We start from the raw sequence: 57,671 nt of genomic DNA on the forward strand, positions 1-57,671 counted from the left end.
ATGGGCCGCATTGAGGGGCAGGCCCGCGGCATCTCCAAGATGATCGATGACGAGAAGTACTGCATCGACATCCTCACCCAGATCAGCGCGCTCACGAGCGCGCTGGAGGTGGTGGCGCTCGGCTTGCTGGATGATCACCTCAATCACTGCGTGCTCGACGCCGCGCGGCTGGGTGAGGGGGATGCGGCGGCCAAGATCAAGGAAGCAAGCGACGCGATTCGCCGCTTGGTTCGCTCCTGACGATTCTCCGGTCAGGGCCGGGACTCCTATACCCGTAGGGGGTATACTGGGTGGGTAATGAGAGAACGCCACCCACACGTCGAGCTCGTCAGCTCGATCGCTGAAGGAGTCCCCATGCCCCGCCTTTCCCGCCTCACGCCCCAGACCGCCACGGGCGCCTCACGCGAACTGCTTGGCGAGTTGGTGGGGCGTCATGGGCAAGTGGGAGACATGGTCTCCACCATGGCGCACTCGCCGGCCGTCTTGGGCGGCTACCTGCAACTCAGCCGCGCCCTGCGCCGCGCCAAACTGGACCGCAAGGCCAGCGAGCTCATCTCCATTGCCATCCAGGCCCAGCAGGGCTGCGGCCTGTGCCTGCAATCCCACATCGGCGCCGCCAGATCTCTTGGCGTGACCGAGGAGGAGATCGAGTTCGCGAAGGAGGGGCTGTCCTCGGATTATGCCCTGGCCGCGCTCATTGCGCTTGGCCTGCAGATCTATCGCGAGCCCACCTCCATCACGGACGATCAGGTGCAGGAGCTGCGCGCCTACGGCTTCAGCGACCGCGAGATTGCCGATGTGGTGGGTGTGGTCACGCTGAACATCCTGACCGGCTCCTTCAACCTTTTGGCCGGGCTCACGCCGGGGGCTGCGGCCTGATTCGAGCGGCTATCGTCACGGGAACAAGGAGAATGCCGGTTCCGCCAGAGTCATTCTGGCGGAACCGGCATTGTTTTGTGGTGGGGGTCCCTAGTCGTCAGTGGTCCTTGCGACCAGGCTCTGTCGCCGTGCCACCGCCACCGCATCCGAGGGGATCACCAAGGTGGGGCGGGTGGCATGGTGCAGCACGCTCGCGGAGGTGCTTCCCAGCAGCGTGGCCTTGATCCCGCGCAGGCCCCGGGAGCCAAGGATGATCAGGTCCACCTCCAATTCCTCTGCGGTGTTCACGATGGCCTCCGACGCCGTGGACATAGTGGAGGAGATGAGCGGTTCCGCGAGCAGCCCCAGATCGTTGGCTAGCCGCGCGCCGTCGGCCGCAATCTTTTCCGAGGCGTCCAGCGCCGCCGCGTCCAATTCCTGCAGTCTTTCCAGCGCAGGGTGGCCGGAGAGGTGGGCGGCGAATCCCTCCATGTGCTGGCGCGCATAGAGCAGGACGGCGCTGGCTCCGGGGAACAGCTGCGCGACGGTGCGCAGGGCGCTTTGGGCGTTGATGGAGCCGTCGTAGGCGATGAGCAGCTTGGGGGTAGGCCTGTTCGTGGGGGTTGGCGTTTCGGTGGGGGTGGGCATGGCGGTGTCCTTTCGAGGGGTGAGCAGTGCCTGAGTAGTGGGGCGTGGGGATTACGGGGCGGGGACCGACTCGTCCATGGCCGTCACCACGGCGCGCGGCTTCCTCATGGTGGCGCCGGTGATGATGGCTCCGAGCAGCGCAAGGATCGCGGCGCCAATGAAGGCCGCCGAGTATCCCTGGGTGAGTTCCACCTTGGATGCCTCGGTGCCGGCGATGCCGTAAACCAGGGCGGTGAGCACGGCCAGGCCCAGCGCCGATCCGATCTGGTAGCTGGTGCTGACCAGGCCGGAGGCCACGCCCGTCTCCGCCGGAGGTGCCGCGTTGATGGCGGTTCCGAGCGAGGGCACGAAGGCCAGGGACATGCCCAGCGCTGCGAGCAGTGACGCAGGCAGCACGTCCACCACGTAATTACCGTCGGGGCGAACAAACGCGAGCCAGGCCAGGCCGCCGGCCAGTAGCACCAGGCCGCTGACGATCAAGGACTTGGCCCCAAAGCGTTCCTGCAGGCGCGGCGCCAGGGCAATCATGACCAGGACCACCAGGCCGGTCATGGGCAACAGCGCGGCGCCGGCGGCGAAGGCGCTGGCGCCCAGCACCTGCTGCAGGTACAGATTCAGGAAGAACCACATGGAGACCCAGGCCGCGCCCAACATCAGCTGGGCGCCATTGGCCGCGCCAAGCAGGGGAGCGCGGAGCAGGCTCAGGCGCAGCAGCGGGGTGCGGCTGCGGGCCTGGATGAGGAAGAAGATGCCCAGGAGAACCACGCCGACGGCGAGCACACCGAGGGTGGACCAGGTCAGCCAGCCCACCTCGGGGGCGTTCACCACGGCGTAGACCACCGCGGCCAGTCCAGCCGTGACCGTGAGCGCTCCGCCGATGTCGATGGAGCCGGAGGCCCTCCGCTCGGTGCGGGGGAGTGCGGTCGCCGTGAAGGCCAGGACAAAGAGTGCGATTGGGATGGTGACGTAGAAGACCCACGGCCAGCTGGCGTATTCGGTGAGGACTCCACCAAGGAAGACACCGGCGGTGCCGCCGATCGGTGCGGCCGCGCCGTACACGGCAAAGGCCTTGGGCAGGTCTGCGGTGCCGCCAAAGAGCATCATCAACAGGGTGAGTGCTGCGGGGGCAATGAGTGCGGAGCCGGCTCCTTGAACCGCGCGTCCCGCGATCTCCAGGCCGACGCTGTTGGCCGCCCCGGCCATGAGGGAGCCTGCGATCAGGATGATCCAGCCCAGCGCAAAGATCTTGCGCGCTCCGAAGGCGTCGGAGAGTCTCCCGCCCAGCAGCAGCAGGCCGCCAAAGGCGACCACGTACGCGTTAAACACCCAGGAGAGGGACTCCGGCGTGAAGCCGAGGTCTCGCTGAATGTCCGGGAGGGCCACTCCAATGATTGAGGTGTCCATGATGACCACAAACTGCGCGGTGGCGATGAGCACCAGGCCAAGCCACCGCTTGGCCGCGGAGATGGGTGGGGGGTTAGACATGACTTCCTCCTATGAAACGGTGCCGGTATACCCGGTCGGGGTATAACCTATACCCATAGGGGGTACGGGTGCCACTGTCGACTGGATCACCTCCCAGAAGGTCACAAATGTTCATGCAGGGCGAGGGGCCATCACGTGGGTGCATCAGGGGCGCCGGGGGCAGTGGGCATAGTGGCACAGGGGAGATTCGCTGTCCCGGGACGTAGGCGCTGGAGGCGCACGATGCATACTCGCGGGTATGAGCGGATGCGAGATTGCAATGCACCCTCGGCTTCATCCCGCTTTGGCCCGGCGCTTCAGCCCTGTTCGCTTTGATCCACAGGGCACAGCGAGCTCCGCGCAAGTGGACGTTTGGCTCGACGCCGCGCGGAAGGCCCCGGCGGCGGGAAATTCCCAGCCTTGGATGATCATCATGGTCAACCTTGCCCATGTGTTGATTGAGGGCACCACGGACTGGGAATGCTCAGAGTTCTCACGCTACGACCTGGGCCAGGCGGTGGCGCACATGAGTATCCAGGGACTAGCCGTGGGCCTGGATGCTCACCAATTTCGTGCCTTTGGCAGGGAAGCGGTCGCCGCGGAGTTCGGGGTTCCCTCGGACTGGAAAGTGGCGTCCATGACGGCATTTGGTGTGGCTGCGCATGCAGCGGGAGGCGTTGCTGCCCCTGGAAATTCCCGCGAACGCGCCACTATTCGCGACATCACTTGGGCTCGAATCTGACGTTCCGCCCCAGCGAGCCGCAGGTCTTGAGTCGCCGCCCCGCTCAGCCGCCTTGGGCGGCGCGCCGCTCGATGTAGAGGCGCTCGTGCAGCGCCCGAGGCGTGGGGTCCGCCTCCGGCTCTTGCTCTGAGAGGTCGGAGGGGTCCTGCACCGAGAAGGTCAGGCCGGCATCTGTCAGGGGCTCGGTGAGCTCTTCCCATTCCTCGACGTCGTCAAAAACGATGTCCGCCACGACCGCCTCGGTCAGGTGTGTGCCGGGGATCAGTTCAAACTGACCCTCCGTGTCGTACTTGACGATGGGGGAGCCGCCCAGTTGATCGCGCCCATCTAGCCAGTAGCCGTAGGCCTCGCCGTTCTCTCCGACCGCCACCCAGCGTGCGCGGTCGGCGACTTCGCTGATCGCCGCGACGTTGGCCGTGATGTCTAGGTCCGCCAGGTCCTCGGCCGTCAGGTAAGAGGTGTCATAGGGCGAGGCGGTCTCGCCCGGGTGCAGTGCGCGCAGGCCAAAGCCCTCGAAGGGGTCCTCTTTCAGCACTCCAAACGTCGCCTCGGCAAGCAGGGCCAGGTCGGCCGGTAGATCGGTGGTCTTTACTACCTCGCGGCGAAAATCGTCAAGCTCGCTCACAGTGGTGCCCCTTTATCGGTTCGGATCGCGGTCAGCTGATGTGGTGCATGGGGCCGCCCAGGCCCCTCTTGTGCAGGCTCTCCGGGCCTGGTCACGCTCGGCCAGCAAAGAATCCATGAACGACGACGCGGCGGGCGCTTGGGCGCGTGCTCTTGCCGCGTCGGGGCTGCGGAATGGGGTGAGCTAAGAGGTCACCAACTGTGCAACCTCCTGGAAGGCCTCGATACGGCGCTGAACCCGTGCGGCCCGGACGGCGGGATCCTTCGCGAAAAGAGCTTGGGGTGACGGATGGAAGGTGTGGACAACGGTGAGATCGCGCCTCCGCGCCAGTCCGGGCCGAGCCTTTACCACGCGTCGCCACGCGTTCTGGGCGTCACTGCCCTGCAGCAGCACAACGCGGAGTCTGGGCGCCAGGTCAATCAGGTGCAGGACCGTGGGCACGCCAACATTCAGTTCAGCTACCTTCGGCTGGCGATTGATGTACCAGGGGTAGGCGTTCCAGGGAAGGAGTTCCCGCGGGGACAAGCCGACCTGTTCCATCAAATCTGCCTGGAGGGCGGCGGAGCCATCATCATTTTCGACGCAGATGAACCCGCTACCGACGCCGTCCTGCGTTCGGGGGCCGGGATCGCGCAGGATGCTGAGTACCGTCGCGTCCGTGCCACCGTGTAAGGGCGCCACGTAGGGGGCCCAGCCGCGGCCCTGCTCCCGAAGTTCGTCAACGTATCGATTGACGGGCGCAATGTGTGGTGCGTAGCGCTCGCTCCATTGTTGGGACTGGAACTTGGGGTCCGCCATTCTCCGGGTCATGAGGTGAGAGTAGCAATCACGGCCCAGCCGCGCCCCCGGCCGCGTCGGTGGCTTGCGTCTGGTTCGGCCGCCGGGGGAGCATGGCGGCATGACGAATCAGATTCCTGCACCTGTCCAGGCCTTTGCCGACGCCATCAACAACGCGGACACCGACGCCTTTGTGGCGCTCTTTACCAGTGACGGGATGGTGGACGATTGGGGCCGCCAGCTGCACGGTCACGACGGGGTGCGCAGCTGGGCGGGCTCGGATGCCATCGGCGCCGGAGCCAAGATGTCGATTCTCTCGGCAGAGACTGAGGATGCCACGACCCGGACGCGCTTCAGCTGGAGCAGCAGCGTCTTTAACGGGGAATCGGATGGCATCTTTGAGCTCGACGGCGACTCGATCGCCAGCTTCACCATTCCCCGCCACTAGTTCGTGCGGAACAGGGTGGAGGGGTCGGCCCTCCACCCCGCGGTGTGACCGTGCAACGGCGGCCCAAGTTGGCGGGAGTGCCCTCTTTTCATAAACCGAATGGACTATTACAGTGGTGCTCATGAACCAGCACCCTCCCGCCGGCCGCGATCTGACGATCGACTTTGCCCGCGTCGTCTGCGTCCTGCTCGTGGTTTTTGTCCACCTCGTCCTGGTCGGTGTGGGGCGCAACCCGGACGGGAGCCCGGCCTTTGCCGATCCCGTCAATGGCACCAAGTGGGTGGCCCCGGCCTCGTGGATCGCGGAGATCATGCCGCTGTTCTTCGTGGTGGGTGGATTTGCCGCCCGGGTGGGTTGGTCCTCCTCGCAACGGCGCGGGGAGAGTGAGGGCGCGTTTGTGCGCACCCGGTTGGCCCGCCTGGCCCGCCCCGCCTTTCCGCTGTATGCCTTCCTAACGATCGCCCTCATCACCGCGACGCTGCTTGGCGTGGATCCCGCGCTGCTCAATACCGTGGCCATCCCGGTGGGCTCGGTCCTGTGGTTCCTTGGTGCCTACATGCTGGTGCAGGCTCTGGCCCCGTGGATGATCCGCTGGCACGAACGCGCACCGTGGCTGGCCTTGGCCTGCCTGCTTGCCGCGGCGCTCTTGGTGGACACCCTCCGCTTGGTCGTGGGGATCTGGTGGCTTGGCCTGGATCGCATTGATCCCGCCGGCTACGGGCTGGGGGATGAGCTCTTTGGGCTGCCCAACGTGGCGTTCGTGTGGCTCTTTGCCCAGCAGATCGGGTTCTGCCTGCGGGACGGCTGGTTTTCTCGCCTGAATGCGTGGCGGCTGATCCTGGTGATCGTGGCCGGTTTTGGCGCAGTGGCCCTTCTGGTGTGGCTCGGCGACTACTCCCGCAGCATGCTGACCAATCAGTGGCCTCCCACCACGCCGCTCGCCGTCTTGGCCATCGTCCAAGCAGCAGCCTTCACCCTCTTTAACCCGGCTCTGGCCGCCATCATGCGCACCAAGCCCGCCCAGGCCCTCGTGTTCTGGGCCGGCTCGCGCCTCATGTCCATCTACCTGTGGCACGTCACGGCGATTGTGGCCATCACGGGGCTGTTGCTCATCCTGCCGTGGCCCATGCCTTACCCGGGCTCGGCCGCCTGGTGGTGGACCCGCCTGCCCATGATGGTGGCGGTCTTCGCCCTGGTCTGGCTTATCTCCTTGTGGACCGCCCGCTACGAGCGCCCGGTCCCAGAGGCTCCCGGGCGGTCGGTGCCGCCGCTGGCGACCGTCGTCGCCGTCGTCGCCTTTGTGGTTCCCTCCATCATCATCTCCGCCTACGGTCTTGACCTGCCGCTGGCGATCATCGCCGTGGCGGCCACCGGACTCTCGCTCCTGCTGATCCGCCCGGGGGCCTGGGTGGTGGCCCCGCCCCGTGCCGGTGAGCAGGTCAAGGCCAAGACTGAGGCGGACGCGGGCTGAGTCACAGCGGTTGGCGCCGGTGCGGGGGCACCGACTACGCTCAAGAATGCATCTCGTTCGGGGGGACGGCGTGACGTGTGCCTGTGCGCGGATCGGAGCCCCCGGCGTGAACGCTAAAATGAGGGTGGCCGGAAGAACACCGGCGATCCACGACGGGAGAGACCATGCCCCTGCAGTGCATGTATTGCGGCACAGAGTTGTCGGCAGAGTCGCGCTTCTGCGTTAAGTGTGGACAGCCCGTTGCCAACGCAACCGCGGCGCCGCAGGCCGTGACGGTGGCACGCACCCTCACCGAGCGTCCGGTGCCGGCCCAAGCCATGTCTGGCGCGCCCTTTGGTCCGCCTCCCGGCGCCCCCGCGGCGTCGCCCGTGGCGGAACCGAACGTCGTCGCCCAGGCAGCTGCGTCGGTTCCCTCCCCAGCTGGCCCCGTTGCCCAGCCAGCCCCAGCCATCCCTCCCCAGGAGCCCGCCGTGGTTTTTGATGCCCCCTCCTCCGCGTCCGCAGCCACGCCGGAGCGTCAAGCGCCGACTTACCGTGTCTTGTTGGAGTTCTCAGATGGCAGTCAGGTGATGCTGGACGACGACGCGGTGTTGGGTCGCAAGCCGGAGCAGGCCGCCGTGCAAGACGACCTCATCGCGGTTCCGTTGGTTGACCCGCTCAAGTCCGCTTCCCGCGTCCATCTGCGACTGTTCATGACGCCCCAAGGCGTCAACGTGGTTGATGCTGACTCCGGCAACGGAACACGCGTTGAGCATGAGGGCACCATGTATGAGTGCACTGCCGGGCAACCGTTCTGGATTGAACCCGGGGATCGGCTCTGGCTTGGCGAGGTACCGATCGCGGTCTCGCTGGGCTAAACCTGCCGCCGACCCGGCTTCATGACTGGGGTCGGGGCGCCACCGGCCGGGGGGCCGGGCTAACACCGACACCCGCTCTGCCTCTATTGTTCCAATGGATGGGCAGACAAGGGTTGCACTTGAAAGGGGGACCGCGTGCTCACACGACTTGACGCGAGCTGGGAGGATCCCATTCGCGTAGTAGCCGTGCCTGCCGCCGGTCTCTCCCAGGGGTTGCTGCTGGAGAACGGTGTCCTCACCGTCTCCTTGGAACCCGAGGACGCCATCGCGATCACCCTGGACGACGGCACGCATGCGGCCGCCACCGGCCGCCAGGTGCCCGTCACCTGGAGCTACGTCGTGGCGGTGACGATCCGCGGGGCCGTGGTTCCGGATGCTATCGCCGCCTTGCAGAGCGCCGCCCTGGACATGGGCGCGGACGCTGGCGCTGACCCCCGTCGCGGGGAGGCCGAGCCAGACGTGGACGACGGCGCAGAGGTCGCGGGCCGCGGTCGGCGCGGGCGTCGCCGCGCGGATGCCGAACCGGCCACCGAGGGCGCGGCAGCGCACCCCGTGTTTGTGGGCGGGCTTCGTCAGGACAACGTGGCCATCTCTCCCGAAACCGCTCACGCGGACCCGGACGTCACCATCACCGCTGCCACCTTGCGGCGGCGCCTGAGCCAGGACCTTCTTAATGCGCGCCCTGGGCCGACCCCTGAGGCGCGTCCCGAGCTGAGCCCTGAGCTGCGTCCCGCGCCGCGTCCGGCGGCTGCGGCCCAGGAAGCCGCGGTGCCTGAAACGGCCGCAGCCCCGGACGTGGCGGCGCCTGCGCCGGTACCGGTTGAGCAGAGCGTGCAGGACGAGGACGCAACGATCACGGCCACCGAATTGGCGCGCCTGCTGGCTGGGGCGGTTGCCTCACCGGAGCCGGAGCCGGAGCCGGAGCCGGAGCCGGAGCCGGAGCACGACCCGGATGCCACGGTGACCGCCACGGAGCTCGCCCGACTGTTGGCCAAGGCAGTGCCCACCGCCGCTCCCGTCAACCCACCCGCCGCGCCCACCAACCCACCCGCCGCGCACGCCAGCGCCGCCGCGCCCGTCCCCGAGACGTTGGTAGATATTCCGGAGGCAAGCACCCACCCGCGCTCCGGTTTCCCGGCCGTGCCCGGTTCGCGGACCGAACCCTCGGATCGTGATGTGGAGGTCATGGACTCCACGATCGTGGGCTTCATCGATCCCCACTCCCTGTCCTTGCCCACCCGGCGCGGGTCCAGGACGGTCAAACCGCCGGCAGCCAACGCGGTGCCAGCCGCGAATTACGTCCCGCCCACTGCCGCTCCCGGTCACGTCCCGAATCCCGGTCACGTCCCGAATCCCGTGCAGTCTGCGACCCCGGCCGCACAGGGAACCGCACCACACGGCGTCGGGCATCCGGTCAACTCCGCGCCTGCCGGTGCCCCCGCGTCTGCCCGCCCCGCTGCGCCCTCCGCCGGGGGCAGGCCGAGCGCCAGTATGCTCGCGGCGGCCGCAGCGCTGGCGGCGGAGCAGGTGCACGCCCCGGCCCGGCCGACGCCCCAGGTCCCCTTCGACGGGCCGTCCCTGCGCATCAGCGACTCGGCCGGCGCCCGCGAGGTCGGCATCGACGCGACCCTGGTCCTTGGCCGCAACCCCAGCGTGGCTCAGGTGCGCGAGCGGGACGCCCGAGCGGTGAGCGTGTTCCCGACCGGCGGCGGCGTCTCCCACACCCACGTCTCCGTGCGGGTGCAAGCCGGCACCATCTTGGTCCGTGACCTGTGGTCAACCAACGGCACCCGCGTGAAGGGTTTTGGCGTCCCGCCGTTCCGGCTTCGCGACGGAGAAGAGGTCCCGGTCTCGCCGGGCACGGTCGTTGAATTGGGCGACGGCGTGCGCCTGGAGATCGCCGCCGGGGGTGGGTTCCTTGGCGCGTAGGCTCCCCGGCACCCCGCCCGTCCTGCCCGGGTACACCCATGTGCGTGCGCTGGGGACGGGTGGCTTTGCCGATGTGTTCCTGTACGAGCAGGCGCTCCCGCGGCGCACCATCGCCGTCAAGGTCCTGCTCACGGACGCGATCCCCGGTGACCTGCGCACGGCGTTCCTCCAAGAGACCAACACGCTGGCCCACCTGGCCACGCACCCCCACGTCCTGACCATGTATGAGGCGGGCATCGCGGCGGACGGGCGCCCCTACCTGGTGACGGAGTTCTGCCCCACCGGCTATGGCGATCGCTTCCGCAACGAGCGCATCCCGGTGGATGAGGTGATCGCCACGGGGATCGGCATCGGTGCCGCGCTGGAGACCGCACACGCGGCCGGCGTGCTGCACCGCGACATCAAGCCGGCGAACATCCTGATGACCTCCTTTGGCCGCCCCGTCTTGGCTGACTTCGGCATCGCCGCCACCCTGAGCCGCATTCACCAAGAGGACCAGGATTCCGTGGGCCTCTCCGTCCCGTGGGCGGCGCCGGAGATGCTCGAGGGCTCCTCTCCCGGCAGCGTGGAGTCAGAGGTCTGGTCCTTTGGTGCCACCCTGTTTGCGCTGCTGGCTGGGCGCTCCCCGTTTGAAAAGCCGGGCGGGCCCAACGATCGACGCGCCCTGGCTCGGCGCATCATGGGCCACTCCGGTCCGGCCCCCTTGGACCGCCCTGACGCGCCCCGTGAACTGCTGCGCCTGATTTCCGACTGCCTGAACAAGAACCCGAAGAAGCGCCCGGCCAGCATCCTTGAGGTGCTCCAACGGCTCCAACTCGCGGAGTCGGAGATGGGGTTGCGCCCCAGCCGCCTGGAGTTGGCACCAAGCCTCCAGGCGCCGTTCGCGTCAGATGGCACCTCCGCCGCCTCGCAAGGCATCGCGGGCACCAGCAGCGGGCGCCTGGGCGGGTTGTCCTCCGCGCACGGCGTGGATGAGACCACCGGACGGCCGCGCCGGCGCCGCACCGCGGCGTCCACGTCGCAGTTCGACGACGCGACGCAGGTCCGCGCCGGCGGTTTCAGTCAGGCGCAACGCGCCCCCGGCTTGGGCAAGCGGTGGCAGTGGATCACCGCGGCGGGGGTCGCCGTCCTGGTGGCCGCGCTGGCGGTTGCGGCCTGGATCAATCCTTGGGGCGCCCCCGGCGCGCAGATCGCGGCGGTTGATGCCAGTTCTTCCGATGGGGCCGTGGTCTTTAATTGGGCTCCGCCGGAGGGCGGCGCGGACGCGTACGAGGTGCGTGTCGAGGGCCGGCCGGCGGTTCAACAGGAGGGCCTGAGCTACACGGTAGAGACCACCAAACCAGGCCAGCGGGTCTGCGTCACGGTGGCAGTGGTAAAAAGCGGCAAAACCGCAGAGGCCAGCGCGCCGAGGTGTGCACGGTCCAAGGAAGGTCAGTAGCGGTGTTTGGGCGCAAGGGGATTCGCAAGCGGACCGAGCGGAAGGCGCTTCTGGGCGCCGCCGCCGGGGCGGCGGTCATCGCTCTGGTGGCCGGCATCGCCGTGGTGGCGCACGGATACGAGCGCTCAGATCAGCAACTGAACGACGCCTCGGTGTGGGTCAGCAACGCGCGCGAGGGCAAGCTGGGGCACGCCAACACCGCCATCAGCGAGCTCAGTACCGCCGTGAAGATGGAAGGCGATGGCCAGACGCTGGCTCAGGACCCCAAGCATGTGGTGGTGCACTCCAGCGCAAAGAATGCCCTGGTGGTGCTTGACCCGGCCAGCGCGCAGGCCATCGGTTCAGCCGCGCTGCCCAATGGACAGCCCCAGGTCGTTGAGTCCGGATCCTGGGTTGGCGTGCTAGACCCAGCGGGCGGTGACCTCTGGGTGCGTCAGTTGGCGGATGTGGCCGGCTTCGATTCCTCGCTTGATCCCACCGCCTCGGTGGGGCTTGACGCAGTGATGGCGGTGGACCAGCAGGGGCGCTGGGCAGGATTTAGCCAGAAGGCCTCCAGGCTCACCACGCAGGATGCCGGCGCGCAGGACGTGACGTTCTCCACGCCCACCGCACGCGCGCAGGTGGCACTGGTGGGCGGCAAGGCGGCCGTCTACAACCCGGACTCCCGTGAACTCTTTTTCGACGGAAAGGTCCAGTCCCTCGCCTCTGGCATCACCAGCCCGGATTCAGTGCGGTTGATGCAGTCCACGCTGGATTCAAGCGACCTTGTTCTGGCCCAGGACGGCGGGCTGATCTCCGTCCCGCGGAGCAACGATTCCTTTGCCCTCCCGGTGGGAGAAGCGGACGGCAACGCCGCGGCGCCGGTGCGCTCCGGCCGCTGCGTCTATGGGGCATGGGCCGGAGGCCGGGGCGCGCAGCTCTGCGACGAGCGGGATCCCGAGGGCTTCTCGTTGCCAGAGGCAGAGGGTTCCACCGCCATGGTGTTGCGGGTCAATGCCGACACGGTAGTGGCCAATGACAGCCCAAGCGGCAAGAGCTGGGCCATGCAAAATGGCGGCGCGCTGATCAACAACTGGGCAGACTTCCGGGCCGAGCAGGACGTGGTGGAGAAGCAGCGCGAGGACCGCGATGTGGCCCCGCAACCAGAGAAGACACAGAAGCCGCCGGTGGCGGCCGCGGACACCTTTGGCGCCCGGCCGGGCCGGAGCAACATCCTCCCGGTCCTGCTCAACGATGCCGATCCCAATGGGGATCCGCTCATGATCTCTGCGATCACCAAGGGCATTCCCGCTGAGATGGGAAGCCTGGAGACGGTGAGCGATCGGCAGAAGCTGCAGCTCACGCTGCGCCCCGAGGCTCAGGGGACCCTGAGCTTTCGCTACAAGATTGACGACGGTCGCGGCGGCACCGCCGAGGCCCAGGTCACTGTGAACATCGTGGACCAGTCCACCAACTCAGCCCCCGTGCAGGCGCGGGGAACCAAGACCTCCGTTGCGCAGGAGGGCAAGGCCACGGTGCAGGCGCTGCAGGACTGGGTTGATCCGGAGTCTGATCCCATTTACCTGGTGAGCGCCCGCGCGGACGCGCCCAATACTGCGACCTCCACCGCACAGGGGGCGGTGGACTTTGCCTCCGGCGGGGGAGAGCCCGGCGTGGACCCAGTCCGGATCCGGGTCTCCGACGGGACCGCCGCGACGGATGGCATCGTCAGTGTGACGGTGGAGGCCAAGGGGCAAACGCCCATCATCGTGGAGAACTACACCGTGTCCGGGTACGTGGACAACGAGATCGTGACGCTGCCGCTTGGCGCGGCGCGTGGCGGCACGGGGGAATTGACCCTGAGCCGCGTTGACGACGGGAAGAAGGACCAGCTCGCGGTGTCCGCCAGCTATAACGACGGCCGCGTGCGGATCACGCCGTCCAAGGCGGGCACGTATGTCTTGGCTTACTCCGTCAAGGACGCCGCCGGCCAAAGCGCGGCCGGCACCATCCGCGTGGACGCGAAGCCGCTGGCGACCACGGCCTCGGCTCCGGTCGTGGCCCCCACCACCTCCTTCCTTCACCTGAAGAACACCGCGGACGTGGACGTGTTGGAGCAGGCGTATGACCCGGCGGGCGGCGTGCTCAGCATCGCGGAGGTGCCCAGCGTCCCGGCCGATTCCGGGGTGCTGGTGGAGGTCGTGGAGAACAAGCGCCTGCGCGTGACCCTGCAGCGGGACCTGCCCAAGCCCATTACCCTCAAGGTCAAGGTCTCCAACGGCACCACGACCTCCGAGGGAGACCTCACCTTGGTGCGCGTGCCGGAGCAGGCCAAGCAACAGCCCCCGGTGGCACGCGACGACGTGGCCCAGGCCCGCGTGGGTGAGGTGGTGGACATCCCGGTGCTGGCGAACGACACGCAACCGGATGACAAGCCGGTGACGCTGGAGCGGACCCTGGCCCAGGAGCCAAAGGCGGGCATGCTCGTGGCCTCCAACCAACGCCTGCGCTACCTCGCGCCGTCCACCCCCGGTGTGTACACCGCGCGCTACACGGTGGCCTCCACGGATGGCCAAACCGCCAGCGCCAAGCTGACCATCACCGTCAATGCCGTGGACGCGGCACTGAACCGAGCGCCGTCGGCCCCCACCGTGACCGCCCGCGCCTACGCGGGGCGCCCCATCACCATCCCCATTCCGCTCACCGGCGTGGACCCGGACGGAGACAGCGTGACGCTCTCCGCCAGCGTCAAGCAGCCGGACCGCGGCGCCGTGACGACCGTGGGTGCGGACTCCATCACCTATGTGCCCAACGCCCAGACGCAGGGCGTGGATAGATTCGAGTACAAGCTCACGGACTCGCTCGGCGCAGAGACCACGGGAACCGTGCGGGTGGGCATTTCCCCTGCAGAAATGGCCTCAGCGCCGCCGGTGGCCAAGGATGACCTGGTGACCACCCGGCCGGATACCGACCTGGTGGTTGACGTGCTGGGCAATGACATTGACACCTCGGAAAAGGGGCTCAAGGTCGTCTCCGTGGAGATGCAGCCCAAGGGGGTGGAGGCCACCGTGGTCGGTGGATCCATCAAGGTGCGCACGCCGGCCAAGGCGGGTTCCATCGCGGGCTTTTACAAGCTGACGGATGAGACGGGCGCCACCTCCTCCGCCTGGCTCTACATCGACGTGCGCAGGGACGCTCCGCTGGCCGCTCCGGTGACGGAGGACCGCGTACTGAGCCTCAGCGACGTCAAAAACAACCCATCCATGGCGGTGGAGGTGCTCAACAAGACCTCCTTCTCGGAGGGGAGCGTGTCCTCGCTCAACGTGGAGGTCCCCGAGGGGTATGGGGACGCCAAGGTGGATAGCCAGCGCCGCGTGGTGGTACCAGTGCGGGCGCAGCCAAGCGTCATCCCGTTCTACGTCTCGCGCCCGGACGCTCCTGAGGTGCGCGCCACGGGCTTCATCACCGTTCCAGGCACGGAAAAGACGCCGCCGCAGCTTCGTCAGGACGCGCCAAAGGTGGTGACCAAGTCCGGCGACGAGGTGAGCATTCCCTTGGAGGAACAGGTCATCGCCGCGCAGGGACGCGAGGTCAAGATCACCAACGCCGCACAGGTGAGGGCAACTCAGGCGGACGGCAGCGCGCTCGTGAAGGACGAGAAGACGCTCAAGTACCGCTCTGAGGCGGGCTTTGTTGGCTTTGCCTCCCTCACCGTGCAGGTGACGGATGGCAAAAACGAGGCGTCCGTGGTCATCCCCATCGAAGTGCAAGCCAAACAGGACCAGCAGCCCACCCTCCAGGCGGCCAACCTCTCCGTCACCGCAGGGGAAAGTAAGACCTTCAACCTGCGCGCCAACACCATGTATAACGGCACGGATGCGGACGCGTTGAAGTGGGGCATCAAGACCAGCAATGGGCAGACCGTCAGCGCCCGCATTTCCGGCGAGCGTGGCGACCAAGCCGTCTTCACGGCCGCCAAGGATGCTCGGGTGGGTAGCAGCACCACCTTCACCATGACGGTCAGCAACCGCGACGGTGCCACGGCCCAGGCGGAGGCAGTGGTCACCGTGGTGGCCTCCCAAGAGCCGCCGCCGGTGGCCGCGGACGACACCGTGGTGATCAAGCGAGGCGACACGCTGACCCATGACGTGCTCAACAACGACTACAGCCCCTTTGGCAAGGATTCGCTCAGCGTGGTGGAAAGCACCACCCGCACCAGCGTGGACGGCGTGGCCGTCAGCACCACGGACGGCGGCCGCACCATGACCATCAAGGCCGCCGACTCCGCTGACACCGGGACCCTCAGGGTTGACTACGTGATCCAGGACCAGAGCAACGACCCCAGCCGCCGCGCTGTGGGCGAGTTGCGCGTGGTGGTGCAGGACGTACCGGGCGCGCCAGGCCCCGGCGTCCAGATTGCGGACACGAACAAGAGCGCGGGCTCCGTGACGCTCAGCGCAGGCAGCGCCGAGCCCAACGGCTCGCCCATCACCGGCTATCAGGCCCGGGCCAACGTCTCCGGCGGCGAGGGAGCCGCGCAGGATTGCAAGTCGGCCCAGAACTGCACCGTGACGGGCCTGAAGAACGGCCAGAAGTACAGCTTCCAGATGCGGGCGGTCAACGCTGTGGGGGCCGGCGAATGGTCCAGCTCCAGCGCCACCGTCCTCTTTGATGACCGCCCGGAGAGGCCGGGCAACGTGCGCGGCAAGCCCTCCAAGGACGATCGCGATGGCCACTCCGTCATCATCGAGTGGAACGACGTCCCCCAGCCTGAGGGCGGGACGTCGCTGGACGGCTACGACGTGCAGCTCAAGGGTGAAGGGCTGGCCGGAGATGGGCTGGTCCGCCACGCCGGCGCCGACGCGACCTCCTACACCTTCACCGATGGCGGGGTGCGCCCGGGTAGCAACTACTCCATCTCCGTCCGCGCCCGCACCAAGACCCAGGTGTCAGAGCCCGGGCGCGGATCCGTGCGTGCCGTGGGCGCGCCGACCGTCAAGGACGCGGAGTCCGGGCTGAGTGGCGACGGCGACAAGGCGCAGGTGAGCTGGTCGGCCGATGGCCGCGGCGGGCCCGTGCGCGCCCGGGTCAGCGCCGCAGGCTCCGTCTCCGGAAAGAGTTGCTCCGCCGAGGGCTTCTCACCCAACGCCGACGCGAACAGCTTTGAGGAACGGCTCAAGGACGGCAATCTGCGCTACGTGGTGGACGTGAGCAATGGGCTCTTCTGCACTCGGGTCCAGACCCAGGTCGTGAACACGGAGGTGGGCACCCCGGGCGGTTCCGTCTCCACCTCCACCGAGGGCAAGGGCCCGGTCTTCACGGTCCAGCCGAAGTACACCGTGACCCCAGGGCGCCCGTCCGCCAAGCACTTCTTTGTCCTCATCAACGACGGGGCCAAGCCCAACGCTGACAGCAATGGCTGGAAGCGACTCGGCGAAAACCGCACCGGCGAGTTTGGGGAGAAGGACAAGGAGAAGACCGCGTGGGCCATGAACTGCCGCACGGAGAGCAAGCTCTTCTGCAGCCCAGTGGCCAAGCTGGGATCCGAGACCAAGTCCTCTAAGGACCTCGAGGTCACGCGGACCGGCCAGGATCAGTGCCTGGCGGACGGCGAGAAATGGATCACGCTCAAGGCGGAGTCCGGCGTGCGGATCGAATATCGTTGGCGCCAAAGCGGTGCCACCGAGGATGCCACGTCCTGGACCACGGCGCGTAGTGGGGAAACCATCAGGGTTCCAGAGGCTGACGAGGGGGAGAAGATGCAGCTCTTTGTGAGGTCCAGCTTCGAGGACCTGCGCTATTCCGGCGAGGAGAGCTTTGACAAGGGCCAGCCCATGGCCACCTGCGCCGCTCCTCAGCCGCCGGAACCGGAGCCGGCCCCGCCCGCTCCGGAGCCGCCCGCGCCACCACAGGCCTGGGCGCTGAGAAACCTCCTCTGAGCACCCCTCGTCCTGGTCCCCGCAGCGCCAGCGCTGCAACCGCCACTCAGCTCACCCGCTCCACGCCCTGCCAGGCAACAACGGAAGTGAAACCACCGCAATGACCAGCACACCTCAGCCCAGCGGCCCCGTCCTCACCCGGGAACAATCCGCCTGGTTCTCTCAGCAGTTCAACGCGCTGGTAGAGAACGTGGAGCAGGTGGTGCTGGGCAAGTCCCACGTGGTGCGCCTGGCCATCGCCACCCTCATCACCGGCGGGCACCTGCTCGTGGAGGACTACCCGGGCACCGGCAAGACCTCCATGGCACGCGCCATTGCTCAGTCGGTGGACGGAAAGCCCGGCCGCATCCAGTTCACACCGGATCTGCTGCCCGGAGATGTCACTGGCATGAGCGTGTATGACCAATCCAAGGGTGTCTTTGAGTTCCACGCCGGCCCGGTCTTTTCCACGATCCTGCTCGCGGATGAGATCAACCGTGCCTCGCCCAAGACGCAATCCGCTCTGCTCGAGGTCATGGAGGAGGGGCGCGTCACCGTGGATGGGGTGACCCACCGCGTGCCGGATCCGTTCATGGTGATCGCCACGCAGAACCCGGTGGAGCAGGCCGGCACCTATCGCCTCCCGGAGGCGCAGCTGGACCGCTTCCTGATGAAGACCACCCTTGGTTACCCTGACCCATCCTCCACCCGTCAGATTCTGCGCAACGCCCACATCCGCTCCCATCACGTGGAGCTTGACCCGGTGGTGGACACGCGCGGGCTGCAGGAGCTGGCCGCCGTGGCCAAGATGCCCTTCGTTGACGACGCGTTGCTTGACTACGCCACGCGCCTGATTGAGGCCACGCGGCAGGCACCGGAGGTCCGGCTGGGCGTCTCGGTTCGTGGCGCCTTGGCGCTGGTCCGCGCGGCCACCACGTGGGCGGCCGTGCAGGGCCGCAACTTCGTGATCCCGGATGACCTGAAGACCCTCGCGGACCCGGTCCTGGCACACCGCCTGGTCCTGGACGCGGAGGCGGAGTTTGACGGCGTGACGCCGGCCAGCGTCATCGGCCGCATCCTGCTGGACGTCCAACCGCCGGCCGAGCGCCAGCCGCGCTGATGAGCCCCAAGTCCACGACCGAGCACACCAGCCCCACCAGGGGGCACACACGCACGCGTGCGCGCCTGCGTGGCTCCGCCGCGTCGTCGGACACCAGCTACCGCACCGAATACACCACCTCCGTGCCCCTGGGCACCCGAACCCCTCGCTGGATCCGCCGCACGCAGCGCGCCATTCTCACCACGCGGCGCGCGCTGACCCGCTCCTGGCTGGCCGTGCTGCGGGCCACGAGCCCGGCCTGTTGGGGGCTCATCGCCGCGGCCGTGCTCGGAATCGTGCTCGGCGCCGCCTTCGGGTGGGTGGAATTCATGTCCTTGGGCGTGGTTGCCGCCCTGACGGTGGCGCTCGCGGCCCTGTTCTTGATTGGCCGCCCACGCTACGACGTGGTGCTTAAAGTCCATACCAACCGCACCACGATCGGTTCCCCCGTGCGGGCGGAGGTGCAGTTGCGAGACCGCTCACGGGTGCGCCTCTGGGCCACGCGCGTGGAGGTGGGGGTCGGCAGGACCACCGTGGAACTGCCGCCGCCGGGACGGGCCACGGCGGTGCGCGAGTTCTCCGTTCCCGCTGAACAGCGCGGAGTGGTCCGCGTGGGCCCGGTGCGGACGGTGCGCGGCGATCCCATCGGCCTGTTTCGGCGCAGCGCCGAGTGGTCGCAGACCCACGAGGTGTACGTCCACCCGAGCACCGTGGGCCTGCCGCCCACCTCCACTGGCTTTGTGCGAGACCTCGAGGGGAATCCCACCAACGACCTCACCGCCTCAGACATCTCCTTCCATGCCCTGCGCGAATACAGGGCGGGGGATGACCCGCGGCACGTGTACTGGAAGGCCGTGGCCCGCACCGGACAACTCATGGTGCGCCAATTCGAGGAGACCCGCCGCAGCCACCTTGTGGTGGCCTTTGGCCGGGATGATTCCTCCTGGAGTAACGAGCAAGAGTTTGAGATGGGCATCTCAGCCGCCGCCTCCCTGGGGTTGCGCGCCATTCGCGATGGGCGCGACATCACCGTGGTGACCACGCCCCCGGAGCCGGAGCTGGGCGCGGACCCCCCGCGCGAGCCCACGCTGGTCCCCACCGTCACGCCGCAGCGCATGCTGGATGGGATGAGCGAGATCGAATGGGCCAGCGGTGGCATGGGCGTGGGGGAGCTGGCGGCGCTGGCCTCCGCCACCGTGCCCGGCATCTCCATCGTCTTCCTCATCGTCGGTTCCAAGCCGGGCATGCGCGAGCTGCGCAGCTGGTCCCAGCGCTTCCCCCTGGGCGTGCAGACCATGGCCGTGGTGTGTAATCCAGGCCAAACCCCTGCCATGCAGGACGTCTCCGGGCTGGCTGTGGTGCGCATTGGTTACCTCGAGGATCTGCGCCACGCCCTGATGAAGGGCGGCGCATCGTGAGCGCCGCCCCACAGCAGGGAAGCGCCCAGCCAGGCACCCCCGGGCCCGACGGCGCTCCCCGTCAGTCGGCCACGCGCCGCGAGCACCGCTTGCGAGCGCAACGCCAGACCACGCCGGTGCGGGATCTGCTCTTCTATGCCGTGATGATCGGCGTCTGTGCCGTGCCCTTGTGGCCTTTGTATCAGCACCCTGCCGTGGGGATCACGGTGCTCGGGGCCCTGCTGGGCGGGCTGGGCATCGGCTGGCTGGGGCGCGTCAGGGCCCTGCCGTGGCCGGTCTTTACCGTGGTGGCGCTGGCGTGGGGGTTGCTGATCGGGGTGCCCCTTGCGGTGCCAACCCATGCGCTCAACGGCTTCATCCCGACCCTGGATGGGCTTGCCGTCTTCGTGACGGGTTTGGTGCGCTCCTGGGTGGACATCCTCTCCGTTGATCCGCCGCTGGGCAATTACGACGCGGTCCTGGTCCCGGTGTTTGTGCTTGTGTACGCAGGTGCCGTCTGCGCGGTGCGCGGCTTCCTCTCCGGGCGGCGCTGGCCAGGGGTTCTTGCGGCGGTGGCCCTCTTGCTCTTTGGCATCATCTTCGGGATGCGGACGGGCTACCGGCCCGTAGAGGTGGGCGTAGCGTCGCTCTTTGTGGCTCTGGCCTGGATTGTGGCGGTACGACCGGCTGTCAGGGGAATGGATGAGTCCCACAGCAGGCGGCTCAGGGCCGGCCAGGTGCGTCGCGGGATGGCAGCGCTTGTCTTTGCGCTGGTCTGTGCCCTGGCCGGCGGCGCACTGGCCGCCGCTCTGAGCCCGGATCGCCGCGAGGTGCTCCGGAGCGCCTTCAGTCCCACCTTTGAGTTGCAGCGGCATGTCTCGCCCTTGCAGGAGTACCGCTCCTGGGTCACCGACCCGTCCGCGGAGACCACGGTGGCCACCGTCCAGGGCCTGCCTGCGGGTTCCATGCTGCGGGTGGCCGTGATGGATCAGTACAACGGCGTGGCCATGCAGGTGGGTAACGGCGGCTCATCCGGCACGTTTGCGCGGGTGCCGTCCAAGATTCAGCGGGAGGGCGGTGCGCGGGAGCGCATTCAGGTGGACCTCAAGGTGTCTCAGGGGCAGTGGTTGCCTCTTGCGGGTGCCCTGGATTCGCTGCAGATCCCGGAGGAGTTGCGGGATCGCTTCTACTTCAACAAGTCCCTGGATGCCGCCGTGCTCTCTGGTGATGCGCCCCAGAGCCTGTCTTACAGCATGGAGTCGGTGCCGCTGCCTGCGCCGATGCGTGACGGTCTGGGTTCCCTCACCCCCGGCTCCGCCAAGCAGGCGGACCTGGAGCAGGTCCCACAGAAGCTGGTCGACGCCGTGGAGACCCAGTGGGTCAAGGCGTCAGAGCCGGGGGATCGGCTGCAGCTGGCGTTGAGCTACCTGCAGGCGGGCTTTGTGTCCCACGGCGGGGACGAGGAGGTCTTCAGCCGCTCCGGGCACTCCGTTGAGCGCCTTGACCTGCTCACCCAGGAGGACCCGATGGTGGGGGACGCGGAGCAGTATTCGGTCGCCTTTGCAGTCCTGGCTCGCGAGCTCGGATTCCCCTCGCGCGTGGTCAGCGGCTACGTGGACTCCAACGGCGACGGGCAGCTGCAGGGCTCGGAGCTGACCGCCTGGGTGGAAGTCCAGGATCAGCAGCGCGGTTGGGTGGGGATTGACCCCAACCCGGAGCCGCGGGAGACCAAGAAACAGGAAAAGTCCAAGCAAAACTCGATCGCCCTGCCCCGCAGTGTGCTGCCTCCGGAGGTGCCGCGTCAGGAGGACACGGTCACCCCGAACATGGATGAGACGGCGCAGACGCCCACGCCGCCGCCGTCGGAGCTTTCCCTCCTCATCGCGGCGATCTGGTGGTGGACCTGGCGCGTGGGGCTCTCCCTGTTACTGCTGACCTCCCCGCTGTGGATCCTGGTCCTGCTGGAGGCTTGGCGGCGGGGCGCCCGGCGCCGTCGCGACCGGCGCCGGCTCTCCGTCGCGGGCGGCTGGGCGGAGCTGCGCGATGAGGTCATCGACGCGGGCCATCCCGTCGCGTGGTCTGACACCCGCACCGAGGTGGCGCAGGGGAGTGGCCGGGACACCGTGATGGTCATGGCGCGGCGCGCGGATGAGCTCTCCTTTGCCCCGTGGGGTGCACAGCGCGATGACGTGGAGCGTTACTGGAAGGGCGTGCGGGCGGCCCGGAAGGATCTGCGCACCGGGCGCACCCGCCGTCAGCGCTGGGCGCAGCGCTTTTCGTGGCGTTCGGTGACGCGCTGGCTCCGGGAGACCTTCCGGCCGTAGCGTGGCAGGCGCCGCTATTTCTGACGCCGTCAGCACAGCTTGAGTGCTGCGGGCGGAATCACTGACATGAGTGGGCCGTTGTGCCCTATTGTGAAACTGACAAGTGTGCGACGGGCGCGGAAGCGCCCCGACGGGAGAACGAGGCATCGTGAGCGAACCGACCTTTATTGACAACGCCGGTAGCTGTATCGCCACCGCCCAGGCCATCGCCGGGCCGGGGCGCATTCGGTGGATGCTGCGGACCCCCTCGGCGGTTTCCTCTGACTCGGGCTGGCGTTTTTACGCCGACGAGGACAACGAGGAGAACGTGGCGCACACCACCAACATGCGCGTCCTCGGGTTCAACCAGGTGGCGCAGCTTGACCCGATCGTGGCTGAGGTTTATCACGAGCCGGTCGGGAGCGACTTTGAGTTGGTGACACTGCCCGACGGCGCGCGGCAGCTTCGCGACTCCACCACCGGTCGGGTGCTGGCCGGGCCCGGTTCGGAGCCCACCAGCCCGGAGCCCATGGGTGTCGGCGCCAGCGCGGAGGAGGCCGCTGAGGTCCCCGCGGCCGCAGCCTCGGACCCGGCTGACGCCGCGGAGCCCGCCAAGGAAGCAGCGCCCACCGCACAGGCAGAGCAGGTCGCACCGGCAGCGCCCGCCGCACCGGCCGAGCAGGCCGCACCGGCAGCGCCCGCCGCACCGGCAGCGCAGGCCGCGCACGTGGCACCCGCCGCACCGCTGGCGCCGTCGGCCCCTGTAGCCCCCGTGGCTCCGGAGCCCGCACAGGCGGCCCCCGTGGCGTCGTCGGCTGCCGCCGCGCCGTCCGTTCCCTCCGCTGCGGCCGCGCCGCATCAGGAGGAGACCAGCACCCCGGCTCCGGCCCAGGACGATGCCCGGGCTCGCGCCGAGCAGGACGCGCTCGTGGCAGCCTCCGCGCCGTGGCTGCGCCCCGCGGTGCAGGGCTGGATGGGCGCCAACGGTCCGCAGACGCGGACGGCGCTGCTCTCAGAGCTCTTTGGGTCCCACGTGTTGGTGCCGCTCTCCGCGGACGGTCAAACCCTGAGCGGTTTTGCCCACAATGGAGCCACCATCATCCCGCTGCACACCTCCCGTGAGGGTGCCATGGCGTGGCAGCAGCGGCTCAACGTCCCGGTGCCGCCCAGCTTCACGGCCATCACCGGAGATGAGGCACTGCGCCGCGCCTTTGAGCAGCAGGGTGCCGCCTCCGTGGTGGTTGATCCTGTGGAGGCCGGCGTGGAGATTCGCTCCAATGACGAGTTCCTGGCCGGTTTCACCCGCAACGGAACCCTCAAGCGCCTGGTCCGCGACGGAGACCGTGCCGCGATCATGCGGTACCTCACCTCGCCTGGCGCGTACGGGGTCTATCTCTACCGTGCCGTGCAGGGGCAGCCGCACTTCCCCCTCCTGGTGACCAGGCAATCTGGGGGTGAGCGCGAGTTCGCGCTGTTCTCCTCTGCGCTGGAGGTCTTCCGCTACCAGGGGGATGGTTCTGCCTCGGAGGTGTCCGTGGACTGGGTGCGTCAGAACCTGGCGCCGGACATGTACCTCTGCATCGATCCGGGAGCCGACGGCGGCTTCATTGAGTTCTCTCCGGCGGAGCTGGCCTCGTACGGCTTCCGCCGCGCCTGAGTAGCGCCGTGTCATTGAACGACCCCGGTGTGGTTCCCGTTGCCTCGGAAGGGGCGGCTAGCGGCTCGGGTGAGCCGGCTACGGACGGCGGGGTGGCCCTCACCGGGGCCATGGTGGATGTGCGGGCCCGTGCTGAGCGCGAGGTGTTGGCGCGCCACGTGATGCCCGCCGTCCAGAGATGGCAGCGCGAGAGCGCGACGAGCGCCACGCTTCGTTCCGCTGGCGTGCCCGTTCAGGGCTCGCCTGCCTTGTTTGAGGCGATGCTTGGTTCCGTGGTGCTCGTGGCGCAGCGCGCGCTGGATGGAACCGTGATCAGCGAGCACGGCGCTGTGAGCGTGTTCACGAACGAGGCCAAGGCGACGGCGTTCTTGGAGTCCTTCCCGGAGTACGCGCAGTTGCCGACGCTGGAGAGCCGCGCCTTCGCGGATGTGGTGGTCGCTGCGCATCAGCAGGGCAACCATCTGCTGAAGGTGGATCCGCCGTCCGTCCCGGATGCTGTGGATGTTCCGGGTGGCCCCGTCTTTGTCCTGGAGGACTCCGCAGGCGGCCCAGTGGGCCAGGCCCGTGAGGTGGACCCGCTAGCGCGGCTTGCCCTCCTGGCGAGAGACCCGGAGCGGCTGGCCCAGCTGGCGTCAGCGCCCGGCCGGCTGTGGTGGGGTCTGGGGGATCCGGGGAAGGTCTCCGCGCTGCCCCTGCCGCTGCGGGATCACGCCAGCGGGGCCTCCGCCCTGCCCGTCTTTACCTCCCCAGCTGAGGTCAGCGCCTTTGACGATCTGGCGCTTCCGGTGCTCTTTGACCTGGACCGGCTCCGTAGCGATTGGGAGCCAGAAATGGGCCTGATCGTGGGGCTTGGTTCGCCGGAGCCTCCGCTGGAGTTGAGCTGGGGGCGCCTGCGTTCCCTCGGTTTCTCGGCACGCGAGGGTGCACAGGCGTACGTGGCCGTACCGGCGCCAGCGCTGCTGCCGTCAACCCCCGGCTCGGCCCTGCCCGGCTCGGCCCCGCCCGACGCCTTGCTGCCCGACGCCTTGCTGCCCGACGCGCTGCTGCCCGGTGCGGCGGCCACCGGCTCTTCGGAAACCTCTACGTCCCTTCCAGCGCCCGTGGGCGCTGTCCCCGCGAGTTGGAAACACCTGGCCCGGCCGTGGCCGGATGGTGAATCCGTGCTTGGCCCGGATGAGGAGCGCATGGCGCGCACCCTCCTGGCCGTGCCCGGGCGCGCGGTGGACTCCGTTCACCTGGTGGCGCACTGGGAGGGCGCGTCGCTGCGGCTCGCCTTGGCGGTGGTGGCAGACGGGGTGGCCCACGCGGCGTCGGATGCTGCAGGCGGGCACCTCGGCAAGGCGGCGCTTGCCGCGCTGAGGTTGGACCTGACGCGCCTGTTGGCGGCGTCGACCGCCCGCATGCGGGCCGCGGCTCATTCGATTCCGCAGCTGCTGTGGTTGCACGTGAATGGCACCCAGAGTTCCGGGCGCGTGAGCTACGACGCGCCCAGTGGCGCGGTGTCAGAGCTCCTGATTGAGCAGCTTGCTGAGTGGGGAATCCCCGCTCATGGCTGCCTTCCGTGGGGTGCCACGCTGGCGCCGGAACGCTCCGCCTCCTCCGAGCTTGCGCACGCCGCTGCCTCCGGACAGGTGGACGCCGCGGTGGATGCGCTGGTGGAGGGCGCGCCCGCGTGGGTGGCCACCATGCAGGACGGCACGCCGCTCGTGGCGCAATGGCCGGGGGAGGGCGTCCCCGCGCTGCTGCTCTTTAGTTCCACTGCCGCGGCCGCCCGCTTCCGACCAGAACTGCTGTTGCGCCGCTGGAGCGGAGAGTTGGCTTCCCATGGCCTGCCCGACGGCGTGGGGCTGGGCTTGGATCCCACGGCCACGCGGTTGCCGCTCTTTGTCACAGGCGAGCAGCTACGCCGCCTCAACGTGAGGGAACGCGTTTAGGCGTTGGCCCGGCGAGTTGGCTGAGCGACGAACGGGGTAGCGCTGCGCGGTTCTATGCGGCGGCCGGGCGCGGCACGAGCGTGCCGGTGCGGCGCTCCCACCCCAGGGAGATGAGCAGCAGGATCAACCCGCCTGCCGCCAGCACCAGGCCCACCCATGAGGGCGCAAGGTAGCCGTAGCCGGCGGCGATGACGGTGCCGCCCAGGGCCGCGCCGATGGCGTTGCCGACGTTGAACGCCGCGTGGTTAGTGGCGGCGCCGATCAGCGCGGCCTCGCCGGAGGCCGCGATCAGCCTGGACTGAATGGCGGGGGTCAGGATGCTGGAGGTGGCGCCCACCAATCCGGCGGCGGCAAAGAGGCCCACCGGATGGGATGCGGTCAGGGCAAAGAGCGCCAGGGACACCATGAAGCTGGCGAACCCGACCACCATGGCGGCGCGTGGTGCCCGGTCGGAGAGCCGGCCACCCACCACGTTGCCGATCGTCATGCCGACGCCCACCACCGCAAGGAGCCAGGGCACCTGGGCCGCGCCGAGGCCCGTGAGCCGCGTCGCCATCTCAGAGAGGTAGCTATACATGGCAAAGAAACCGCCGAAGCCAATGCAGGCCACAGCGATCATGAGCCAGAGCTGGCCGGAGCGGAAGGCCCGGAGTTCCTTGGCCGGGTGACGGCTGGGATCACCGGGGTAGCGGGGAAGGAAGAGAATGGCCCCGATGAGGGTGAGCAGGAAGATCCCCGCGACCACCAGGTAAGCGGCGCGCCAACCCAACGCGTGACCAATGAAGGTCACGGCAGGCACCCCGATGATATTGGCGACGGTCAGTCCGGAAAGTGCCAAGGCAATCCCCTGGCCCTGTTTGCCCGGGCCCATGATGCGCGCCGCCATGAGCGAGGCGACTCCGAAGTAGGCGCCGTGGGGGAGCCCGGCCACAAAACGAGCCACGAGCGTGGAGCCAAAGTCGGGGGTGGCCGCGCTCGCAACGGTGCCGAGCACAAAGAAGACAAGGAGCCAGATGGTGAGCTTGGTGTGCGAGGCACGGGCGGTGAGCGCTGCCAGGGTGGGGGCGCCCACCACCACGCCCAGCGCGTAGGCGGAGATCAGGTGCCCCGCCTCGGCGATGGAGGTCTCCGGGTGTTGTGCAAAGCCAGGCACCAACTCCTGCGCAATCTGCGGCAACAGCCCCATGGACGCGAACTCGGTACAGCCGATGCCAAATCCGCCCAGGGCCAACACGAAGAGGGCAATGAACGTGCGGCGAGGGCTGAGCTGAGTGGTCACGGCGATATCAAACGCTCCTGGGATGCAGGGTGATTTTGGGTAAGGGTTCATCCTAGTGGCGCGCGTGCCATTCGTAACGGGCCGGGGGAGTGAGGCGCGCCACGCCGGGTGGATCGTCAGACCCGCTGGTCACTTCTTTCACACTAGTCACATCCGGGTGGTCACGAACTGGTGACGATGGGATAGGCTGACAGAGCCGTCGGGTCTCTTAGGGCCGGGCAGCTATCGGAGGTGCCGATGGCGAATCAGGAGCCTCAGGAGGATCCCGTCATGAGTGAGGGACAGGTCGGACACGGTCGGCACGCGGAGGAGATTCCCGTGGAGGCCACAAGCGTCGGTCTGCCCCCCGTCACCGACGAAGTGATCGCTGAGTACCAGCTTTCCCCGGAGGAGCGCGCCTCGGTTGCCGCTTTGCCAGAGGGCTCGGCGCTGCTGATTTCCCGCTCCGGTGCCGATCGCGGAGCGCGCTTCCTGCTTGATGGTGAGATCACCACGGCTGGGCGCCACGCGGACGCAGACATTTTCTTGGACGACGTCACTGTGTCACGTCGCCACGTCGAGTTTCGGCGCCAGGCGGATGGCTTCCACGTCTCTGACGCTGGCAGCCTCAACGGCACTTACGTGAACAACGACCGCGTGGATGACGCGGTCCTGCGCTCCGGCTCGGAGGTCCGCATCGGCAAGTTCGTGCTGACCTTCTACTCGCGCAGCGCCTCCAGCCAGGGCTGATTCCCTGGTGGTTCCTTCGCGCAATAGCGAGGCCGGGCGGGCACCCGCCCTGGCAGCACCGCGCCGCGGTGTCATGAACATCGGCGAGGTCCTCACGCGTCTGACGCAGGACTTCGCTGGCATGACGGCCTCAAAGATTCGTTTCCTTGAAGAAAAGGGGCTCATCACCCCTGCCCGCACGGCGGCCGGGTATCGCAAGTACACCGACTCCGATGTGGAGCGTCTTCGCTTCATCTTGGCCCTGCAGCGGGATCAGTACCTGCCGCTGAAGGTCATCAAGGACTACCTCGACGCCGTGGATCGCGGCGAGACGCCCCCGGTGTTGCCGGGTGGGGCGTCCTTGGCGCCCCGCGGTGTGGACGCCCAGACTGCTCAGGAGTTGGCCGGGCATCACCGCCCGTTGACCCGCTCCGAGCTGGAGGGCCGCACCGGAGCGAGCTCCGCGTTTGTGGACCGCCTCGTGGAATACGCTCTGGTGGTTGCCGATGAGGACGGTCGCTTCTCGGAGCAGTCCATCCGGGCTGTCAATGCCACCCTTGCACTCGCGGATCGTGGCGTGGAGCCGCGCCACCTGCGCGCGTTCCGCACCGCAGCCGATCGTGAGATCGGGCTGGTGGAGTCCGCCGTGGCACCTCTGGCCGGCCGCCGCGACGCAGCGTCCGCCGCCCGTGTCGCAGATGAGGCCGCGGTCATCGCGGATGCCATCCTCGAATTGCACGCCTCGCTGGTGCGGGGCGGGCTAGAGCACCTGGATCGCTGAGTCGTGAGTGCAACCGAGGGGTATGTCGAGATGAGCGTGCTTGGAGTGCGCGTTGAGTTGCCCTCCAACCAGCCGCTCGTGTTGTTGGAGGAGGTTGACTCTAACCGCCGCCTCCCGCTGTGGATTGGGGCCCCCGAGGCTTCCGCGATTGCGGGCTATTTGCAGGGGCTGAGTTCGCCCCGGCCGCTCACCCATGACCTTCTGGTGGCCGCCGTGGCCGCCCTCGGCTCGCGTGTGGAGCAGGTGCGCATCGTCTCCGTGCGGGATACCACTTTCCATGCCCGCCTTGACCTTGCCGGCGGGCAGGCGGTGGACGCCCGGGCCTCGGACGCCATCGCAGTCGCGCTGGCGAGCGGCGTCCCCGTGTATGCCTCAGTTGAAGTGCTGGAGGCGGCCGGTTTTGAACCGGACCCGGAGGGCGAGCCAGAGGGTGCGGAGGAACAGGTAGCGGAGTTCCGCCAATTCCTGGATGATATAGATCCGGAAGACTTTAGCTAGAGCAACCCGGATCACGATTGGGTCACGAGGGGGCGACACGCCCTCAACCAAAGGTTGAAGGTCTTTGACCCGGACTGCCGGGAGGCTTACCGTCGTACTAGATGGTTTCCCAGGGCGCCATCGATCGGTTCCGCACTCGCACCCGCGGTTTTCCCGTTCGAGCCCACTTCCCCCTTTGCCGAGGGAGACCCGGACTGAGGAGTAGCGCGTGACACGCGACAACGATCACACGAACGAGGAAGCACCCCCGCCAGTGGCCTCATCCAGGCAGGGCATGCTCTTTGACGAGGGTCTGCCGCACCTGGACGAGCACGCGGGCTACCGTGGTCCCACGGCATGCAAGGCGGCCGGCATTACCTACCGCCAGCTGGACTATTGGGCACGCACCGGCCTGGTGGTCCCCACCGTTCGCGGCGCGCACGGCTCCGGCTCGCAGCGCCTGTATAGCTTCCGGGACATCCTGGTTCTGCAGGTCGTCAAGCGTCTGTTGGACACGGGCGTATCCCTTCAGCAGATTCGCACCGCCGTGTCCACGCTGCGCGAGCGCGGAGTGGAAGACCTGGCGCAGATCACCCTGATGAGCGACGGCGCCTCCGTGTATGAGTGCACCTCAGCTGAAGAGGTCATTGACCTGGTCCAGGGCGGCCAGGGCGTCTTCGGCATCGCGGTTGGCAAGGTCTGGCGAGATGTAGAGGCCTCCATCCTGGAGCTTCCCGTGGAACGGGCGGCCCGCGACGAGGAGCAAGACTTCCCGCAGGACGAGCTGGCCCGGCGCCGGGCGGCACGCTCCGCGAGCTGAGCGCCGGCCGGCGTTGCAGTGAGAACGTCAGCACAAGAAGGAAGGGCCCCCACCGTTTGGTGGGGGCCCTTCCTTCTTGCGCGTGCCGAGGCGTACCCCGTGAACCGAGGCCGCTTCGGCCTGGCTTGGCTGGCGGTCAGCCGCCGGCTACCTAGTTGGTGGGCAGGGAGGCGCGGATGGTGCGCAGGAGGCCGTCAAAGACCTTGGCGGTCTCCGTGGCGGCATCTCCGGGCCAGTGATTCACCGCGTGGGCGGCGCCCTGAATCTGCTGCCAGTTCGGCGTCTCTGGGACCACGGGGGTGAGCAGCTGATCGCCAAACATGGTGCGCAACTCCGCCAGGCGGAAGGCGTGCTCCGGGGAGGTCTCGCGGTAGCGGTTGGCCACCACTCCCACCGTGCTCAGCGGCGTATCAAAGTCCCTGCGGAAGAGCTCAAGCGCGCGCATGGAACGCTCGGTGCCTGCCACGGAGAAGAGTGAGGGCTCGGCGACCAGGGTGACGCCGTGGGAGGCAAACCAGGCCATGCGAGTGAGGCCGCTCAAGGACGGCGGGCAGTCAATGAGCACCAGCTCATACTGACGCGAGGTGGAGAGCACGCGGGAGAGGCGGCGCAGGTCCCGCACGCGCAGGTCCGGGCGGTCAAAGTAACCGGTGAGGGCAGAGCCCTGGGCCACGTCGAGACGGGCGGGGGTGCGCGGCTGCCTGCGCTCCTGGCGCAGGGCCCAGGACGAGCGCGTGGCGGCCTCATCGATGGAGCCCTTGCGGGGGTTGCGCAGTAGCTCGCCGATGGGGCGGCTGGTGCCGGGTTCCACGCCAAGGCCCGTGGTCGCGTCCGCGTGCGGGTCCAGGTCCACGACGAGCGTGGAGATGCCCTGGTTCAAGGCTGCGGACGCCAGGCCGAGCGTGACAGACGTCTTACCGACGCCACCCTTGAGGGAGGAGATGCTCACGACCTGCACGGGGTGTTTCACGTCCTTCGCGATGAGGAGATGCGGACAGGGCCCGCGAGACAGTCAACATCATACCGAGGAGAAGGGGTGCTAGTGGGAGGCGCGCGCGGCGTCCAGGCTCAGTGGTAACGCCGTGATCACAGTGGTCGGACCATGGCGTCATCTTCTACCCGTGCCGCCCGCGGAGCCGCTACCGTGAACAGCGTCACATGCAGGACTGCGCCCTGCCCCTGAGAGGGGTAGGAGACACTGAAATGTGGCCCGGAACATCAATCTGCGGCCATATCAAAGGGCGCCTCGAACCCACGGCCGTTCCCCACTATGGAACGCCGCGGGCCAGGACTTGAGAGGGGAATCACACGTGTTTTCCAAGGTATTGGTGGCCAATCGCGGCGAGATCGCGATTCGCGCCTTCCGAGCAGGGGTAGAGCTAGGGGCCAAGACGGTTGCCGTATACCCCTGGGAGGATCGCGGATCCATCCACCGCCAGAAGGCCGATGAGTCTTACCGGATTGGCGAAGAGGGCCACCCGGTGCGCTCCTACCTTGACGTGGAAGAGATCATCCGCGTGGCAAAGGAGGCCGGGGCGGATGCCATCTATCCCGGCTACGGATTCCTCTCCGAAAACCCCGATCTGGCTCGTGCCGCTCGCGATAACGGCATCACCTTCATTGGTCCGCCGCCAGAGGTGCTTGAGCTGGCAGGCAACAAGGTGGAGGCGCTGCGGGCCGCCCGCGAGGCGGGCATCCCGACGCTGGCCTCCTGTGAGCCAAGTGCCGACGTGGACTGGCTGCTTGGCGAGGCGGACAAGATTGGCTTCCCCATCTTTGTGAAGGCGGTAGCCGGAGGCGGCGGGCGCGGCATGCGTCGTGTGGACACCCGTGAGGACCTGCCAGAGGCCATGGGCGCCGCCATGCGTGAGGCAGAGACGGCCTTTGGTGATCCCACCGTGTTCCTGGAGCAGGCCGTGCTGCGCCCGCGCCACATCGAGGTGCAGATCCTGGCGGACGGCCAAGGAAACGTGGTGCACCTCTTTGAGCGCGATTGTTCCCTGCAACGTCGCCACCAGAAGGTCATCGAGATGGCCCCGGCGTGGCACCTGGATGAGGAGATCCGGCAGGCGCTGTACCGCGACGCGGTGAAGTTTGCGACCTCGCTTGGCTACCAAAACGCCGGCACCGTGGAGTTCCTGGTGGACACCGTGGGCGAACGCGCGGGCCAGCACGTCTTCATTGAGATGAACCCGCGCATCCAGGTGGAACACACGGTGACGGAAGAGATCACCGACGTGGACCTGGTCCAGTCCCAGATGCGCATCGCCGCGGGGGAGACGCTGGAGGACCTTGGCCTGCGCCAGGAGAACCTGCAGATTCGCGGTGCCGCACTGCAGTGCCGCATCACCACGGAGGACCCGGCCAACGGCTTCCGCCCCGATGTTGGCACCATCACCGCCTACCGCTCGGCCGGCGGCTCCGGCGTGCGCTTGGACGGCGGCACCATTTACACGGGTGCAGAGGTCTCCCCGCACTTTGATTCCATGCTGGTGAAGCTCACGTGCCGCGGATCCGACTTCCCCACGGCCATTCGCCGTGCACGCCGTGCGCTGGCGGAGTTCCGCATCCGCGGCGTCTCCACGAACATCCCGTTCCTGATCAACGTGCTCTCCAATGAGCAGTTCCTGGCCGGTGACGTGGCCACCGACTTCATCGATAAGCACCCGGAGCTGGTCAAGGGCGGCCAGAGCCAGGACCGCGGCACCAAGGCGCTGACCTTCCTGGCAGATGTTGCGGTGAACCAGCCCAACGGCCCGCGCCAGGACGGCATTGATCCTCGCGACAAGCTCCCTCGCTTCCCGGGGGACAAGCTGGAGGAACCGGACCGCTCCCCGTTTGATGGCCCCTCCAGCACCCTCCCGGCCTCCGGCTGGCGCGCGGTGCTCCAGGAGCGGGGCCCCGAGGGCTTTGCGCAGGCGCTCCGCGCAGCAACGGAGGTGGGCGTCACTGACACCACCTTCCGCGACGCGCACCAGTCCCTGCTCGCCACCCGTGTGCGTACCCGCGATCTGTTGGCCGCGGCCCCCGCCGTGTCCCACACCCTGCCCGGGCTCTTCTCCATGGAGGTCTGGGGCGGTGCCACCTATGACGTGGCGCTGCGCTTCCTGGGCGAGGACCCGTGGAAGCGCCTGGAGATGCTGCGGGAGGCCGTGCCGAACATCCCCTTGCAGATGCTCCTGCGCGGGCGCAACACCGTGGGGTACACCCCGTACCCGGAGGCGGTGACGGACGCCTTTGTGAAGGAGGCGGCCCGCAGCGGCATCGACATTTTCCGCATTTTTGATGCGCTCAACGACGTGGAGCAGATGGCCCCGGCCATCCGCGCCGTGCGGGAGACCGGCACGGCGGTGGCGGAGGTTGCCCTCTGTTACACGGCGGATCTGCTGGATCCGGAAGAGACGCTTTACACGCTGGATTACTACCTGAACCTGGCCCAGCAGATCGTGGACGCTGGCGCCCACATTCTGGCCATCAAGGACATGGCCGGCTTGCTGCGCCCCGCGGCGGCCACCAAGCTGGTCACGGCGCTGCGCGAGCGATTTGACCTGCCCGTGCACCTGCACACCCATGACACCGCCGGTGGCCAGTTGGCCACGCTCATGGCGGCCGTCAACGCGGGCGTGGATGCAGTGGACGTGGCGACCGCCGCCATGGCGGGAACCACCTCCCAGCCGTCCATGTCGGCGCTGGTGGCAGCGCTGGCCCACACCGAGCGTGACACTGGCCTGAGCCTGGACGCCGCGGCCGATCTGGAGCCCTATTGGGAGGCCATCCGCGCCGTCTATGCCCCCTTCGAGTCCGGGTTGCCCGCCCCGACGGGTCGTGTGTATCGCCACGAAATTCCCGGCGGCCAGCTCTCCAATCTGCGCCAGCAGGCCATTGCCCTTGGTCTGGGTGAGCACTTCGAGGCCATCGAGAACATGTATACGGCCGCCAATCGCATTCTGGGACGCCTGGTCAAGGTGACTCCCTCCTCCAAGGTGGTGGGTGACCTTGCCCTCGCCCTGGTCGGCGCAGGGGTGGATCCGGATGAGTTTGAGGCCAATCCGCAGGCCTTTGACATCCCCGATTCGGTGATCGGCTTCCTGGCCGGGGAGCTGGGGGACCCGCCAGGCGGCTGGCCGGAACCCTTCCGCTCCAAGGCGCTGCAGGGCCGCTCGGTCAAGGTGCGGGTGGAGGAGCTGGAGCCGGAGGACGCCACGGCGCTTGAGGGCGATCCGGCCACCGTGCGCTCCACGCTGAACCGCCTGCTCTTCCCCGGCCCCACGCGGGATTACGAGGCGCTGCGTGCGGCCTACGGTGACGTGTCCACGCTGCACACGCGCGACTACCTCTACGGCCCGGTGCTTGGGCAGGAGACGGTGATCTCCCTGGGCAAGGGTGTGCGCCTGTTGGCCACCATCCAGGCTGTTTCCGAGCCGGATGAGAAGGGCATGCGCAACGTGATGTGCACGCTCAACGGCCAGGCCCGCACCATTCAGGTCCGCGACCGCGCCGTGGAGTCCACAGCGGTCGTGGCAGAGAAGGCGGACCCCCAGCAGGCCGGGCACGTGCCTGCACCGTTCGCCGGCGCCGTGACCGTGACGGTCGCAGTGGGGGATGAGGTGGCGCCCGGTGGCACGGTCGCCACGATCGAGGCCATGAAGATGGAGGCCGCCATCACCTCGCCCGCGGGCGGAACGGTGAAGCGCGTGGCCCTGCCGGGCACCACCCAGGTGCAGGGCGGGGACCTGATCCTCGAGCTCGGCTAGGACCGGCACACTCTGCCCGACGCCGTGTGGCGGGCTCCCAGCGGGAGCTCACCACACGGCGTCGGGCGTTGTGGCGCTACCGCGCCGATGGGCGCCCGGCGCTACCGCGCCGATGGGCGCCCGGCGCTACCGCGCCGATGGGAGCCCGGTGCTGCTGCGCCGATCTGCGCTCAGCGCGGCGCGCATTCCGCGCTCCGAGAGATGCGACGTCATCCCGCACTGGCGTGCGGGGAACGTGCCAGGATGGGGGGCATGCATTATGACCTGGTCATCATCGGTTCCGGATCCGGCAACACGCTCATCACCCCGTACTGGGATGACAAGCGGGTGGCGCTCATTGAGGGCGGCGTCTTTGGCGGGACGTGCCTGAACCGCGGGTGCATCCCGACCAAGATGTTTGTGTACCCCTCGGAATTGGCGGCCACCCCAGAGGAGGCAGAACGCCTTGGTGTGCAGCTGCGCCGCGACGGCGTGGACTGGCCGGGCATTCGCGATCGCATTTTTTCCCGGATTGACCCCATCTCCGCGGGCGGGCGCCGCTACCGCGCCGAGGAGCTGGAGCACGTGGACCTCTACGAGGAGGACGCCCGCTTCACGGGCCCGCGCCAGCTGATCACGGATTCCGGCCAGGAGATCACCGCGGACAAGGTGGTGGTCGCGGCAGGGTCTCGGGCCAGGCTGCCCCAGGTCCCCGGCATCGACACGCCTGGCGTGCACACCTCAGACTCGATCATGCGCTTGCCCCGCCTGCCACAGCGCATCGTGATCGTGGGCGGCGGCTACATCGCCGCGGAGTTTGCCGCGATCTTCTCCGGCCTTGGCTCCGAGGTGATCCAGGTGGTGCGCGGATCCCGCCTGCTCAATCACACGGATGAAACCGTGGCGGAGCGCTTCACCGCGGCCGCGACTCGGCGCTGGGAGATTCACCGCGAATGGGACCTGACCTCGGTGGGGGTGGGTGCAAGCACCGACGTGGAGGTCAGGTTTGAGCGCGGCGAGGAGCACCTTGCCCTGGGAGCGGACGTGGTGCTGATGGCCACCGGGCGCGTTCCCAACTCTGACCGCGTGGACGCGGCGGCGGCCGGCTTTGACGTGGACCCGGACGGGTTGCTCAGCGTGGACGGCTACCAGCGGGTGCTTTCTCGCGGCGTGCCAGTGGAGGGCGTCTTTGCCTTGGGGGATGTGAGCAGCGAGCATCAGCTCAAGCACGTGGCCAACCGCGAGGCCCGCGTGGTGGCCCACAACCTTGAACACCCCGCGCGCCTGCGCACCACCGATCACCGGGCGGTGCCCGCTGCCATCTTCACGCGCCCTCAGATCGCCAGCGTTGGGCTGACCGAGGCGCAGGCCCGGGACGTGGCGGGAACTGACCTGAGCGTCAAGGTGCAGGAGTACGCCGACGTGGCGTACGGCTGGGCCATGGAGGACACGGAGGGCTTTGCCAAGGTGTTGGCCAGGCGCAGCACCGGGGAGATCCTTGGTGCGCACATCATGGGCGAGCAGGCCTCAATGCTGATCCAGCCCGTGGTCCAGGCCATGGTGGCCGGGATGGACGCCTACACCCTGGCCCGCGCGCCGTACTGGATCCACCCGGCGCTGACGGAGGTTGTGGAGAACGCCCTCCTGGGCTTGGAGACGGCCCACACGGACGACGCCCCGCTGTAGCCCCGGCCACACCGAGAAGCACGGGACCACAACAACAAGGCGCCCGACGCCGCGAAGCTGAGTTCGCGGCGTCGGGCGCCTTGTTGTGTTGCTTGGCTGGTGTTGCCTAGCCCGGCGGGACTAGTCGGCGTACAGCGCCTCTACCTCGGCCGAGTAGTCCTTGAGCACGGTGGCTCGCTTGATCTTCAGGGAGGGGGTCAGGTGACCGGACTCCTCGGTGAAGTCTGAGGAGACCACGCGGAACTTCTTGATGGCCTCCGCATGGGAGACGGACTCGTTGGCGCGGTCAACGACCGTCTGGATCTCCGCGAGCAGCTCCGCGTTGTCCACCAGCTGCGCCGGCGTGGTGCTGGCGGGCAGGTGGTGGCGGTTCAGCCAGCCCGGGAGCGCCTCTTCGTCGATGGTGATGAGGGCGCCGATGAACTTGCGCTGGTCCCCAACCACCACACACTGGGACACAATCGCGGAGGCGCGGATCTGGTCCTCCAGCAGTGCCGGCACCACGTTCTTGCCGCCGGCGGTCACGATGATTTCCTTCTTGCGACCGGTGATCTTCAAGAAGCCGTCATCGTCCAACTCGCCGATGTCCCCGGTCCGGAACCAGCCATCCACGAACGCCTCTTCGGTGAGGTCGGGGCGGCCAAGGTAGCCAAGGAAGATGCAGTCGCCCTTGGCGAGGATTTCCCCATCATCGGCAATGCGGTAGCCGTTGCCGGGCAGGGGGCGTCCCACGCTGCCGATCTTGATGCGCTTGGGCGTGTTCACGCCGATGGGCGCGGTGGTCTCCGTGAGGCCGTAGCCCTCCAGGATGGTCACGCCGATGCCGTTGAAGAAGTGGCCAAGGCGCTCACCAAGCGGGCCGCCGCCGGAGACGGCGTGGGTGATGCGACCACCCATGGCGGTGCGCAGCTTCCCGTAGACCAGCTTGTCAAAGACGGCGTGCTTGAGCTTGAGGCCAAGGGCAATCTTGCCGCTGTCGGTGAGGGAGGCGCGGGAGTACTCCACGGCCGTGAGAGCCGCAGCGCGGAAGATCTTGCCCTTGCCGCCGTCATCAGCCTTCTGCAGGGCGCCGTTGAAGACCTTCTCAAAGACGCGCGGCACGGCCAGGAGGAAGCTGGGCTTGAGTGAGCCCAAGTCAGCCAGCAGGTTCTTCAGGTCCGGCGTGTGGCCAACGTTGGAGCCGGCGGCCACGGCCAGGATCGCGATGTAGCGGGCAAAGACGTGGGCCAGCGGCAGGAACATCAGGGTGGATGCCTTGTCGTTGACAATGTCGCCCAGCGTGGACAGCGCGTTGTCTGAGAGGTCAAGGAAGTTGGCGTGCGTGAGCTCGCAGCCCTTGGGCCTGCCGGTGGTGCCGGAGGTGTAGATGATCGTGGCGACGTCCGCCTTGACCCTGGAATGCGTGCGGGCATCCAGCGTCTCATCCGTGATGGAGGCGCCGTCCTGGCGCAGCGTGTCCAGCCCGCCGCCGTCGATCTGGAGGGCGTCCTGGACCGAGCTGATGCCCTCATCGCGGACGGCCTTGCGGACCACGTTCTCATGGCCAGCGTTCTCCACCATGACCAGCTTGGTGCCGGAGTCCTGAAGGATCCAGGCCACCTGGGACGGGGAGGAGGTCTCGTAGACCGGCACAGAGATGGCCCCGGCAAAGCCGATCGCGAAGTCCAGCAGCGTCCACTCGTAGCGGGTGCGGGACATGATCGCGACGCGGTCCCCACTCTCGATGCCGTGCGCCATGAGGCCCTTGGCCACCGCGCGGGCGTCGTCGCTGAAGGCCTGAGCGGAGATGGGCCGCCAGTTGCCGCTCTCGTCGCGACGGGAGAACAACACGGGATTCTTCCCGGCGTCCAGGTGGCGTGCCAGCAACCCCGGAATCACCGCCTCGGGCGGATTCTCCACATTTGCCGGGATGATGATCTCGCGCACTCGATCTCCTTGGTAGACACAGGCTCGGGTCAATCGACTTTACGTGATTGTGGTGCCTGTCACGTTGAATACTTCACGGTAACATCGTCGATCGCCCCGCGCGTACCTGACGCACGGCGAGGCGCTAGATCCTGGCCCCGTTATCGCCGTCCTCCTCGCGATCCACGGGAAGCTTCCACACCAGGTAGACCCAGGCGGCCAAGGTGGACACCAGCATCACCGGCCACAAGAGGGGTGGGACGGCGTTGCGAGCAAAGATCAGCAGCACCAAGAGCAGCAGCGGCATGCCGGTCGCGATGATCCACGCGATCACCCGGTCCGGGCGGCCCACGAGCAGCGGCTCCGCCTCCGGCGGCACAAAGTCGGTGACGAACGGATCATCGTCCGGCTCGTCGGAGTCGCGCGGGCCCCTCGGGGTGATGCCGCCCGGGTGGCCATTGCCGAGGCCGGAAGGACTCGCCGCGCCTGGGCGTTGAAAACCGGACGCGGGGTCGACCTTGAAGCTGAAGGGGCCGGAACTGCCGGCGTTGCCGGAGCCTCCGGGTGAAGTTGTTCCGGGGGTTGAAGGGCCGCCGGGGGAGTGTGGCGAGGCATGACCGGGGCCGTGCCCCGCGTCGTCGGGCAGTGGACCTTGATCTTGGTCCCGCGCAGGCTCCGGGCCCTCCTCAGAGACCCCGGATTCAGTGGCCTCCAGGCGGCGGACCAGGTCCTCCCACTCGTCCTCGGAGCCGCTCATGCGCTTGCGCCAGAGGGTTGTGCCGGGCCCGCAGCCGGGGCCATCCCCAGCCCCGTGGCCTCGGCGACGCGCTCCACGCTGATGCGACCAATCAACTCGGCATCGTGATCAACGGTCGCGACGTGGAAGCTGCGGTGCAGGGCAACCCGGCGCACGCGGGCGCGGGCGTCCGGATTGAGGCCGTGCAACAGGGTGCGCACGGAGGCATCGGAGACCACGTGGTCGGTATCCGAACGGAAGAGCGTCAGCGGAGCCTCAATGCCGGGCAGCTCTCGCCGCACCAGCGCCTCCAGCCGGGCCAACTGGTGCGCCGCGGCGGTGGGGGTGCGCTCGTAGGCGCCCTCGGTGACGCCGGGCTTGCTGATGTCATCACCGACGGCCGCGGTGGAGGGCACCCAGCGCTTCAGGGGGCCGGCCAGGCGCAGTGCCAACGGGTGCGGGTACAGGGCGGGGTTGACGGTGAGCACCGCTGCCGGGCGGCGCACGGCGGCAAGGTGCAGCGCCAGGGCGCCGCCCATGGAGATGCCGGCCACCACCACGTGCCGATGTGTCGCCGCAAGACGGTCAAACTCCGCCTCCAGCGCCAGAGTCCATTCGGGATAGGTCACCGGGATCATGTCCCGCCAGGCCGTGCCGTGCCCGGCCAGCATCGGCGCGGACACCGTGTGCCCGGCCTGCTCAAAGGCCTGGACCCAAGGAAAAACCGAGCCGGGCACGGAGGTGAAGCCGTGCTGAACTATGACCGCTACGCCGGTGCTTCCCTGAGCAAAGTACGGCTGGCGCGGATCGGCGTGGTGAATGCCCTGCGGCATGTGAACCGCCTTCCTTGGCTGGGCTTGGCTTTACAGTAGAGCGTATCCGTCCGGCGGTGCAGTCCCGCCCGCCGCCGCGCCTTGCGGCCCGGCAACCGGAGACCTCCCAGGAAGGGGCCTGCGCCCGTGTTCTATTGGTTCGCCAAGACCTTTGTTGTGGCTCCCCTGTGCCGCGTGCTCTTCCGGCCGTGGGTGCGTGGGCTGGAGAACCTTCCCACGGAGGGTGGGGCCATCATCGCCTCCAACCACCTCTCCGTTTCCGACTCGGTGATCCTGCCCGTGCTGTGCCCACGCCCCATCTCCTTCCTGGCCAAGAAGGAGTACTTCACCGGCAAGGGCGTGATGGGGCTGCTCAAGCGCCGTTTTTTCCTGGCGACCAATCAGCTGCCCATGGATCGCACCGGAGGCACGGCCTCCCTCAAGTCCCTGGACAGCGGGCGCATCGCGCTGACGGAGGGCAAGCTGCTCGGCATCTACCCGGAGGGCACGCGCAGCCCGGACGGACGCCTGTACCGGGGCAAGGTTGGCGTGGCCCGCCTGGCGTTGGAGACCGGCCTGCCCATCATCCCGGTGGCCATGATCGGCACCGACCGCATGCAGCCCATTGGCCAGCGCATCCCCTCCCTGCGGCGCGTGGGCATGATCGTGGGAGAGCCCATTCCGGGCCGCACCGCGGATGTCTCCGACCAGGCCGCGCTGCGTGAGGTCACCGATCAGGTCATGGCCAGCATCCAGCGCCTCTCCGGACAGGAGTACGTGGACCGCTACGCTGCCGTCGTCAAGGAAGAACAGGCGGCCAAGGCCACCGCGCGGCGCAAGGCGGCGCACTAGGCCCGACGCCGCGGCGTCGGGCCGGGTGCCTGGCGTTGAGCCGTGCGCGCGCCGGGTCCAAAATGACACGGGAGACGCGCGCGTGACGCACGGAATACGCCGCCCGCGCGGCGCTCGCTAAGCTAGCGAGCGTGAGTCTTCCTGTACACGCCACGCTCGCCGGAACGCAGTCCGGACCCGCCACCGACCCCGCGCTTGATGCGTGGCGCCAGCTGAGCGCCAAGCAGCAGCCCAGTTGGCAGGGCAGCCCCGAGCACGCGCGTGCTGTGGCAGAGCTAGGCACCCTGCCCCCGCTGGTTTTTGCCGGCGAGGTGGACGTGCTCAAGTCCCGTCTGGCCGCCGCCGCCCGTGGCGAGGCCTTCCTGCTCCAGGGCGGGGACTGCGCTGAGACCTTTGAGGCCGCCACGGCGGATCGCATCCAGTCCCGCGTCAAGACCATCCTGCAGATGGCAGTGGTCCTGACCTACGGCGCGCAGATGCCGGTCATCAAGATGGGCCGCATGGCCGGCCAGTTTGCCAAGCCGCGCTCCTCCGACTCGGAAACCCGCGGGGATGTCACGCTGCCGGCCTTCCGTGGAGACATTGTGAACGGCTACGAGTTCACGCCGGAGTCCCGCGTGCACAACCCGGCCCGCATGGTGCAGGCGTACCACACGTCCGCCTCCACGCTGAACCTGATCCGCGCCTTCACGCAGGGTGGCTTCGCCGACCTGCGCCTGGTGCACTCCTGGAATCAGGGCTTCATGTCCAACCCGGCCTACCACGAGTACGAGCAGCTGGCTGGTGAGATTGACCGTGCCGTGCACTTCATGGAGGCCTGTGGCGCCGACTTTGAGGCGCTGAAGCGCGCGGAGTTCTACGCCTCCCACGAGGCGCTGTTGCTGGACTACGAGCGTGCCCTGACGCGCACCGATTCCCGCACCGGCACCCCGTATGACACCTCGGGGCATTTCCTCTGGATTGGTGAGCGCACCCGCGAGCTGGACGGCGCACACGTGGACTTCCTCTCCAAGGTCCGCAACCCCATCGGCGTGAAGCTTGGACCCACCACCACGGGCCAGGACGCGCTGGATCTGATCAACAAGCTGGATCCCGACCGCGAGCCGGGCCGCCTGACCTTCATCACGCGCATGGGCGCCTCCAAGATTCGTGAGGCGCTGCCGCCCATCGTCCAGGCGGTGCGTGATTCCGGCGCGCAGGTCGTGTGGGTCACGGATCCCATGCACGGCAATACCGTCACCTCCCAGAACGGCTACAAGACCCGCCGCTTCGAGGACGTCATGGATGAGGTGCGCGGCTTCTTTGACGTGCACCGCGCCATGGGCACGGTCCCCGGCGGCCTGCACGTGGAGATGACGGGCGACGATGTGGCGGAGTGCCTCGGCGGCGCGGACCCCATCCGCGAGGAGCAGTTTGACGAGCTCTACGAGTCCGTCTGCGACCCGCGCCTGAACCACGCGCAGTCTCTGGAGATGGCCTTCCTGGTCGCGGAGCACCTGGCTCACCGCTGAGTCACGGCACCACCGGGCCCGCCGCCCGTGGGAGAATGGGAACCATGCTCACACTCGGCGAACATGCCCTCCTGGACCTCGATTCCGACCCGAAGGACCTGATCGGTGGGTGGGACCGCGAGTCCTATGCCCCGGACACCCTGCCCTCCCGCCTCGTGATGGCCTTCCTTGGCCCCACGGTGGATCAGTTCGCTGCAGAGCGCGGCTGGGAGGTGGGCGCGGAGCTGGAGAGCATCACGCGCAACTTCCCGTACTTTGTCACGGAGCACCGTGGCACCAAGGTGGGGATTGTGCTGGCCCCGCTCGGTGCCCCCGCAGCGGTGCAGAACCTCGAGTTCGGCATCAACCTTGGAGCGCGGCACGTGGTGGCGGTGGGCTCCTGCGGCGCCCTGCACTCGCATGAGGAGAACGCCATGCTGGTCCCCACGCGCGCTCTGCGCGATGAAGGCACCAGCTACCACTACGCCCCGGCCGGGGACTGGATTGACCTTGATCCCCGCTCGGTGCAGGCCGTGAAGGACGCGCTCGTGGCCGCGGGCCGCGACTACGCGGAGGTCAGCACGTGGACCACCGACGGCTTCTACCGCGAGACCCCCGCCGTGATCAATCGGCGCAAGGAGCAGGGGTGCGACGTGGTGGATATGGAGTGCTCCGCCCTGGCCGCCGCCAGCGCCTTCCGCGGCGTGGACTATGCGCAGCTGCTCTACACGGCTGACTCCCTGGCGGACCTGGAGGGTCACGATCCCCGCGGCTGGGGCATCGCCGCCAGGGCCACCGCCCTGGACCTGGCCCTGGACGCCGTGGTGCGCCTGGGCTGAGGCCAACGCAGCCGGCTCAGCGCAGCTGAACCTAGCCAAACGTCAAGGCGCCCGACGCCGCGTGGTCACCACGCGGCGTCGGGCGCCTTGTTCGTTGGAGCGGTTGCTCCCCAGCGGGTTGCTAGGAGATCCCGATGGTGATTTCCGTGCCAGGCTTGACCTTGGTGCCGGCCTTGGGGCTCTGCGAGATGACCTGGTTCAGGATGCGGCCCAGGCTGGAGACGTTCTCCTTGACCTTAAATCCGGCGTCCTCCAGGGTCTTGCGCGCTGCGGCGGGGGAGCGCCAGGTGACCTTCGGGACCTCCACGAGCTCCGGGCCCTTGGAGAGCTGCCAGGTGACCTTGCTGCCCTTGTTGACCTTGGTGCCCGCCTTGGTGGACTGTTCCGCGATCTGGCCGGCCGGGACGGTGTCTGAGAAGACGTCGTCTCCTTGGACCGAGTCCAACTGCACGGCCTCCAACAATTCCTTGGCGTCCTCCGCGCTGCGGCCGTTGAGTTCCGGCACGGCGACGGGCGCCGGGCCCTTGGAGAGCACCAGCGCCACCTTGCTGCCGCTGCGCAGCTCCTTGTCCGCCGCGGTGCCCTGCTTGATCACTTGGCCCTTGGGAGCGGACTCGTCCCAGTCCCGCGTCACCTTGCCCGGGGCCAGGTTGGCCTTGGTGAGCTTGGCGGCGGCGGCCTTCTGGGCGTACCCGACCACGTTGGGGACGCGAAACAGCTCCGGTCCCTTAGAGACCAGGAGCTGCACCGAGTTGAACTTGCGCTGGCTTGAGCCGGCCGGTGGGTCCGTGCCGATCACCTGCCCGGCCTCCAGCTTCTCGTCGAAGACCTCTTGCTCTGTGACGCTCACGCCCTCCGCGGAGAGCGCCGCCTTGGCCGCGTCCACGCTTTGGCCCTGCACCGTGGGAACGATGACCTCACCGCCGGGGCCGGCGCCAAAGAACCACGCGCCGGTGCCTATCAGGGCGGCAACGATGACCACTACCACTGCCCAGATCCAGCCGCGACGCTTGGCGCCGGAGGTGCCCAGACGCTCGGTGGGACGCTGGGCCTCCTTCTTCCACGCCTTGGCCTCCGCGCGTTGCTCGCGCTTGCTGAGGTTGGCACCCTGCTCCGGTTCCACCGGACAGGTCTCCCGGGGCAGGCGGGGCAGCACCGAACCGGCTGATGCGCCGGCGCCCGGCGCGCCCTGTTCCGATGAACCCTGGCCTGACATGCCTTGGCCGGACATGCCCTGGCCCGACGCCGCGGGGCCGGGGAGCACCTGCGTCTGCGGGTCTGCGGCATAAGAGGGCTGCTGCGAGGCAGTCTGCCGGGTGACAGGGTCTCCGGAATGCTGGATGGGCGTGGTGGGTGCTTCCCAGTCGAACGGGGCGTCGCTGTCCTCGTCCGTGTCTGCAGAGGCCGCCGCGCCCGCCGAACCTGAGCCCAGCGTCGAGCCGGGGGTGGAAGGCATGGCGGCCGTGGGGAACTCGGCGGCATCGAAGACCTGAGTGGCCGCGTCCGTGTCGCCGTACTCCGAGGAGTCGGCGTCCTTGTCCTCGGATGCGGACGCACCCGAGGAGGACGCGCCTAAGCCGGACTCACCCAGGGCCTGCGTCGCCGCCTCGGACTGATCCAGGGCGCGGGTCTGCGCCTCCGACTCGGCGCCGGGCTGGCTAGCTGGCTGGCCGAAGGCGCGCGTTGCGGCCTCGGAGGCGTCGCCGGAGCCGGAGCGAGCGGAGGCAGCCAGGGCAGCGGCTCCCGCCGCTGCTGCTGTGCCACCCAGCGCGGCAGGTGCGGCCGCGCCGGGGAGGCGCCTCGCGGCGTCGCGCCCCATGACGGCGAGGGTGGCAGTGAGAAGGGGGCCAATCGGCGTGGGATCCTCGCCCAAATCCAACTGCTCCGGCGTGAGCTCCGAGCGGATGTGGCGCAGCTCAGAGAGCATGGCCGCCGCGTCATTGGGCCGGTCCTCCGGGTCCTGCTCGGTGCTCCAGCGCACCAGGTCATCAAGCTCCGGGGAGAGCCCCTCCACCTTGTCTGAGGGGGCGGGGACCTCGGAGTTCACGTGCGCCATGGCCACCTGCCAGGCGGTCTCAGCGGAGAAGGGCTGCGTGCCGGTGAGCATCTCGTAGAGCAGCACGCCCAGGGCGTAGAGATCGCTGCGTGAATCTGCCGGGCGGCCGGTGACCAGCTCGGGGGAAACGTAGGCGACAGTGCCGATCAGGGCGCCGGTGGCGGTGTGCGCGGAGGCGGCGCGGGCCAGGCCAAAATCAGCCACCTTGATGCGGCCGTCGGGGGAGAGCAGGACGTTTTCTGGCTTCACGTCGCGGTGCACCAGGCCGGCGTCGTGGGCCGCGGCGAGCCCGGAGAGGACCGCGTCCGTGACCTGAAGCGCGGCGCGGGGTGAGATGGCGCCCTGCGTGCGCAGAACGTCCCGCAGGGTGGCCCCTGGGACGTATTCGAGGACCAGGTAGGCGGTCTCGCCGTCCACGCCTTGATCAAAAACGGAGACGACGTGGGGATGGGAGAGTCGGGCGGCCGTGATGGCCTCTGACTCAAAGCGGCGCACAAAGGACGGGTCCTCTGCCAGGTGCGGATAGAGCACCTTGATGGCGACCTGGCGCAGCAGCTTGGAGTCCTTGGCGACGTACACCGTAGACATGCCTCCGCGCGCGACGCGGCGCTCGATGACGTAGCGGTCATCGAGCAAGGTGCCGATCAGCGGGTCGCGGGAGGTGGACTCTGTCACGGTCTCGATCCTAGGTCAGGGGGAGGGCTGAGCCTGGAAACGACTCGGGGCCGCACACCCTTCGCATGGAAGGTGTTGCGGCCCCGGGTCGAAGCCTGGGTTCAGGCAGGTGGTGTCAGGAGGCGCGGCGGGCGCGGGCAGCGCGGCGCTTCATGGCGCGGCGCTCGTCCTCACTCATGCCGCCCCAGACGCCAGCGTCCTGGCCGGACTCGATGGCCCACTGAAGGCACTTGTCGACCACGTCACACGTGCGGCAAACGCCCTTCGCTTCCTCGATCTGGAGCAAGGCCGGGCCAGTGTTTCCGACGGGGAAAAACAGGTCCGGATCCTTGTCCAGGCATGCGGCTTTGTCGCGCCAACTCATGCTCTAGGTACTCCTCGGTAGTTGCAATGCGCGTCCGGCCGCAGGGGGAACTTCAGGGGACGCGGCCACAGGGTGAATGCACCCTTGGTCATTCATTTCAATGTTTCCACGCCCATGCCGGGAGGACAAGGGTGGGAGTCCCACGGGTTGCCTGGATGTGCTGTGGGGTTTCTCACCGTTCACGTTCGGGACATCTGTCTGCTACGTGTGGCCACTAGCGTCCGTGGCGGTATGCGCTGGCACGCCTGCGCCCAGACTACCGAGTCTGAGCACCCAGAAGAAGGTGCCGCCCGTGCCAGTGCGCTCATTAGACTGGTCCGGTGAGCGCCGCCAAGAAGAAGACCCCCCGCCCGTCCGCCGCAGACCGGACACCCGCCGCCCCCGCCGTGCCGCAAGCACCCGCGCGGCCCTGGACGGTGAGCGTTACCGTGGTGCTGGTCTTGCTGGAGGCGCTGGCCGTGTGGGTGGTGGCCGCCTTGCAACTGGCGGACCTGGGTTCGCCCAGCCCCATCACTATGGCCGGGCGCATCTTCCTCCCCGTGCTCATGGTGGCAGCTGGCGCGTGGCAGGTGATGGTTGGTCTGAAGCACCGAGCCGGCCGGGCCTGGACTCGGGCCGCCGTGGTGGTGTGGCAGCTCTTCCAGATCATCTTGTCCATCCAGTACCTGGTCAGCGCCCCGCAGTATGGCGACTGGCTCGGCTTCGCCGTGGGCCTTGGGCTGTTCATCCCCGGTGCTGTGGCGCTGGTGCTGGTGTTCTCCCCGACCACGCGGCTGTTCCTTGAAGCGGACGATCAGGCCTCGGCGAGGGCGCGCCGGGGTTAGCCTGGGGACGTTTCAGCGAGCGTCACCTTTCTCACGTTCTCAGGCATCGTCTGGAGATCCGCTACGAAGGCGCGCCGTGCCGCTCCGCTCCTCGCCGAGATGCTCGACTTGCTCGAATCCCGTCGGAAGGCCGTCGCGGCAGCCCATGGCGAAGCGGTGTGATGATCGCACCTCACAGGACCAACGACTCACGGCAGGAGCCACTGCACCCTCACCGGTTGGTTTGAGCCTCGAGGCGTGAGCCAGCCGCGCCCAGGCGGGGCGTCCGGGTCAGCCGGCACGTTCCACCCCAAGGTTTCGGTCTCGTTCTTGGTGCGCGGCCCCATCAGTGCCACGTCGGCATGGGGATCCAGATGCCCCCACCAGGGAAGGCGCCCAGCCGGGTGGGGTGTGGAACGGGCCGCGGCCAGCGCCCGTCCGCCTGCCCGCAAATGATCCGAGATGCGCTCATGATCCTCGTATGAGCGTGAGTCAGCGTCGTCCAGCACCCACCAGTGCCCGCGCGTCAACTGGCGCGGAAGCGGCTCATCCCGTCCAATCCATTGGGCTGTCCCAGGCAACTGTGCCGCGACTCGGCGCAGGGCCTGCGTCCTGCCACTGCCTGCCGCCCCCAGGATGACCCCAAGCCGTTCTGGTGCCCACTCCACCGGCGCCAGGCTCAGGCTCCTCACGGCCACCGCAGGAGGCACGGCCGCTGTGGCCACAGCAGGGAGGGGCAGCCATCCGGCGGCCATCCCTTCAGCGACGGGTGTCGCCGACGCGTCAGCGGTTCCGTCGCGACGCGACTGCGTCCTGAGCTGCACCAGTTCTCCGCGGACTGGTCCCTCCGGGCTCAGCAGCACTCCTCGACCGGGAACCGGCGCACACGCGCGCAGCGGGGGCCACAGCTGCGCCGTTTCCGGTCCCACCCCAAAGGGCACGTGGACTCGCCGTCCAAAGGCCGCCAGGTGGCGGGAGATGAGGAGTTCCCGGCCGCCCACCGCAATCACACTCAAGTCCTGCCGGCGCAGGATCGCTCCCAAGAGCGCCTCCCTGCGCAGGGACGCCGGCTCGGCCAGGTCACCCCACCACCGATCGGGCGCCAGCAGCCACACGATTGCAGGTCCGGCCCCGGGCCGGTGGCCCTGGGCCAACGCCTCAAGCGCCTCGTCAGCCGCTGCCGTCGATGCAGGGGTCAACGCGAGGCCCCAGGCAGGGTCCAACGGATCTGTGGCGCCCACCCCGTCCAGCACCACTGAACTGCCAGCCAACAGCGGGCGGCCCCGTGCGTCGTCGAGCAGGGCGCGCGCCATAGCCGTGCGTTCCGCATCCGCGGAACACAGCACCGCGACGTGGCCGTCCCGCCCCGGGCGAAACCGCCAGGGGTGCAAACGCTCCCTCCCGGCGCGCAGCCCCAGCAGCAGCTCCTGGGGCTCCCTCTTGGCGCTGAGGCGCCCCAACGACGTCGGAAGCGGCGCGATGACAAAGGGCGCGGGCGCCGGAGGTGAGGCCTGCCGAATCGCCTGCAGGCGAGCCTCCCAGCCGCTGCCCGGAAGGGGCGTCAGCTGGGACCGGCGAACATCCGAGCACCGGGGACCCACCAACAACCCGGCGATGGGCTCCGAACTGGCACGAACCGAGGCAACCTTGCATTGCATCGCAGGCTTGGAGCCGATGGCGATCAGGCACAGCCCGGGTCGGTCCGCGGGCAGGGCCGCCCCGGCGGAGGTGGAAATGAGCTCCATTGAATCCGCCTCCGACTGAACGCGCAGGCACAGCCTCAGGTTTACGTTGGCCCGGATGTCAGCGGAGACAATCCCCTGCGGGCGCTGGGTGGCAAGAAGGAGATGAACACCGAGCGAGCGGCCCACCGTCGCCAGCCGGACCATGCGATCGAGGACCTCCGGGACCTGCTCGGCCAGCACGCGGAACTCGTCCACCACCACCACAATCCTGGGAGGGGCAAGCTCCTCGGGGCCCTCCGCTGCAAGTGCCTCTGCGAGGTCGCTGAAACCGCGTGTGCGCAGCCACACCTCCCTGCGCGTGAGTTCCCCGGACAGCGAATCCAGCACCCGGGCCACGGCCTCGGTGTCCAAATCGGTGACCAGCTCTTCTACCTGGGGCAATGCGGCGAAGGGGTCAAAGGTGGAGCCACCCTTGAAGTCAAAGAGAAGTAGGCGCAGGCGTTGGGCATCCAGGGACTGGCAGAGGCCGGTGATCCACGTCCGTAGGAGCTCGGATTTGCCGGATCCGGTGGAGCCCGCAACGAGCGCATGGGGGCCGTCGCGGTCCAGGTCGAGCGCGACAGGGCCGTCCTCTCCACTGCCGATCACCACGCCTGCGCTTGGCCGGGCACCGGTGGACTGGGGTGCCGGGCCGGGAACCCGGGCACCGCCGCCACCGCTGCCACCATCGGCGAGGCGGGTGTCCGTTGCGGCCTCCCGTGACTCGTGATCCTCCAGCGCTTGCGCTAACGCACGGAAACTGGGCCCCTCGATCGTTGAATGTGCCCGACGGCGTGCGGCGCGCCGAGCGCGCGAGTCGGCACCTTCCGCGGCGCGGAGCGATGTGACGGCCGCCGTCACGGTGTCCACCACCCACTCCGCCCCCGGAAACGGACCCAGGTGGACGTGCACAGGCGCAACGGGGCGTGCGTCGGTACTGGCAGCCTGAAACACCAGATGCGCCGCTTGTTCTGGCGAAGCCAGGGTGACGCCCGGGAGTCTGAGCAGGCCTGCGGGGAGCTCGGCGGATCTGCCGACGGTGAGCCGTCCCAGCCCGTGGCTGGCCGCCTGTGCCCAGACCGCGGCGAAGGTACGGAGCACCTGGCCGGTATCCGAGTCGCCGCCCATCACAGCAATGCGTTCCCCTGGGCGCGGGGCGCACAGCGACGGGGCGGCAGCGACGCGTTGGGAGGGCCACTTGAGGCCGGGGGCCCGGACAGCGATGCTGGCGTGGGTCTGGAGCCCAATCCTCACCGGAGGCACGGGGGAGCGCGAGTCGTCGGCGCTGGTGAGGTCGCGATCAGCGCGCAACACTCTTTCTGCGGGCGCTGGACGCCGCCATGCCGCCAGGAGGGTGCCCGGCGCCGGATGTTCTCGGAGCAGTCCGGCGGCGTGGGCAGCGGCCTCTGCGGCGCAGTGCCGTCCGAAGGCCCGGCGTTCTCGGAGATCACTCACACACGCCACCCCGCCCGTGAGCAGTCCGACGAGCCCAAAGAGCAACATGAGCCACTGCCCAGTGAAGACGACGAGTGCCGCCCCGATGGCCAGTGGTGCCACTGCGGCGAGGGCCTGGAGCCACGGGCGCCGCGGGGGAGGCGGCTCGTGGATGTCTACCTGGGGGACGGGCTGTCGCAGGTGAGGAACGGCGAGCGGCGCGCGGGGCAAAAAGGTGCAGGCATTGGCGCCTATGCGCACCACGTGGCGCTCATCCACCTTCGCAGAGCGGCAGGGGCGATGATCGACGTAGAGCGGAGATCTGCCCAGCGAGCTCACCGTAATGCCCTGAGCGCTCACGGTGACGACGGCCTCCCGCCGCGAGATGGAGGGGTCCTCCACCTGGACCCGATGAGGGCCCCGCCCCCACACGCTCTGGCCCGGAGGCAGGGGCACACACCACCCGGCGTCGGGGCCGCTCTCGATCACCAACATGACGGAGAGTCGGCGTTGTGTGGCGCTGGACTCCGGCCCGGCCGCCGCCCCTGAGGGGGAGGCTTCCGCGAAGCGCAGACGGTCCCCTTCAAGGGATGGCCGCTCGGTACTGGGCAGCCCCAACTCCTGCGCGGCCCATGTGCGTGCGGTGCCCACATCAAGGACCTGATCAGTCAGCAGGGTTCGGGTTGTCCCAGCCCTCCACATCCGCACTCGAGCCCTCCCAGTTTGGTGCCCCAGCCCCCTTGGCTGCGTCTGCCCGCATCGTAGGAGGGGCGCGGCTGTGAGGGAGGAAAGGGCTGTGGACTGCTGTGGATGGTTCGGGGTTATCCACAAGTTGCACCTGCCCATTGATCTCTAACAGTGTCAGTGAGTAAGTTGAGCCATCTGAGATGTGTTTCACAGGGGGAGTCACATCCGTGGGGGGATGACATGAGCGATGCGGTGAAGTGGGTCGAGGGGGAAGTGCGGGCGGCGGTCATCCGTGACGGACTGCACCCGGGCCGCGATCACGAGCGGATTCATGCCCTAGTGACGGGCGCGGTCCAGGACTACGACCTGCGCTCCCTGAGTGAGGACCTGCCACGCCTGGGGGACTTGGAAACAGCCGGCCGCGCTGTCATGGACGCGCTGACGGGGTTAGGGCCCTTGCAGCCGTTCATGGATGACCCAGGCGTGGAGGAGATCTGGCTCAACGGCGCGGAGCGCGTCTTCATTGCGCGCGGGGGAGTGAGCGAGCTGACCTCGCTGCGCCTCTCCCACGATGAGGTGCGCACGCTGGTGGAACGGATGCTGGCTCCCACCAATCGCCGACTAGACCTCTCCTCGCCCTTTGTTGACGCCGCGCTCGCCGATGGTTCCCGCCTGCACGTGGCAATCCCGGACGTGACGCGCGGCGAGTGGTTCGTGAACATCCGCAAGTTTGTGGCCAGGGCCCAACGCCTTGATCACCTGGTGGACTCCGGCAGCCTCAGCGTCCCAGCCGCACGGTATCTCCAGGCCGCGGTGACCGCCGGCCTCAATATCCTTGTCAGTGGGGCCACGCAGGCCGGGAAAACCACTCTGCTGAACTGCTTGACGGCGGCGATTGGCGCGCGTGAACGCCTCGTCACCGCGGAAGAGGTCTTTGAACTCACACCACCCCTGCGAGACGTGGCTGCGTTGCAATGCAGGCCAGCCAACTTGGATGGTGCGGGGGAGATTGGGCTTCGCCGGTTGGTGAAGGAGGCACTCAGGATGCGCCCGGATCGCATCGTGGTCGGTGAGGTGAGGGAGGCGGAGAGTCTCGATCTTCTCTTGGCGTTAAATGCGGGTTTGCCAGGGATGTGCACCATTCACGCCAACGGCGCACGCGAGGCACTCTCGAAGATGTGCACCCTTCCCCTCCTGGCGGGAAACAACATTGGTGCGGACTTTGTGGTGCCTACCGTGGCGGCCTCGCTTGACCTGGTGGTCCATTGCGTCAAGGCAGGAGACGGGCGCAGATCCGTCCGCGAGATTGCGCTGGTGGGCAGCGCCAACGAGGGCGGGACCATTGAGCTCTCTCGCATCTTTGTGGACGAGGGCGCCGGCCTGCGCCTGCGCGGAGAGGCAGACCCGGAGCACCCCAAGTTTCGACGGGCAGGGATAGAGATCCGCCCCCTGCTGGGGAGTGCGGCGTGAGCGTGCTGGCCGGCATGGGCCTGGGCGTAGGGCTGATGCTGATCTGGTTCTCCGGATTTCCCACCACCTCCGCGCCAGCTACGTCGGCGGGCGGGTACCTGCGGCGCCGCCTTGACGCCGCGGGCAAGGGGAGCACCTCCTGCGCTACCTGGGTTCTGCTCTGCCTGCTCTGCTTTGTCCTGGCGGGGGCCGTGGTCTTCCTCCTCACGAGCGCCGCACCGGTCGCCCTAGTCTTTGCCTGCTTTGCTGGACTGTTTCCCCTGTGGATGCTTGGCCCCGCTGCGGCCAAGCGGCAGAGAGCCCACCGAGGTTCGTGGCCGGACGTGGTGGACCAGCTCCGTTCGGCGGTCAGGGCGGGGCTCCCACTCAGCGAGGCCCTGGCTCAGGTGGGCCGGCGCGGCCCCGAGACACTGCGGCAGCCGTTCCTGGAGTACGAGGCGGACCTCCGCTCCGGCAGGGCTGTTGACGACTCACTTCTCAGATTGCAGAACCGACTAGATGATCCCGTCGCCGATCGCATCATCGCCGCGGTCAGGCTGACCAGAGAGGTGGGCGGCGCGGATGTGGGCGAGATGCTGGGGACCCTCTCCACCTTCCTGCGCAGTGACATCCACACGCGAGGAGAATTGGAGGCACGCCAATCCTGGACCATCAACGGCGCGCGCCTCGCCGTGACCGCCCCGTGGCTGATTCTGCTGATTCTGTGCCTGCAGCCCCAAGTGGCGCAGGCCTACAACGGCCCGGGTGGCATCGCCATCATCCTGATCGGCCTCGTCGCGGCCGCCGGCTCCTACGCCCTGATGGTGCGCATCGCCCGGCTCCCTGACCCCGAACGGGCAGCAAGATGAGCACCCTTGCCCTCGCGCTCATCCTTGGCCTGGGTGTGGGAGGCGGGCTCTACCTCGTGGGATCCCAGCTGCTGGGCGGGCGCCGCCGCACCCTTGCCGCGCGCATTGCCCCTCAACTCGGAGCACCCCAGCGGCCCACCCGAACCTGGTCTACCCTCCTACCCCTTGGACCGGAGGCCGAGCGCGAGCTGCAGGCACGGCTGCGACTGGCCGGCCGGCCCGGGATAGCCAGCCACTACCGCTCCGTGACGTTGCTCAGTGTTGTGGGGGGAGTCGGTTGCGCGGTGGCAGTGCTCACCGCAGTCTCCACCCAACGAGAGGTCAGCCCCCTGGCGGCACTCGTGGTCGTCGCCGCCGTCGCAGTGGCCGTGATCTGGTGGCGCCAACACCGACTCAGCGCGGCCATCAAGCACAGAAGGCTGGTGTTAGCGGCGCAGTTCCCCCTCCTGGCTGAGCTCCTGGCGCTGGGTGTCGCAGCGGGCGACGGCGTGGGGCCGGCGCTGGCGCGCGCCGCCGAGGGAGTGAACGCGCCGTTGCGGGACGACGTTCAGGCCGCGCTGGCCAGGGTCCGGGCAGGCGTGCCGCTAGGACTCGCGCTCGCCGACCTGGCGAACCAGGCCCAGATCCCTGCCCTCACCAAGTGTGTCGACGCCATCCTCGTGGCAACCGAACGGGGAACCCCGCTGGCAGCGGTGCTCAGAGACCAGGCGGCAGATGCCCGCGAAAGCGCCCGCAGGGACCTGATGGAGAGCGCAGGCAAGCGCGAGATAGCCATGATGGCGCCAGTAGTTTTCGGGGTCCTCCCGCTCTCAGTCCTGTTCGCCGTGTTCCCAGGGCTCGCCCTCCTGACCCTCAACATGTAGCCCGCCCCGAGCCCGACCCGCAAGCACCTGACTTCCACCGAACAATCCACCGACCAGCCCACCGAACAGCCCAACGAAAGGCCCATCATGCGCACCTCATCCCTTCGCCGACTCCGAGAGGCGTCCAGCTCCGCGACTCAAGGTCTCTCCGCGTGCCTCGCACTCGTCATGCTCCGCCTCACCCGGCGCCTACAGCTGCGCTCGGAACGCGGAGACGTACCGGGGTGGGTCATGGTCACCCTGATGTCCGCCTTGCTCGTTGCCGCGGTCTACGCCGTGGCCGGAGACGCGCTCGTTGACATGTTCGACAACGCGATCAAGAAGGTCGGCGGGATGGACAAGTAATGAACCACCCGCCCGCTCGGCTCACGCGCACGGCCCGCAGGGTCGCGCCCGCGGACGAACGGGGCTCCGCCGTCGCTGAGTTTGTCTTCATCACGGCGCTCCTGATGATGCTCTTCCTCGGCACGCTGCAGCTGGCCGGATTCCTGCACGCCAGAAACATGGCGCATGATGCAGCCGTTCACGGGGCCCGCTACGCCGCGCTCGCCGACCGAAGCGGGGAGGACGGCCAGCGGCGTGCCGAAGAACTCCTCACCGGCTCCCTCGGAAAGTCGGCCCTGGCGGGAGTGACGGTGCGTGAGACTCCGACGACCGGCGAAGCAGATGGATCAAGCCGGATCCAACTCGAGGTAGAGGTCCGGGTGCCGCTCTTCGCCATCTTTTACGGCCCCCTGAGCTACACCGCGCAGGCCACCGCCACGAGGTATTCATGATCCGCGCGACGCGGTGCCGGGGCCGCGGCGAAGAGGGCTCCGTGCTGGTGGAGTTCGTGGGACTCGCCGTGTTGTTGATGGTGCCGTTGGTGTACCTGTTGATCACCTTGGCCTCCCTGCAATCCGCCTCGCTGGCCTCGGTGACGCTCTCCGAGGATGTGGCGCGCATCCATGCCTCCGCCCCGGACAGGGCGACGGGGGAGCGCCGCGCTCAGCGTGCGGTGCAGGAAACGGCGGAGGGGTACGCGCTCCCCACGGACTCGATCCGGGTGGATCTCGGGTGCTCGCCCGGTTGCTCTGAACCCGGCGCAAGGGTCACAGCCACGGTGCACGTCAGCGTGGGGTTGCCGCTGATGCCGGCGGGCAGCACCACAGTGGCGCAGGTGCGCTCCAGCAGCACCAGCCTGACCCCGAGGTACGGCTGAGATGGGTCGCCGCGACGGCAGCATCTGGGGTGGGGTCAGGGGCCGGTTGCGCGCCAGGGACAAGGATCGTGGACGGATCACCATCCTGGTGTTGGGGCTGCTGGTGATTCTGATCGGCGTGGTGGCGGTGACGGCCTCGGCCAGCTATGTCACCACCTCCCACCGCAAGTTGCTGGGGCTGACAGACTCCGCCGCAGAGTCCGCCGCCGGGAGCTTCACGGTCGCGGCCGCCGGAGAACAGGAGCATCCTCCGCGCGGGCGGGGCGGCCCACAGACCGAGACCGCAGGCGCGCTGGTGGTCACCCCGGCCGCCGCCCGCGCCGCGGTGGAGGATTACCTTCGCCAGGTCGGAGCGGAGCAACAGTTCCCCGGCCTCACCATCCGCTCAGTGTCGGTAGCGGACGACGGCGTGACGGTGCAGGTCACGCTGGGCGCCCGCGTGGACGTGCCTCTGACGGGTGGCGCCTTGGCGCCCGCGCTCAACGTCCAGGCCGAGTCCAACGCGCGTGCGGGGCTGAGCCGTTAGGAGATGTGGCCTAGACTGGCTCCACTATGGCTTCTACTGATTTTGGCGCTGAGATCCGCGCATTGCGCTCCACCCTGGCAGACATCGAGTCGGTTTCCGACGTCGCGGGGATCAAGGCTGACATCGAACGCCTCTCCGAAGAGGCGGGTGTTCCCAACCTCTGGGACAACCCGGACGCGGCCCAGAAGGTCACCTCCGCGCTGTCCCACAAGCAGTCCGAGCTGGAGCGCATCGTCAACCTCGGTGGTCGTATTGACGACCTGGAGGTCCTGGTGGAGATGGCAGGCGAGGAAAGCGACGCTGACACGCTCGCGGAGGCCGAATCAGAGCTGGTCGCCATCAGCAAGACGCTCTCCGAGCTGGAGGTCGTCACGCTGCTCAACGGCGAATACGACTCCCGCGAGGCAGTCATCACCATCCGCTCCGGCGCCGGCGGCGTGGACGCAGCGGACTTCGCCGAGATGCTCATGCGCATGTACCTGCGCTACGCCGAGCGCCGCGGCTGGAAGACCAAGGTGGGAGACACCTCCTACGCGGAAGAGGCTGGCCTCAAGTCCGCCACGTTCGAGATCAACGAGCCCTACGCCTTTGGCACCATGTCCGTGGAGGCGGGCACACACCGCCTGGTGCGCATCAGCCCCTTTGACAACCAGGGGCGCCGCCAGACCTCCTTCGCCGCGGTTGAGGTGATCCCGCTCATTGAGACCACGGATCACATCGACATCCCGGATAACGAGCTGCGCGTGGACGTGTTCCGCTCCTCCGGCCCCGGCGGTCAGTCAGTGAACACGACCGACTCCGCCGTGCGCCTGACCCACATCCCCACCGGGATTGTGGTGTCCATGCAGAACGAGAAGTCCCAGATTCAGAACCGCGCCGCCGCCATGCGCGTGATGCAGTCCCGCCTGCTGCTGCTCAAGAAGGAGCAGGAGAACGCGGAGAAGAAGGCCCTGGCAGGGGACGTGAAGGCATCGTGGGGAGACCAGATGCGCTCCTACGTGCTGCACCCGTACCAAATGGTCAAGGACCTGCGCACCAACCACGAGGTCGGCAACGCCGGTTCCGTGCTGGACGGGGACATTGACGGCTTTGTGGACGCAGGGATCCGCTGGCGCGCCACCGCACGCCACGACGCTTAAGGCCCCACCCTGGGAGCGACCTGCCAGCATGGTCGGAGCGCTCCGGTAATCCACCCGTGGTAGGACATTTCGCCGTAACCTGAAGGAGTGCCCCCCAACGGGCACTCCGGTTGCGGTGGGCAGCCGGGAACGCCCTGTCCAAGAGGAGCCTTCATGCGTCCACGTCTAGCAACTGCGACGCTCTGCGCGTTGGCCGCCGTCTCCACGGCGACCCTCAGTGGCTGTGGGCTCGACGCAACGGGGTCCGGCCCTGAGGCCAACCTTCAGGGCACCAGCAATTCCTCCTCCGCTGCGGTGAACAAGCCCACTAGCGGCTCGGCCGGCGCCACACCGAGCGCCTCTGCGAAGCCCTCCTCGCAGCCGTCCAGCCAGAGCGCCACTCCCAGCACCTCAGGGGCCCCCGTGACATCAGAATCTGCTCAGCCGGTCCCCACCGCCTCCGCCATCCCCGGCGACTCCGTGGGACCGCTCGCCCCTCAGAAGGAAACCGGCCAGCCGGGCAACGGCACCCTCAAGAAGCCCACCACCAACCAGGCCGCAGCGCCCTCTGAGAACGCGGTGGACCCGGAGTACATGAGCGGCACGTCGGCGGCCGTGGATTGCCCCGGGGGAAGCGCCACCGTCAGCCAGGCTCACGCCGTGGTGTCCCTGACGGAGGACTGCTCCCGTCTGGTGGTCTCCGGCAACGGCGCGGTGGTCCATACAGGCGCAGTGGAGCACATCGTTGTGACGGGAGATAGCGTCACGGTCACCGCAGGCGATGCAGGCAAGGTGGAGTTTCGCGGCACCGGCGGCGTTGTCCTGTACGGGGGAGAGCTACCCACCCGCGTGGACAACGGCAAGAACAACATGATGGTGCCCACGAGCGCCATGGAGTGAACCCCTCCGGTTCGCCCACCCACACCACGCACCGCCAGTTGAGGGAGTGAATTGTTGAGCCCGTCCGCCTTCGCGAGGCCAGTCGCGGTCGCCGCGGCGCTCGCACTCGTTGCGGCTTCGCTGTCCGGCTGCACGGTTGATGAGGAGGCCCCGGCCGTGTCCTCCGGATCGCCGACCGCCTCCGCGCCGTCTTCCTCACAGCGCACCGCGGCGGCAGGAGACTTGGCCGGCCAGGCCATGGAGCAGGCCGGGATCCTGGCCGCATCCAAGAGCACCACGGTGGATTGTTCGAGTGGAGCGGCTCAGGTGAGTCAGGACGGCGCAGTGGTGCGCATTAAGG

Annotated in this window: 46 protein-coding genes and 1 pseudogene (2 of these 47 cut by a window edge); 35 read left to right on the forward strand and 12 right to left on the reverse strand. The window is 68.2% G+C overall.

Annotation, left to right across the window (positions count from 1 at the left end):
* Together DWQ67_RS03915 and DWQ67_RS03920 are read left to right on the forward strand one after the other, a co-directional pair.
* On the forward strand, positions 1-240 hold the 3' portion of the coding sequence (locus DWQ67_RS03915) for a metal-sensitive transcriptional regulator (protein ID WP_121484299.1). 72 nt of this gene lie to the left of the window's left edge; 240 of the gene's 312 nt are visible here — the last part of the coding sequence; the start codon falls outside the window, past its left edge; the stop codon is at positions 238-240.
* Between the two features lie 114 nt (positions 241-354).
* On the forward strand, positions 355-879 hold the full coding sequence (locus tag DWQ67_RS03920; RefSeq protein ID WP_121484300.1) for a carboxymuconolactone decarboxylase family protein: 525 nt from the start codon (positions 355-357) through the stop codon (positions 877-879).
* 90 nt (positions 880-969) lie between these two features.
* Here the strand turns inward: DWQ67_RS03920 and DWQ67_RS03925 are convergent, their stop codons facing one another.
* On the reverse strand, positions 970-1,506 hold the full coding sequence (locus tag DWQ67_RS03925; RefSeq protein WP_121484301.1) for a universal stress protein: 537 nt from the start codon (positions 1,504-1,506) through the stop codon (positions 970-972).
* Positions 1,507-1,557: 51 nt separating this feature from the next.
* Positions 1,558-2,991: an MFS transporter gene (locus DWQ67_RS03930; RefSeq protein ID WP_121484302.1), complete on the reverse strand. Its 1,434-nt coding sequence runs from the start codon at positions 2,989-2,991 to the stop codon at positions 1,558-1,560.
* A 259-nt stretch (positions 2,992-3,250) separates the two neighbouring features.
* On the opposite strand from DWQ67_RS03930, the gene DWQ67_RS03935 reads away from it, so the two are divergent.
* A complete protein-coding gene (locus tag DWQ67_RS03935; RefSeq protein ID WP_233555918.1) occupies positions 3,251-3,712 on the forward strand; it encodes a nitroreductase family protein in 462 nt (153 codons plus the stop codon).
* Positions 3,713-3,755: 43 nt separating this feature from the next.
* Here the strand turns inward: DWQ67_RS03935 and DWQ67_RS03940 are convergent, their stop codons facing one another.
* Positions 3,756-4,337, reverse strand: coding sequence for a hypothetical protein (locus tag DWQ67_RS03940; protein WP_121484304.1), 582 nt, complete (start codon positions 4,335-4,337; stop codon positions 3,756-3,758).
* A 183-nt stretch (positions 4,338-4,520) separates the two neighbouring features.
* Positions 4,521-5,147, reverse strand: a complete 627-nt coding sequence (locus DWQ67_RS03945; RefSeq protein ID WP_121484305.1) for a uracil-DNA glycosylase — start codon at positions 5,145-5,147, stop codon at positions 4,521-4,523.
* Positions 5,148-5,235: 88 nt separating this feature from the next.
* Between DWQ67_RS03945 and DWQ67_RS03950 the strand changes: the two genes are divergently transcribed.
* The 12 genes and pseudogenes from DWQ67_RS03950 (at position 5,236) to DWQ67_RS04005 (ending at position 25,544) form a co-directional block, all read left to right on the forward strand.
* The gene (locus tag DWQ67_RS03950) at positions 5,236-5,562 is read left to right on the forward strand and encodes a nuclear transport factor 2 family protein (RefSeq protein ID WP_121484306.1); all 327 of its coding nucleotides are present in this window, start codon (positions 5,236-5,238) and stop codon (positions 5,560-5,562) included.
* 121 nt (positions 5,563-5,683) lie between these two features.
* Positions 5,684-7,033 carry an acyltransferase family protein gene (locus DWQ67_RS03955; protein ID WP_147433611.1) on the forward strand — a complete coding sequence of 450 codons (1,350 nt, stop codon included), beginning with the start codon at positions 5,684-5,686 and terminating at the stop codon, positions 7,031-7,033.
* Positions 7,034-7,212: 179 nt separating this feature from the next.
* A pseudogene (locus DWQ67_RS14320) lies at positions 7,213-7,269 on the forward strand (zinc-ribbon domain-containing protein); the annotation flags it as partial.
* 39 nt (positions 7,270-7,308) lie between these two features.
* Positions 7,309-7,890: an FHA domain-containing protein gene (locus DWQ67_RS03960; protein ID WP_147433612.1), complete on the forward strand. Its 582-nt coding sequence runs from the start codon at positions 7,309-7,311 to the stop codon at positions 7,888-7,890.
* Between the two features lie 135 nt (positions 7,891-8,025).
* Positions 8,026-9,819, forward strand: a complete 1,794-nt coding sequence (locus DWQ67_RS14205; protein ID WP_147433613.1) for an FHA domain-containing protein — start codon at positions 8,026-8,028, stop codon at positions 9,817-9,819.
* Positions 9,809-11,257, forward strand: coding sequence for a serine/threonine-protein kinase (locus tag DWQ67_RS03975; RefSeq protein ID WP_158595358.1), 1,449 nt, complete (start codon positions 9,809-9,811; stop codon positions 11,255-11,257). The genes DWQ67_RS14205 and DWQ67_RS03975 overlap by 11 nt, the downstream gene beginning before the upstream one ends.
* Positions 11,258-11,259: 2 nt before the next feature.
* Positions 11,260-17,175: an Ig-like domain-containing protein gene (locus tag DWQ67_RS03980; protein ID WP_121484310.1), complete on the forward strand. Its 5,916-nt coding sequence runs from the start codon at positions 11,260-11,262 to the stop codon at positions 17,173-17,175.
* 100 nt (positions 17,176-17,275) lie between these two features.
* The gene (locus tag DWQ67_RS03985; RefSeq protein WP_121484311.1) at positions 17,276-18,274 is read left to right on the forward strand and encodes an AAA family ATPase; all 999 of its coding nucleotides are present in this window, start codon (positions 17,276-17,278) and stop codon (positions 18,272-18,274) included.
* Positions 18,274-19,671: a DUF58 domain-containing protein gene (locus tag DWQ67_RS03990; protein ID WP_121484312.1), complete on the forward strand. Its 1,398-nt coding sequence runs from the start codon at positions 18,274-18,276 to the stop codon at positions 19,669-19,671. The genes DWQ67_RS03985 and DWQ67_RS03990 overlap by 1 nt, the downstream gene beginning before the upstream one ends.
* Positions 19,668-21,974: a transglutaminase family protein gene (locus DWQ67_RS03995; RefSeq protein WP_121484313.1), complete on the forward strand. Its 2,307-nt coding sequence runs from the start codon at positions 19,668-19,670 to the stop codon at positions 21,972-21,974. Before DWQ67_RS03990 ends, DWQ67_RS03995 begins: the two co-directional genes overlap by 4 nt.
* A gap of 148 nt (positions 21,975-22,122) precedes the next feature.
* The gene (locus DWQ67_RS04000; RefSeq protein WP_158595359.1) at positions 22,123-23,610 is read left to right on the forward strand and encodes an immunity protein Imm33 domain-containing protein; all 1,488 of its coding nucleotides are present in this window, start codon (positions 22,123-22,125) and stop codon (positions 23,608-23,610) included.
* 8 nt (positions 23,611-23,618) lie between these two features.
* Positions 23,619-25,544 (forward strand): hypothetical protein, encoded by a 1,926-nt coding sequence (locus tag DWQ67_RS04005; RefSeq protein ID WP_147433614.1) that lies wholly within the window; start codon positions 23,619-23,621, stop codon positions 25,542-25,544.
* A gap of 52 nt (positions 25,545-25,596) precedes the next feature.
* Here the strand turns inward: DWQ67_RS04005 and DWQ67_RS04010 are convergent, their stop codons facing one another.
* Positions 25,597-26,823: an MFS transporter gene (locus DWQ67_RS04010; RefSeq protein ID WP_233555898.1), complete on the reverse strand. Its 1,227-nt coding sequence runs from the start codon at positions 26,821-26,823 to the stop codon at positions 25,597-25,599.
* 270 nt (positions 26,824-27,093) lie between these two features.
* Here DWQ67_RS04010 and DWQ67_RS04015 point away from each other — a divergent pair, with 270 nt between their 5' ends.
* From DWQ67_RS04015 to DWQ67_RS04030, 4 genes are all read left to right on the forward strand, one after another.
* On the forward strand, positions 27,094-27,552 hold the full coding sequence (locus tag DWQ67_RS04015) for an FHA domain-containing protein (protein ID WP_121484567.1): 459 nt from the start codon (positions 27,094-27,096) through the stop codon (positions 27,550-27,552).
* Positions 27,553-27,625: 73 nt separating this feature from the next.
* Entirely contained in the window at positions 27,626-28,312 is a 687-nt protein-coding gene (ftsR, locus tag DWQ67_RS04020) for a transcriptional regulator FtsR (protein ID WP_199712616.1), read from the forward strand.
* 3 nt (positions 28,313-28,315) lie between these two features.
* Complete coding sequence (locus tag DWQ67_RS04025; RefSeq protein ID WP_325049608.1) at positions 28,316-28,810, forward strand: bifunctional nuclease family protein; 495 nt, start codon at positions 28,316-28,318, stop codon at positions 28,808-28,810.
* 274 nt (positions 28,811-29,084) lie between these two features.
* Positions 29,085-29,609 carry a MerR family transcriptional regulator gene (locus tag DWQ67_RS04030; RefSeq protein ID WP_121484569.1) on the forward strand — a complete coding sequence of 175 codons (525 nt, stop codon included), beginning with the start codon at positions 29,085-29,087 and terminating at the stop codon, positions 29,607-29,609.
* 151 nt (positions 29,610-29,760) lie between these two features.
* Here DWQ67_RS04030 and DWQ67_RS04035 read toward each other — a convergent pair whose 3' ends face one another.
* Positions 29,761-30,567 (reverse strand): ParA family protein, encoded by an 807-nt coding sequence (locus DWQ67_RS04035; protein WP_121484318.1) that lies wholly within the window; start codon positions 30,565-30,567, stop codon positions 29,761-29,763.
* A gap of 352 nt (positions 30,568-30,919) precedes the next feature.
* Here DWQ67_RS04035 and DWQ67_RS04040 point away from each other — a divergent pair, with 352 nt between their 5' ends.
* Together DWQ67_RS04040 and DWQ67_RS04045 are read left to right on the forward strand one after the other, a co-directional pair.
* Positions 30,920-34,363 (forward strand): pyruvate carboxylase, encoded by a 3,444-nt coding sequence (locus DWQ67_RS04040; RefSeq protein ID WP_121484319.1) that lies wholly within the window; start codon positions 30,920-30,922, stop codon positions 34,361-34,363.
* Between the two features lie 243 nt (positions 34,364-34,606).
* On the forward strand, positions 34,607-36,028 hold the full coding sequence (locus tag DWQ67_RS04045; RefSeq protein ID WP_121484320.1) for a mycothione reductase: 1,422 nt from the start codon (positions 34,607-34,609) through the stop codon (positions 36,026-36,028).
* Between the two features lie 120 nt (positions 36,029-36,148).
* Here DWQ67_RS04045 and DWQ67_RS04050 read toward each other — a convergent pair whose 3' ends face one another.
* The 3 genes from DWQ67_RS04050 to DWQ67_RS04060 all read right to left on the reverse strand — a co-directional run bounded on the left by DWQ67_RS04050 (position 36,149) and on the right by DWQ67_RS04060 (position 39,502).
* Positions 36,149-37,954, reverse strand: coding sequence for an AMP-dependent synthetase/ligase (locus DWQ67_RS04050; protein WP_121484321.1), 1,806 nt, complete (start codon positions 37,952-37,954; stop codon positions 36,149-36,151).
* A 124-nt stretch (positions 37,955-38,078) separates the two neighbouring features.
* Complete coding sequence (locus DWQ67_RS04055; RefSeq protein ID WP_121484322.1) at positions 38,079-38,690, reverse strand: hypothetical protein; 612 nt, start codon at positions 38,688-38,690, stop codon at positions 38,079-38,081.
* Positions 38,687-39,502 (reverse strand): alpha/beta hydrolase, encoded by an 816-nt coding sequence (locus DWQ67_RS04060; protein WP_121484323.1) that lies wholly within the window; start codon positions 39,500-39,502, stop codon positions 38,687-38,689. The genes DWQ67_RS04055 and DWQ67_RS04060 overlap by 4 nt, the downstream gene beginning before the upstream one ends.
* 126 nt (positions 39,503-39,628) lie before the next feature.
* On the opposite strand from DWQ67_RS04060, the gene DWQ67_RS04065 reads away from it, so the two are divergent.
* From DWQ67_RS04065 to DWQ67_RS04075, 3 genes are all read left to right on the forward strand, one after another.
* Complete coding sequence (locus DWQ67_RS04065) at positions 39,629-40,333, forward strand: lysophospholipid acyltransferase family protein (protein ID WP_121484324.1); 705 nt, start codon at positions 39,629-39,631, stop codon at positions 40,331-40,333.
* Between the two features lie 131 nt (positions 40,334-40,464).
* Positions 40,465-41,844, forward strand: coding sequence for a class II 3-deoxy-7-phosphoheptulonate synthase (locus DWQ67_RS04070; RefSeq protein ID WP_121484325.1), 1,380 nt, complete (start codon positions 40,465-40,467; stop codon positions 41,842-41,844).
* Positions 41,845-41,888: 44 nt separating this feature from the next.
* On the forward strand, positions 41,889-42,662 hold the full coding sequence (locus tag DWQ67_RS04075; RefSeq protein WP_158595360.1) for a nucleoside phosphorylase: 774 nt from the start codon (positions 41,889-41,891) through the stop codon (positions 42,660-42,662).
* A gap of 121 nt (positions 42,663-42,783) precedes the next feature.
* Here DWQ67_RS04075 and DWQ67_RS04080 read toward each other — a convergent pair whose 3' ends face one another.
* A complete protein-coding gene (locus DWQ67_RS04080; protein ID WP_121484327.1) occupies positions 42,784-45,393 on the reverse strand; it encodes a Stk1 family PASTA domain-containing Ser/Thr kinase in 2,610 nt (869 codons plus the stop codon).
* Between the two features lie 115 nt (positions 45,394-45,508).
* Positions 45,509-45,757 carry a WhiB family transcriptional regulator gene (locus tag DWQ67_RS04085; RefSeq protein WP_121484328.1) on the reverse strand — a complete coding sequence of 83 codons (249 nt, stop codon included), beginning with the start codon at positions 45,755-45,757 and terminating at the stop codon, positions 45,509-45,511.
* 320 nt (positions 45,758-46,077) lie between these two features.
* Here DWQ67_RS04085 and DWQ67_RS04090 point away from each other — a divergent pair, with 320 nt between their 5' ends.
* A complete protein-coding gene (locus DWQ67_RS04090) occupies positions 46,078-46,581 on the forward strand; it encodes a hypothetical protein (RefSeq protein ID WP_121484329.1) in 504 nt (167 codons plus the stop codon).
* Positions 46,582-46,769: 188 nt separating this feature from the next.
* Here DWQ67_RS04090 and DWQ67_RS04095 read toward each other — a convergent pair whose 3' ends face one another.
* Positions 46,770-50,369: an FtsK/SpoIIIE domain-containing protein gene (locus DWQ67_RS04095; protein WP_158595361.1), complete on the reverse strand. Its 3,600-nt coding sequence runs from the start codon at positions 50,367-50,369 to the stop codon at positions 46,770-46,772.
* A gap of 276 nt (positions 50,370-50,645) precedes the next feature.
* Here DWQ67_RS04095 and DWQ67_RS04100 point away from each other — a divergent pair, with 276 nt between their 5' ends.
* The 10 genes from DWQ67_RS04100 to DWQ67_RS04145 form a co-directional block, all read left to right on the forward strand.
* A complete protein-coding gene (locus tag DWQ67_RS04100) occupies positions 50,646-51,875 on the forward strand; it encodes a CpaF family protein (RefSeq protein WP_121484331.1) in 1,230 nt (409 codons plus the stop codon).
* On the forward strand, positions 51,872-52,723 hold the full coding sequence (locus tag DWQ67_RS04105; RefSeq protein WP_233555899.1) for a type II secretion system F family protein: 852 nt from the start codon (positions 51,872-51,874) through the stop codon (positions 52,721-52,723). The genes DWQ67_RS04100 and DWQ67_RS04105 overlap by 4 nt, the downstream gene beginning before the upstream one ends.
* The gene (locus tag DWQ67_RS04110) at positions 52,720-53,586 is read left to right on the forward strand and encodes a type II secretion system F family protein (protein ID WP_121484332.1); all 867 of its coding nucleotides are present in this window, start codon (positions 52,720-52,722) and stop codon (positions 53,584-53,586) included. The genes DWQ67_RS04105 and DWQ67_RS04110 overlap by 4 nt, the downstream gene beginning before the upstream one ends.
* Before the next feature lie 87 nt (positions 53,587-53,673).
* Complete coding sequence (locus tag DWQ67_RS04115; protein WP_121484333.1) at positions 53,674-53,931, forward strand: hypothetical protein; 258 nt, start codon at positions 53,674-53,676, stop codon at positions 53,929-53,931.
* Complete coding sequence (locus tag DWQ67_RS04120) at positions 53,931-54,362, forward strand: TadE family protein (protein WP_121484334.1); 432 nt, start codon at positions 53,931-53,933, stop codon at positions 54,360-54,362. The genes DWQ67_RS04115 and DWQ67_RS04120 overlap by 1 nt, the downstream gene beginning before the upstream one ends.
* Positions 54,359-54,787 (forward strand): hypothetical protein, encoded by a 429-nt coding sequence (locus DWQ67_RS04125; protein WP_121484335.1) that lies wholly within the window; start codon positions 54,359-54,361, stop codon positions 54,785-54,787. Before DWQ67_RS04120 ends, DWQ67_RS04125 begins: the two co-directional genes overlap by 4 nt.
* A 1-nt stretch (position 54,788) precedes the next feature.
* Positions 54,789-55,313, forward strand: a complete 525-nt coding sequence (locus tag DWQ67_RS04130) for a hypothetical protein (RefSeq protein ID WP_121484336.1) — start codon at positions 54,789-54,791, stop codon at positions 55,311-55,313.
* A 26-nt stretch (positions 55,314-55,339) separates the two neighbouring features.
* Positions 55,340-56,452 (forward strand): peptide chain release factor 2, encoded by a 1,113-nt coding sequence (prfB, locus tag DWQ67_RS04135; protein ID WP_121484337.1) that lies wholly within the window; start codon positions 55,340-55,342, stop codon positions 56,450-56,452.
* Positions 56,453-56,854: 402 nt separating this feature from the next.
* Positions 56,855-57,331, forward strand: coding sequence for a DUF3060 domain-containing protein (locus DWQ67_RS04140; RefSeq protein WP_158595362.1), 477 nt, complete (start codon positions 56,855-56,857; stop codon positions 57,329-57,331).
* Between the two features lie 54 nt (positions 57,332-57,385).
* On the forward strand, positions 57,386-57,671 hold the 5' portion of the coding sequence (locus tag DWQ67_RS04145; protein ID WP_147433615.1) for a DUF3060 domain-containing protein. Its footprint extends 224 nt past the window's final position; 286 of the gene's 510 nt are visible here — the first part of the coding sequence; it begins with the start codon at positions 57,386-57,388; its stop codon lies beyond the right edge, outside the window.

It is taken from the genome of Galactobacter caseinivorans (assembly GCF_003640665.1).
GTDB lineage: Bacteria > Actinomycetota > Actinomycetes > Actinomycetales > Micrococcaceae > Galactobacter > Galactobacter caseinivorans.

What these genes read in the sequence shown, in the direction of transcription:
- DWQ67_RS03920 (WP_121484300.1), top strand. Translation starts at nt 355, where the DNA reads ATGCCCCGCCTTTCCCGCCTCACGCCCCAGACCGCCACGGGCGCCTCA.
- DWQ67_RS03925 (WP_121484301.1), bottom strand. Translation starts at nt 1,506, where the DNA reads ATGCCCACCCCCACCGAAACGCCAACCCCCACGAACAGGCCTACCCCC.
- DWQ67_RS03930 (WP_121484302.1), bottom strand. Translation starts at nt 2,991, where the DNA reads ATGTCTAACCCCCCACCCATCTCCGCGGCCAAGCGGTGGCTTGGCCTG.
- DWQ67_RS03935 (WP_233555918.1), top strand. Translation starts at nt 3,251, where the DNA reads ATGCACCCTCGGCTTCATCCCGCTTTGGCCCGGCGCTTCAGCCCTGTT.
- DWQ67_RS03945 (WP_121484305.1), bottom strand. Translation starts at nt 5,147, where the DNA reads ATGACCCGGAGAATGGCGGACCCCAAGTTCCAGTCCCAACAATGGAGC.
- DWQ67_RS03950 (WP_121484306.1), top strand. Translation starts at nt 5,236, where the DNA reads ATGACGAATCAGATTCCTGCACCTGTCCAGGCCTTTGCCGACGCCATC.
- DWQ67_RS03955 (WP_147433611.1), top strand. Translation starts at nt 5,684, where the DNA reads ATGAACCAGCACCCTCCCGCCGGCCGCGATCTGACGATCGACTTTGCC.
- DWQ67_RS03985 (WP_121484311.1), top strand. Translation starts at nt 17,276, where the DNA reads ATGACCAGCACACCTCAGCCCAGCGGCCCCGTCCTCACCCGGGAACAA.
- DWQ67_RS03990 (WP_121484312.1), top strand. Translation starts at nt 18,274, where the DNA reads ATGAGCCCCAAGTCCACGACCGAGCACACCAGCCCCACCAGGGGGCAC.
- DWQ67_RS04015 (WP_121484567.1), top strand. Translation starts at nt 27,094, where the DNA reads ATGAGTGAGGGACAGGTCGGACACGGTCGGCACGCGGAGGAGATTCCC.
- ftsR (WP_199712616.1), top strand. Translation starts at nt 27,626, where the DNA reads ATGAACATCGGCGAGGTCCTCACGCGTCTGACGCAGGACTTCGCTGGC.
- DWQ67_RS04030 (WP_121484569.1), top strand. Translation starts at nt 29,085, where the DNA reads ATGCTCTTTGACGAGGGTCTGCCGCACCTGGACGAGCACGCGGGCTAC.
- DWQ67_RS04045 (WP_121484320.1), top strand. Translation starts at nt 34,607, where the DNA reads ATGGGGGGCATGCATTATGACCTGGTCATCATCGGTTCCGGATCCGGC.
- DWQ67_RS04055 (WP_121484322.1), bottom strand. Translation starts at nt 38,690, where the DNA reads ATGAGCGGCTCCGAGGACGAGTGGGAGGACCTGGTCCGCCGCCTGGAG.
- DWQ67_RS04060 (WP_121484323.1), bottom strand. Translation starts at nt 39,502, where the DNA reads ATGCCGCAGGGCATTCACCACGCCGATCCGCGCCAGCCGTACTTTGCT.
- DWQ67_RS04075 (WP_158595360.1), top strand. Translation starts at nt 41,889, where the DNA reads ATGCTCACACTCGGCGAACATGCCCTCCTGGACCTCGATTCCGACCCG.
- DWQ67_RS04085 (WP_121484328.1), bottom strand. Translation starts at nt 45,757, where the DNA reads ATGAGTTGGCGCGACAAAGCCGCATGCCTGGACAAGGATCCGGACCTG.
- DWQ67_RS04100 (WP_121484331.1), top strand. Translation starts at nt 50,646, where the DNA reads ATGAGCGATGCGGTGAAGTGGGTCGAGGGGGAAGTGCGGGCGGCGGTC.
- DWQ67_RS04110 (WP_121484332.1), top strand. Translation starts at nt 52,720, where the DNA reads ATGAGCACCCTTGCCCTCGCGCTCATCCTTGGCCTGGGTGTGGGAGGC.
- DWQ67_RS04115 (WP_121484333.1), top strand. Translation starts at nt 53,674, where the DNA reads ATGCGCACCTCATCCCTTCGCCGACTCCGAGAGGCGTCCAGCTCCGCG.
- DWQ67_RS04120 (WP_121484334.1), top strand. Translation starts at nt 53,931, where the DNA reads ATGAACCACCCGCCCGCTCGGCTCACGCGCACGGCCCGCAGGGTCGCG.
- DWQ67_RS04125 (WP_121484335.1), top strand. Translation starts at nt 54,359, where the DNA reads ATGATCCGCGCGACGCGGTGCCGGGGCCGCGGCGAAGAGGGCTCCGTG.
- DWQ67_RS04130 (WP_121484336.1), top strand. Translation starts at nt 54,789, where the DNA reads ATGGGTCGCCGCGACGGCAGCATCTGGGGTGGGGTCAGGGGCCGGTTG.
- prfB (WP_121484337.1), top strand. Translation starts at nt 55,340, where the DNA reads ATGGCTTCTACTGATTTTGGCGCTGAGATCCGCGCATTGCGCTCCACC.